Raw genomic sequence first — 57,671 nt, 5'->3', positions numbered from 1 at the left:
TCATCATACCCAAACCATTTGTGAAATTACTAATGTCGTTAAATGCTTCAGCATAATTCCAGATTCTGATTCCAGCTTGATCTTCTGGTGCTACCTTATGCCTTCGTTTCATGATATCTTCCAAACGTCCTGAAAACTCCAATGCTTCGGTTAAATTATATGATGGATTATAGGTTAATGCAATTGCATTGATATTGTCCGTATTCCCATAAATTCTTTGATAGGTACTAACTGGTGCATAAATCCTTCTTTCCGCGTTGTCATCACCTTCATCTATAAATACTCCAATAATGCGAAACGGCAGTCCATTGAATTCGGCAAAATTTCCTACAGGTTCCTCATCTTTAAATAAATCTTCAGCTACTTTTTTCCCGATGACGGCAACTTTGGATTTATTTGTATGATCAGCTTCATTAAAAAATCTCCCTTTGGTGATGATAAGTTTTTCAATTGCCTGAAATTCAGGATGCACTGCTTGAACTGGGTATGACCCCGTTTCACTCTTATACCTTCCTACTGTGTTTGAAAAATAACGCGCGCTTAAATATTCGATGTCACTTGGAAAACTTCTCTTAATGTATTCAATATCATCATTATCTAATTGAATACGACGACCCTTTTCAAAACCTGCATAGGCTTTAGAGGTTGCTCCAGGCCTAATAAAAATAGTATTGGTGGCATCATCATTGAATTGGTTGGTAAAACCATTTTGCATACCATTGACCAAACCCAGAAGTAAGACCAGGATAAATATGGCCCATCCCACAGAAAAACCTGTCAAAAAAGCCCTTAATTTGTTTTTCTTGAGGGTATTGAATATTTCCTGCCAAATATCTCTATCAAACATATTGTTCGGCCCTAACTTGCTTTACCTTTTTGTCTTCAACAATCACCCCATCTTTTAAATGGACGATGCGTTTGCACATATGTGCTATATCTTCTTCGTGAGTTACTACAAGAATTGTATTTCCGTCATCATTAATTTTTTGAATCAAATCCATGACTTCGTAAGATGTTGTACTGTCAAGTGCTCCTGTTGGCTCATCTGCCAAAAGAACTTTGGGTTCTGCAGCCATGGCCCTTGCAATGGCCACACGCTGTTTTTGACCTCCGGAAAGTTCACTTGGCAAGTGGGTTGCCCATTCCTTTAAACCAACTCTTTCCAAATATTTGAGCGCCTTTTCTTGTCGTTCTTTTCTAGGAACTCCTTGGTAATATAGTGGTAGTGCAACATTCTCCAAGGCACTCTTATAATTTATCAGATTAAAGGATTGAAAAACAAAACCCAAAAACTTATTTCTATATTGTGCTGCTTTGGTTTCGCTCAAATCTTTGATGGGTACACCATCCAAGGTGTACTCACCGCTATTTGCTCCATCGAGCATACCCAATATGTTTAATAAAGTAGATTTACCAGAACCTGAAGACCCCATAATGGCCACCAGTTCTCCAGCTTCAGCTTTAAAATTTATTCCTTTTAATACATGAAGGGAATTGCTGCCCATTTTATAGGACTTATGTAGATCGTTGATTTCTATCATGATTGGTGCTATTAGCTATCTGGCATTTTAACTCCTGTAATATGACTTACAAGTTGTTAAAATGTTACAAGATTATTTGAAATTTTTTGTTAAAAGGTTAATCTGCATTTTCTTCTTCCTCAATGGCGTTCCAAACTTTGATCCTATCTTCTATATCAAGTCCGGATTTTACCTCTACGAAAATGCCATCACTGACACCTAATTCGATTTCCCTGCGTTCAAATTGTTGTTCGGAAGTTTCCACCTCCACATAGGGTTTTTTGGTCTCATCATCAAATTGGACCAAAGCTTCTTTTAAAGCCAAAACACTATCTGCCCTAGCTAGTATAATAGAAGCATTGGCACTGAGGCCCGCTCTTATAAAGATGGAATCTTGTTTTTTTAGTGTCCCTTTGATTTCAAACTGAATGGCACCGTTCTCTTCTTTTCCCTTGGGTGCTATATAATCAAGCACTGCATCAAAAACCTTGTTTTCGATTGCACCCACGGTTATTTCAAGAGGCAACTCCTCTTTTATTCTACCTACCTCGGATTCATCAACTTTTCCTTCAAAAATCATCTTTTCCACGTCCGCTATAGCGGCAATTGTGGTTCCTTCATTAAAGTTGTTGCTTTCTATAACTTGGTTGCCAACTTCCACCGGTACTTCCAAGACCATTCCGCTAACAGTAGATTTAATCAAGGTATTGGCCGCATTACCGAATCCAGATGTAGTCCCAGTTTTCACAATATCGTATCGCTTGTTTGCCGCACCATAAGATTGTCTTGCCTGATCAAAAGCCACTTGTGCACGTTCCAAATCAGCTTTTGAAATTACTCCCTTGTCAAAAAGTGACAACTGCCTTTCATAATTTCTTTTTTGGTCGTCCAGATTGATTTTAGATTCATCAATGGAATTTTTAGCATCGTTTAAGGCGTTCAAATTGGGCACCACCTTTATTTTGGCCAACAAATCGCCCGATTTCACATAGTCGCCACCTTCCACATAAATTTCCTCGATTACACCTGAAATGTTGGGCTTGATCAAAACTTCTTCCAAAGGAAGGATACTACCTGTGGCCACTGCTTTTTTGACAATATTCTTTTTTGAAAGTTCTTCTATCTCATAGACGACCGGGTCCTCAGCATTTTTTTGATAGAGATAATACATGGATCCCCCAAAAACAACTATGATGAGCAACAAGATGATGATGGTTACTGACTTTTTCATTTTATTTTCTATGGTTTATTTTGATTGATTGATTTTTTTATTCTGTTCGTAAGGCTTCAATAGGACGCACCCGTATGGCACTGTTCGCTGGAATGAACCCTGCGAGCAATCCTGAAATCATTAATATCATTAAGGCTCCGCTTACAACACCCACACTTACATTTGGATTGATGAACATATCAACAGGTCCTACACTATCCAACAACGAGTTGATACCGTAGATAACCAGCGATCCGAAAATAATTCCGACCATACCAGAGATTATGGTCAAGAATATCGATTCCATCAGAATCTGTTTTTTAATGGACCATGGTTGTTCTCCGAGTGCTCTTCGAATTCCGATTTCCTTGGTGCGTTCTTTGACCACTATGAGCATAATATTGCTCACCCCAATAATTCCGGATAGCAGCACCATAATACCAACGATGTAGGCAATGGCCTTTAAACCTACAAAAAGACTTTCCACCCTGTTGTACTGTTCATAAAGGTCGAAATAACCTATTGCCCTTTTGTCCTCGGGATGTACCTTGTGTCGTTCCCGCATAACATTGATAATATTGTCTTTCAATTTTGATATTGAGCTTCCATCTTTTGCGGTGATAGCCATCCACCCCACATCTTCTCCTCGATTAAACGCCTGGGAGAAAGCGGTGAATGGAACAAATATTTCTTTTTGGGAGTCCTCTCCATTACCATCATTGCTATTTTTCTTATACGACCCAATTACCATAAAATTGACCCCTTGGATTTTGATATAAGTGCCTAAATATTCTTCATCCTTTTCATATAAATCGTTGAGAACCCCTCTTCCGATTACAGCAACTTTACGTCTTTCGTTAATATCATTGTAATTTAAAAATCGGCCGGAAGTTATGGTCATGGGGTCTTGATTGATGATCTCAGGGTAATCTCCATAAACACTGTATGCTCCGGTCCGAATACCTCTTACAACATTATTACCTCCTCCAGTTCCTCCTTGATGATTTCGCGGTGAAACAAAGCGTAGGTTGGGTACATTGTCCCAAATGGCCTGAACGTCACTCACTTTGAACTCAAAACTTCTATCCTTGGGTAAACCTTCGTATGGTTTGGTAGTTCTACGTGTCCACATGAACATGGTATTGGTAGCAATATCGCCAAAATCTGCTCTAATTCCATTCTCAAAACCTTTCCCTGCCGCTAACAGAACAATTAGAATAAAGATTCCCCAGCATACGCCAAATGCAGTCAGTATTGTTCTACCCACATTGCTCGTGAGTACCTCCAATATTTCTCTCCATCTATCTCTATTGAACATCTTGAGTTATTCTACCGGTTACTTAATTATTCATCCCTTAATGATTCTATGACTTGTACTCTCGCCGCTCTTAATGCAGGCACCAACCCTGCAAGTGCACCCGCAAAAACCAAAACCAAAACAGTTGAGAAGGCTACTTTGAAATTTACCGATGGATTCATTACATAATCTATTTGTACATGGGGACCCAATATTTCGAGAAGGGCCATGCTAAAAATCAAACCAGAAAATCCGGAAATGGCCGTAACAAAAACGGATTCGTGCAAAATCATTCCCACGATGGACCAAGGTTTGGCCCCAAGGGCTTTACGAATACCTATTTCGCGTGTACGCTCCTTAACCACAATGAGCATTATATTACTCACACCGACTACTCCTGCAATTATGGTACATCCTCCAACAAACCAAAAGAATATTTTCATGCTATTGGTTATTCCGTAATATCTTTTGGCTTCTTCCATGGCGCTCCATACGTTCATGGCAGCATCGTCATCTGGAGCTACGGTATGTGATTGTTGCAAATAAGATCTTAAGTCATCTTTGAATTTCACAGCCTGTGCAACAGCTTGATCAAAGTTTTCGACCTCAGGTAGGGTATATGATAAACTGTTTACTCTATCTCCCCCATTAAAAACCCTTTGCGCCGTTGTAATGGGAATGTAAATTCTTTCTTCTTCCCTGTCTTGCATTTCTCCAAAAACTCCAACTATTTTAAATGGTATTCCTGAAATTTCGATGAACTCCCCCACTGGTGAATCGACATCGGCAAATACATCCTTTTTAATTTTATCACCTATTACCGCTATCTTACCTGTGGAATTTTCATCTTGGAAATTTATAAAGCGTCCTTCCCTCATTTTGGGGCCTTCTATAAACTGAAAATCGGCACTAACGCCCTGAACACTATAAACAAGAGATTCTTTACCATAATTCACGGTAATGTTTCGCACAAATATCCGGGGAGATTTATACTCAACCGTCTCTTTGAACATAGAAGCCGTATTCTCGAAGTTATCGTTGTTGAACTGGATACGTCTTCCTGGATTAAGACCTTTAAATTCTTTTGAGGTAACTCCCGGCCAAGCCCAAACGCTTGTGGTGGCATCTTGCTTGAATTCGTGCTCAATACCATTTTGCATGCCTTGGCCAAAGCCCAACAAAATAACAAGAATGAAAATACCGGATGCGACGGAAAGTCCCGTCAAAAAAGTTCGGAGTTTGTTCTTCCTAATGGTGTCAAAAATTTCTTGCCACCTTTCAATGTCGAACATGATGGTTGGTGTTTGATGATTGATGAAATACGTTAACGTACCCAAATATGACAAAAGTTATGTCATATTGTTACACTTTAAAGGTAAAAAAAGTGTTAAAACTTTAAAAATATGCTAGTTACGTAGTTTTCTATATACAAAATAGAAAAGACCTCCCACCAAAATATATGGAATTGCCATTAGGTAAACGATTCCATTATTGATTCCTTCGGCGGTATTGCCATCAACTTCACTTTCGACCACTGCACGGCACATGGCACATTGCGCCTCGGTTATTTGGGGAAGCGCCATAAAAATAAGCAACAGTATAAAAAATCTGGTTTTCACGGCTAAAGTCAATATTGATAGTATGGTGAAATCATAAGATACACAACAACCCCGGTAACGGCAACATATAACCAAATAGGAAATGTATATTTTGCCCATTTTCTATGGGCTTTATAATTTTCTAAATATCCTTTGGAATAGGTAATCAGCACCAAGGGAATTACAGCAATTGAAAGTAGAATATGGGTGAGCAAAATAAAATAGTATATGTAACGCAAGACTCCTTCTCCTCCATAGGATGTGCTTTCTGAAGTCATATGGTAAGCCACATACATGACCAAAAATAATGCGGAAAGTAAAATACATGTTGTCATCAATCTTTGGTGAATTTTTCTTTTCCCATTTTTAACTGCCATTACAGCTGCAAAAAGCAAAACAGCGGTAAGTCCATTAATTGATGCATAAATCGGAGGTAAAAAAGTCAATGGTTCTGCATTGGGTATCTTGTACATAAAAAGCAGCGCCACAAGTAATGGAACGGCAATGGAAACGGCGGTAATCCATCTTTTAAATTGCTTTTCATTTGCTGAAATTACTTCCTTCATTTCTCCAACAATAATTTTTTAATATCCTCTTTTAACATTGTTATCTGCTGTGCTTCGCCCTCAGCATTCACGCCCTGTTTTTCGGTGATCGTTCCACGGTAATAGATTAAAGGATTTCCATGTGCATCGTCTCTAGATCTGATATAACCTTGTTTATCTACCAAAGCGAACATACCTGAATGTTCGAACCCGCCCGGAGCATCCTCAACTTCGTTGGCTACAATATAAAACCCTTCTTGTGCCAGTTCATATATAGCATCTCTATCTCCGGTCATTAAATGCCAATCTGCATTTACGATTTCATATTTCTCAGCATATTTTTTGAGAATGCGTGGAGTATCGTACCGAGGGTTTATGGTAAACGATGCTACGCCAAAATCTTTATCATCCTTAAAAGTATCTTGAAGTTCCACCAAATTTCTTGTCATAATAGGACAAATGGTGGGGCAGGTGGTAAAAAAGAACTCGACCACATATACTTTACCTAGGTAATCTTCATTGGAGACCAATACGCTATCCTGATTTAAAAAGGAAAAGGGTGGAACCTTTCTTTTTTGACCATTCCCAATGATAAAACCCAATTCTTTTTGAGGCGAATGGACACTCATTCTATCTTTTTCCACAACATCACCTTCTTTGAGTTTCTTGGTCATTTCGTACACCGCAAAAATGCCGAAAATCAAAATTACGGCAGACACCCATACGTAGTTGTATTTCTTTTTACTGTTCGCTCCTATTGGCATTGTTTTTCTTTAGTGCTAGACGATATTCTGCAAGAATAATCTTTACATCGTCTTCCATTTTGTTATTCAATTCGGCTACAGAGGTTGTATTAAATCCGTATTTGACACCTTCATCCTCATCATCATTTCTTCCCCTAAGATTCAATTCTTTATCCACTATAAAAACATAAGGAGTGCCCATGTCTTCATCTAGCTGCAATCCTGTTTGCATAGCATTGAAAAATGAAATTATCTCTTGGTTGGTGCCAAAGGCAAAATTCCATTTTGTGACATCTGACAACTTTCCCAACTCCTTTTTTAACGCAGCGGCCTTGCTCTCCGTGCCTTTAGGAACAATCATAATAAACTGTAAATCGTTGAAATCTCCGAATCGTTTATAAATTTTTTGGTTCAGGTTGAAGGCATTTCCCCTTCTATTTTCAATATCATTCCCTAAAAATCCAAGAATGGTTATTTTGTTTTCAAGTTTAACCTCGCCCTCAAAATTAGATAGTTCGGGCAAATTTGTGGTAAGTATCGGAAGCTTTCCAAAGTTGTTCACTCCGGACGCAAAGAATAGGTAGGCCACCAGTGGAAGTACAAACAGAACAACTAAAACAAAAGTCTTTTTCATCAGAATCTGGGTTGTACAAAAATAAAAAAGACGGTTTAAAACCGCCTTTTTCATTTGTTAATACTTTTCTAGAAGTTCCAGGCCAAAAACCCTTCTTTAAATACGGTGTAAATATAATCCGCTTCAAAAAGCAAAATAAACACCAAATAACATATCAAAAATATTGGAGTCCATACAATAGCTCTACGCAAGGAACTTCTTTCATCACGCAAGTGCATAAAGTCCCAAGCAATGTAATATGCTTTTACTAAAGTAAGAATGATGAATATCCAATTGAGTAGTTTCATTCCAACAAAGAAATTCTGCGTTAAAAACGCAGGTTTTACAATACCCAGTCCTACTTCTACCGCAGTGACTATGGTAAGAAAAATCAATACTCCCCATATTTTTTGGATATTGTTTTTAAACTTTACAAGTCCTCTAAAAATTTCCAGTTTATGTTCGTGTGCCATTATATTGTTATTGATTGGATTCCTGCCTTCGCAGGAATGACATAAAAATTATACCAAATAAAAGAATGTGAATACAAATACCCATACTAAATCTACAAAGTGCCAGTACAGACCAACTTTTTCTACCATTTCGTAATGTCCTCGCCGTTCATACGTTCCTAAAATGATATTAAAAAAGATGATAATGTTGATAAGCACTCCTGAGAATACGTGAAATCCGTGGAATCCCGTTATGAAAAAGAAAAAGTCGGCAAATAAACGGCTCCCGTATTCATTGTGTATTAGGTTTGCACCTTCTACAACTTGTGTTGCATTTTTGAGTTTAGCCAAGGATTCTTGACGAGATAACAAAGTTTTTTCACCTTCTTCATTGATTGTCTCGGTACGAATCAAAATGTTAGGTGTTGCTTTAAATCCTGCTACTACCTCATTTAAAGAAAATGAAGTTTTATAACCATCTTGCATAAACCATACACCTTCACTTTTCTCGTGTTTCACCCTATCTTCGGGCAATGCCTTTGAAAAATCGGCCAAAGCAGCTCTTTCGCCAGTCTCTGCATCTACAAATTGAAGTATTCTTCCTCCTTTAGTCTCCAACGCTCCATAGTCACCTTTTATAAAAGTGGCCCATTCCCAAGCTTGTGAACCAACGAATATTGCACCTCCAATTATTGTAAGGAACATATACAGAATTACCTTTTTCTGCATCATTTTGTGTCCTGCATCCACAGCAAGTACCATGGTCACGGATGACATAATCAAAACAAAGGTCATAAAGGCTACATAAATCATGGGATAATTTCCATGGAAAAAGGGTACGTGGGTAAACACCTCATCGGCAATTGGCCAAGTTTCGATGAACTTAAACCTTGAAAAACCATAGGAAACCAAGAAGCCAGAAAAGGTCAAGGCATCCGAGACAATAAAAAACCACATCATCATTTTTCCGTAGCTAGCGTTCAATGGCTGATTTCCGCCTCCCCAAACGCTTTCTTCAGTACCGGTAGTCACCGTTGTATCCATATAAAAGGTCGTTTTAATAAAACTTTCACAAATTTACATCTTTTGACGTATTCGAAAAGATAAAGTTGAATGAAAACTAAATCGATTCAATTTTATTTCACGAAATACATAAATAGTATTAAATACACCCAAAGAAAATCCAAAAAATGCCAGAATGTGGCACCAAGTTCCAATCCTAACATGTTTCCCGGCATATATTTTCCACGCAATTGTTGCACTAAGACCACCAAAAGTGAAATGAGACCCGCCACCAAGTGGGCAATATGCACTGCAGCGATCAAAAACACATATGACATTTTAATATTACTTGTGGGACCTGTAAAGTAATATCCGTTTTCCACCATTTGTGAGAATCCCAAAAACTGCAGAATAATAAATGTTATCCCCAGAACCAGGGTAATGATCAAAAACAGTGTTCCTTTGGACTGATCATTTCTACTCACGGCAAGTTTGGCCAAAAAATAGGTGACACTACTTATTAAAAGAACACCTGTACTAATTAGAAATGCCTGGGGTAAATCGAGATCACTTATCCAATCTTCCCGCTTACTGCTTACAATGTAAGCACTGGTCCAACCGGCAAATCCCATAATCAAACTCACAATACCAAACCACAGCATCATTTTTTTTGCGCGACGGTTTTTTACTTCAATATCTACTTCTGTTAAATCCATATGTTTAGCTAACAAACTTATCTATTACGTATATTATTTGAATGAGTGAAATGTAGGTGACACTGGCCAACATTAATTTTCTTGCCGATGCATTGTCCCTTTTCTCATACAGCTTAAAGGCAAATATCAACATCACCAATCCGGAAATCAATACTATCACCGCAGCTGGAATGGTCAAGTGCAATCTTCCAGTAAAACCAAAGGCAGGCATAACAGAAATAACAATCATCCAAATGGTGTATAAAATGATTTGAAGTGCTGTTCCTGCATCTTTCTTTCCTGTGGGCAACATTTTGAATCCGCCACGCTTATAATCTTCATCCAACATCCATCCCAACGCCCAAAAGTGGGGAAATTGCCAAAAAAACTGAATCATGAACAAAGTTCCCGGCTCAATACCAAATTCGTTTGTGGCCGCCACCCAACCCAACATAAAGGGAATGGCCCCCGGGAATGCCCCTACAAAAACCGAAAGTGGCGTCTTGGTCTTTAGCGGTGTGTATACGCTGGTGTACAAAAAAATAGAAATGGCGCCGAACATGGCCGTTTTCGGACTCAACATAAACAAAGCAACCACACCAACAATCGTTAATGTCACAGCAATAAACATAGCCATCTGTACCGACATTCTTCCTGCGGGGATTGGACGGTTTTTGGTGCGCTGCATCAACGCGTCCAAATCTTTTTCAATAATTTGATTGAAGGCATTGGAGGCTCCAACCATACAATACCCTCCAAAGGCAAGTAATAGCACTGAGATTAAATCAATCTGGAACGCTCCCAAAAAATAACCAGCGATGGAAGAAAAAACCACGCTAACGGCCAGCCTGGCTTTAGTGATTTCCTTAAAATCGGCAAAAGTCAAAGACAAAGGAGTATTTTTTATGGAACTTACGGTGGGTTTCATCCACAAATTCAATTGGCTGGCAAAGATAACGTCGCCATATCTCATTTCCAACCTATTGTCTGTCTTTATGTTATTTTTGAAATGACCTTACGTCCAATTAATCAAATTCAAACCTAAAACTACAGCTATGCGCGCTTCCTTATTTTCCATGGTATTCCTTTTAGCACTTTCAATTTACAGCCAAGATGTTTCTATTTCAATTGACACCTTGAGCCAAAAGACCTTTATGTTAACGGGAAGAGGTGGTAATATTGGAATTTATGTAGGTAATGATCAAGTGTTCATGGTGGATGATCAATTTGCGCCATTAAGCAATAAAATAAAAGCTGCCATTTCCACTTTGACCGATAAACCCATTTCATATTTGGTAAATACGCATATGCATGGCGACCATACCGGCGGTAATATTAATTTCAATACAGAGAATACTACTTTAGTTGCCCATGACAACGTTCGGAAAAAACTTGAAGTAAATGGACAAAAAAAGGTCGTAGCTAATAAAATGAGCCAGGGGGACTATGAAAAAAGCTTGCCAGAAATTACGTATTCTGAAGGAATGACCTTTTATGATGGTGATGAAACCATAATGGCCTTTCATGTTCATAATGCGCATACCGATGGGGACACCATGATCTATTTTGTAAATGAAAATGTGTTGCATATGGGCGACACTTATTTTTCTGGACGATACCCCTACATTGACCTAAATAATGGTGGCAGCGTGCAAGGTTACATCGCAGCCCATAAAAAAGCACTGATGGTCATCGATGAGAATACCAAAATTATACCCGGTCATGGGAGGCCCTCCAACCAAAAAGAATTAGGAACCTACACAAAGATGCTGGAAGACATACAAACTATTGTTCAAAAGGAAATTGATGCGGAAAAAACTCTAGATCAAGTTAAAAACAATAAATCCCTCTTGTCTAAATATGATGCTACGCATGGCAATGGGTATATAAATCCTGAAAAGATGCGAGAGACGGTGTACAAGAGCTTAACCAATTAATCACATTATAGCATAAAAACCTATTGAGAAAAAAACTGGTAAAAGTCTACAACAACAATAAATCCTTTAAAGCCTTTGTTTGGATTATTTTAGGAGGCTTTGGCACAGCCCTATCGGTTTTTTTAAGAAATAAAATCATTTACGGACAATATGACAACCCCCCAACACTATTGTTTGCTCCGCTACTTTTCGAATATCTTTCTTTCTCCCTGGTTGCTTTTTTGTTCCCTTGGAGTTGGAACTTAAAAAAAGATAATAAGACGCTACGGGCCTTATCGGTTGGCCTTACAGGACTAATTTTTGTCCTTATCTATTTTTTTATCCTATCAATAATCGAGTGGTATGCAAGGGGCCAAGGTTACGATCTCTGGATGAGCTATAGATTCATGCTACTACATTCCTCCATTTTTACATCTATAGTTTATGCGGCAATCGCGGCTATCTTATTCTTTTTGGGAGTGGTCAACATTACCAGTAAACCCATTTCTTATTCGGATAGAATTCCGTACCGTATTCGGAATGATCATTTTTTTGTTGAAATTGACAACATTGTTTTTTTTGAGTCAGAAGGGAACTACGTATCTGTGCATTCCAGCGATGGAACCAAAGTTTTGATACGAAAGAAAATTGGTGACCTAGAAAGTGAACTGAACCCCACCAACTTTCTAAGGGTGCATCGAAGAACCATAATCAATACCAAAAAGCTTACATCGTACACTATTGATCCTAATGGTGGATATTTGATTCGCTTCGAAAACGGGGAAAATTCAAAAGTTAGCAAGAGTTATTCCCAAGTTTTCAAAAAGTTTATAGCCGAATCCAAACTTCCATCACAAAAATTGGGTAAGTCATCACATTTCTAAGCTTGACTTTCCGATGACATTTAATTTTAGGTCAATTAAATTGATTTAAAATGAAATATCTATCACTTGTAAGAGCAAAGCTCACAAAACTACAACCTGTCCTTATTTGGATAATGACAGCTTGGTTTGCCCATTCAATGATTCTCAATGGCGCCCGAAAGCTCGACCCTGATGGTTTTTGGACCAATGCTTTCAACGACTGGGGCTATGCTGTTTGGTTTCGCGTATTGGTTGGAATCCTTGAGGTCGGCGGGGGTCTGCTCCTTTTAATTCCCAAAGTACGGCATTGGGGCGGATTGATTCTAGCTCCCGTTATGGTCGGTGCTTTAATTACAAGGTTAATTCATGGAACCGTATATGATGATGCTATATTTCTTGTGTTTGTGGTTGCAAGTTTGTTGTATTTCACTTCTTATCTCCCATCAAAAACAGCAACTCCCAATACTTAGGGAAATCAATAACAGTTTTCGGGAAAAATCGACTAACAAAAAGGTCTGTCTGACAGCTATTTTTGCTCAAAATAAGTTATTAACCTAAACATTTTAAGTATGGAAACTACAATACAGGAGCAAGAATTGCTGGCAAATGCAAACCAAGTAACGAACCTATTGGCTGAAGGAAAATTCATTGAAGCCATGGAAAATTACTTAGCTGATGATGTGCAACTTTTCGAAGGAAACAATGCAGCAAAAGTTGGTAAAGCTTTTTGCCTTGCTGAAGAACAAAAATTATTGGACACGGTAACCGCCTTCCATGGCTATAAAGTTACTAGTGGTCCTGCTGTAAAAGGTGATACTACATTTTATGAAGCAGTAATGGAGTTTGATACCAACGACGGAACACAACATAAGTTTGAGCAGGTTGTTCGCACCCAATGGAAAGACGGAAAAATCATTAACGAGCGTTATTATCACGCTTAATCCATATATATTCAAACAAAAAAAGCCCTAGTTTTTCAACTAGGGCTTTTCCTATTCCCGCCTCGACAGGAACATAAAATCTTTTATTGTAGCTTAAAAGTAATTGGAATACTAAAAGGAACTTTTACAGCTCTACCTCTTTGCTTACCAGGAGTCATTTTCGGTAACTTCTGAATGATACGAAGAGCTTCTTTTTCCAAATTCTTGTCCGGTCCACGCATTCTAATATTACCGATGCTTCCATCTTTCTGAATAACGAAAATTACGTTTACTCTTCCTTGAACACCCATTTCTTGGGCAATTTCAGGGTAACGGAAGTTTTTACGGATATGCTTCTGCATCATTTCCTGGAAACAGGCCTTCTTATTATTGGACCTTTCGCATCCAGGGAAAACAGGTACATCTTCAATCACAGCAAATGGAACCGAAATATCTTCTTCAACTTCCTCAACCTCTACCTCTTCAACTTCCATTACTTCTTCCTCTTGGCTAGTTTCGGTAGACTCGATAACGGTTTCTTCAACCTCTTCCTCATCCTCAACAACCTCAATTACTTCGGGGGCAGCTGGTGGCGGTGGCGGTGGCGGTGTTTTGATTTGCTCCGTCATTGGTACCTCTTCGTCCAACTGATCCTCAACATTCATTGAGATATCGTAATCATTGCTTTTATCGTATTTCTTCCATTCCATGGCTCCATAAACCAACCCCAAAACAGCTGCCAACCCTATGACAAAATAGAGCGAACTGTTTTTTCCTACATCTGCTTTTGGATTCTTTTTTAGTTCCATTGTTTTGATTTTAGTATTTGCTAATTTAATATTTAATTGGTTAAATAAACAATTAAAATTCCCATTTTAACGGCCTTTCTTTAGAAAAATACCATTTAATTAAGCCAACTCCTACAATTGCTCCGAAGGTATTGGCAAGAACATCGCCGAATTCTGCCATTCGATTTGTGGTCAGTGTAAATTGTAATACCTCAATAAGCATACCATAAAACACAGCTATAAAACCCATTAAAATTGCAGCTTTTTCCAATTTCAAAGCACCTCGCGTACGTTCGCGAAGAAAAAGGCATCCCAAAATAGCAAAAATCAAATAAAAGGTAAAATGGGTAATCTTATCGGCATAGGGGATGTTCAATTCACCGGTATCCAAATCTAGGCCAGAAAAAGAAAATAAGCTGAGCATTGTAATAAACAATATCCAGCTTATGAATAAAAAGGTGAAAATGTGAGTTTTAAGCACCAATCAATGCCTTATAGTCCTCGTCGCTCATTAATCCTTCAGTTTCCGAAAGGTCACTCATTTTAATTTTGATCATCCAACCTTCTCCATAAGGATCAGTGTTCACTTTTTCAGGCTCGTCTTCAAGAATCTCGTTAAATTCGATAATCTCTCCGCTCAAGGGCAAAAACAAGTCTGAAACTGTTTTTACGGCTTCAACGGTACCGAAGACCTCTTCTTTATCTAAGGTCTCATCTACAGTTTCAACTTCTACATAAACAATATCGCCCAATTCGCCCTGGGCAAAATCTGTGATCCCAACTGTGGCAACATCGCCATCGATTTTTACCCACTCGTGATCTTTGGTGTATTTTAATTCTGCTGGTAAATTCATTGTTCCATTTTGTTTGAGTACGCTGACAAATGTAACAGATAAAGCATAGCTTTTCAAGTAAATTCTACAACAAAAATTATTGACAATACGAAGGAAGCAAACCTAAGTGGTAAGATTAATTTCCAAAGTTGTACCTGAGGGTAAAACCTGTATTAATGGTAGTCTGTGGGAAAGCTGTGGACACGGCAAATTGCGAGAATGAGTGATCATAAAAGAACAAGGCATTCAAGTTTTTGCTCAAAGCATAGTCTGCCGTGAATTTCACGGACATTAATTTTTGACCGGAAGTTATCTGGTTATTGTCAATATCCAGATTTCGGATTATAGTAATATTATCCCGAAGGGATAAATCGGCTTTTAGGTTCAAATCTCCTTTAAGTCTGGTTTTTTCTCCTCCAATATTGGTCACGAATTTTACATCTTTAAATCGATACCCTAGGCCCAAAGTGTATTCTTTACCGTTGATTTCTGTCAAAAGGTTATTATCAAAACTCAATGACAACGTTCTATCTGTACGTACCTCGGCCAAAAAGCTAAAGGAATTTTTCATTTCAAAATCCATACGTACCAAAGGACTGAACTGATCTGTCAACACCACATTATTTATAACGTTTTCCGGTAGAAAGTCTCCCGTTTCTGAATCTATAGTAGAATTTTGACGTTCTAAATTGGTCTGAAATGAGTTAATACTATACGCTGCCCGATATCCATGACTCAAAGAAAAACGCTTAAATTTCTTTTTAAACCATCTGTTCTTCATTAAACCCGTATACTTGATATTCCAATTGGGGATAGGAATTTCCCTCATCGCATCCAGATTCACCCGATTCACATCTTGACCAGTATACGCAGCAAAAAACGCAGGTAACAACACCTCTTGCTGGGTCTTTCCATAACGTTCAGGGAATCCATCTGGGTCCAGAGTGCCAGGGTTCTGTCCCCTATCTGAAACCAATCTGTTTGCAATGGTGATTCTGTTCTCCTTGAATTGCTCAAAGGTTTTGGAGTCAAATTCGTCGCTCTTATTGAAAATGGTTCCGATCATCACTGTGGAAATACTGAAATTTCCTAATTCATTAATTAGTCCATTGTTTCCATTTATCCACTCTTCCGGACTGAAATTTTCTTGTAGACTGCTAGAGAATTGTCTATCCGCGGTTAAATCTATGGTCAAATCCTGTGTTGGTTGGGCGGTAGCGGTAATGTTCAACTGCCTGTTGACATTACGCATATATTGTGAGTTAAATTCTGGAAAGGTCGTCAGCCAACCATTTCGGGCGGCTTGGAAACGAACATCGGCCTGACTTCCGAAAACAAAACCAAAAGTAGGACGTGTTGTTCCTATAAACCCAATGGATTGTGTATATCCCGGTAGTACTATACCTCGATTTTCACTATAGTTTACATTGACCCGTTTTACCATGGTCACAATATCAACTAAGGTATTAAAGGCTTTGCTTGTTTTCTTGGGAGATTTTTGATCTTCAGCACCTGATGCCGGATTCCCCGCTTTATCTCTTCTTACAGCTACTTGATTCGCAGTAACCTTTCCATCGCGCTTTTTCAAACCTAAAAAGTCGTAAAAGCGCTGCATGGTCAAATTTGCCGTTAGGTTGTGTGTACTTGCATTTTGCACGGTATTGATATCCTCTCCAGCAACTTCATTCAATGCATCTCCGCCTCTCTGCCAATCAAAATTACTGGTGTAAGTGTATTGGGAGTTGATAAAATTCAAAAAGGGTATTTTATCAAAGGGCAGCTCATAGTTCAACTGCATTTGTTGGGAATGTCGATTGGGTTCTCCCACATCGAAAAATCCATCCCATAAATCCAACTCTTGATTGATTCCCGAATTGGAATCCCCATCTAAATTGAAATAATTTCTAACAATGTTGTTATTGGATCCCGTCAAGTTCAACCTCAATGATTTGGTAAGATTGTAGTTGAGTGCATATTGCCAATTGAACAAATAGTTACGCTGTTGCAATAATGGCAGTTCTAAAGCATCCACACCTGGTTCCAATACATCTCTAAACCGTTGTTGATTGAATGATCTATTTAAATTGGCATTTACGGACAAACTGGTCGGCAACAAATTAAAGTTAAGTTCCTTGAGCCATTGCCAATATTTTCCCATTAAAAGGGAATCGTTTTTAACAAATGGGGAGACGGTAGCAGGTTTAAAATTGTGATTGTACACAAACCCGGTGTTCACATTTTGATCGCGTAGGTCCGCCACTTCAAAATCTCTGTGGTTGGTCTCGTTATAGGAATAGTTGAAGGTGAAGTTTTCCACATCAAAAAAGTTTTCTTTGGCTTCTTCTCCTCTATTTTTTCGAACTCCAATAAGATTTATGCTTGTTCTTTTAGTGTAGTCTTCAGCTTGTTTTTTGATGGTTTCGGCATCTTCTGCCGTCGCCGCAGCCGCAATTCGATCATCCAATTTAAGATCATCATAAACTGGATCAAATTCAGGAGTGATCAAACTTTCCGAAATACCATAGTTAAAAGGAATCTGTATTCCCCATTTTTTCGGGAGCAATTGACCAACATTTACATTGGTGACCACATCATACGCAATTGCATCTTCTCGTGAACGTTCGTTGGGCATTTGATCAATAGAGCCAAAACCGGAGGTGCTTCTACTTCCTGTAGCCGTCACATTGGCAAAGTCGGCCATGTTGGCATCCAAAGCTGCGATAGCTGCCCAGCCACCGTTGTTATCCAAACCGGCCAAACGCAATTCGTTAAACCAAACCTCGCCACGGGCGGGTAGATTATCAATGTTCTTCACACCCACCATCATTCCACGTAGGCTTCCCAAAGACGGATTACCTCGTATTCCTATACGCAACCTTCCCAGGGTCCGTGGATCAAACTCATTAACAGGAACAGCTACGCCATCAACAATTTCGTAGTAATTAATCTGGTTAAGGCTTTGTTCTGCAATCCCTCTGGACTTGACTTTGTTCAAATCACTCAAGTCGATGTCAATTTGGTTGACATCGGGCCAAATTTCATCTGCTGATGTTACATTGAATGAGGTAAACTGGAGCGGAAGTTCTATTTGGTAGAAGTTTTCAGAGAAATCCGTACCAATTCGAAGGAAACCGACCAAAGGGGTATCATCATCCGAATAATCCCCGTTTAATATTTTTTCGGCGTGCATAAACATTTTAATACGCTCATACTGCCTTACATCCATATTGACATTTTTGAAAACGCCCCTTGCATCTTGTGGTTCCAAGTTTTCCACCACAAATGATAAGGACTGTTCATTTTGACGGATGATTGTATTGTTGTTGTTCAACTGCTCCCTGATCACTCCAGGAGGTAAAACATAGGGAATGGGTTGCCTACCAAAATTCTCTTCAATATTCACAGTGTTAACATCGGTAACTGTACCATCGTCTGACGGATCGTTATCAATATCGGGTTGCAAAGAATTTGTATACGTCCTCCAATCGCCACGCACTAGATCCAAGGTGGCAAAACGAAGCACAACATCGTTGGAGAAACCGGTAAGGTACATCCGCATAAAACTCACAGAACGAAAATCGGTAATTCCGCCAACTGCTTGCGTGAAATCACTCAAAGGAATTTTATATTGTATCCATCTTCTGTTCAGCTGACCTCCATTGGGCAGTGTTGGTGTTAAACCTTCACGAATATCAGTTACATATTGATCATCGATGGTGGTATTTGGTCTGATCTGAATGCGGTACTCAAAATAGCTGTTTACCGTGTTCATCGTTAAATCTCTATCAATATCCTCTACGTCGGGTAAAGTTGTAGACCCTCGATTGGTATTGGTCACTGCTACCGGCGAGTTACCTTGAGGGTTGTTAAAGTCGATATAGCGTTCCAAGATACTTCCTTCCCTGTTCAAATAGTACTGGTAGTTGTCCAGTGCCGGGTCTTCGCTTGGACCATTATAAATGGTTTGCTCATTTGCATCATCCAGTCCATCCAATCCAACATCTTGAAGGGCCCTGTTATTTTCATCGGCATCAAAAGCATAAACCAAAGATTGGGTGGAAGGAACCTGACCCCAAATGGTTTGCCTTGGCACTTCGTTGTTTGTAGTTGCCGGAAGTCCGTTCTCGTATTGTTTTCGCCCGTCTCTTAAGATATCTTCGGAAATATTTCCGAGGTTGAATACCAATTCACCAACATTGCCATCAGTAGTTTCACCATCTATATAAGGATCTAGCACCCAAAACTGTACAAATTCCACATTGGATTGTTCAAAATTGGTGCTGCTCAGCGGTCGTGTAATCCCAGCCCATTTTTCTACAGGAGTTTCCCCAACAAAGTCCGGATTGGCATTATAAGGTCCTTTTTGATTTGGGTAGTACGCCAAATCCAGAGTGCCCTGAACTTGGGTCTGCCCTTGTGCTATATCGGTCTCCGTGAATATTTCGTTGATGAACACCCTTCGGGTGGTGTTTAAGGAAACATCGTTATCGGATAATCCAGTAGGTCTTTGATTGGTATAAAAAATGGGGTCGATAGTATACCAAGCCATTTTGGCTCGCTCATAACCCACATCAATATCAGTTCTATCTTGTAAAAATTCCACTGGCGGACTTGCCAAAGACCATCCTAGCGAAGATCGGATATCAATCAAGGCCTGTGCACCTTCAAAATCATCAATATAGGTTGTGGTTTCTCCTTGAAAATCTGCATTCTTGGGAGAATTAGGTTTTAAGACCGCAACTTCTCCCCTAATGGAAAGGTTGGAGGGCACATCTGTATCTATATTCGGCAATTTGTTTGCCAAGCGAGTCAAAAATGGGATTTCCGTGCTAAAGTTTCCATTCAGTCCAAAGATGGTATTGTTGACCGGTTCTACTCCAAAGTTTGATTTTTGGGTCAATGGACGTTCGTTCAAATTCAATAAGGTTCCTCCCAAAACGAAGTTTTCGTTGAATTTGTGTTCTACATTGATTCCGGTGAATCTTCGTGTTTGTTGTCCGAAAACCGCGTTGTTTTCTACTGAGATATTTATCGGTGTATTGGAGGCCTGTAAACTTGGGTCCAAAATCTGGACGGTTCCGGCTTGATAGTTTACTGTATAGTCTATTCCCTCTTGTAATTGTCTGCCTCCTGCGGTCACTCTTACTGATCCCCTGGGCACATTGAATGCTCCAATCGGGATACCATTGTTTCCTTCGGATTTATATCGTCCTTTTATTTGGAAACGGTTTTTTTCGGCATCTTGTAAAGAAGCGGCCTTGGTTTTGGCATACATATTTCGGAATACATACCGCTGCTGGTTTACATTGTAGCCCTGATCGTTTTCTACATCATAGGTTCCACCTCCAAGTTCACCAAAGAGATACTCACCAAAAGGTTCCACTTTTGTGAAAATTATACGTCCGGATTGCGTGTCCACGGTAATGCCCGGAACATAATCAAAGAAACCATCTCCTCCCGGTTGCACATCATTGTACACATTTAACCGGTCTAGATTGAAAACATCTAAAAGGATACGTTCTTCTAACCCGACAGGCCAACCTGCATTGGGGTCAACGGGGGTGATATAGTTTCTTGGCGTAGGGTCTGAATATAAAATATTCAGCTTAAAATCTTCTTGACTTAATTGAAATGCTCCTGTGGAATAAATATTCTTCATCATCAAATCCCAAATAGGGTCTTCCACATTGGTGATATTACTTTTTAGTAACTTCAGAATCAAAGTATTGTTTTCGATGATTGGGTTAACTCCACCGGAGACTGTTGTGGCATCAATTCCGCCATTGGCAAATTCACCCACTTGGAAAACTTGGCCATCTATGGTATACTGAAATGCAACACCCAATACTTCATCATTGCTCAAACGCTGATTCAATGAAATATAGCCCAATTGTGAATCGAACTGATAGTCTCTTCCAATCTCCAACTTTCGGGCATTTTCCAAAATGGCGTAATCAAACCCTTGGTTCACTTGATAACCAGGGACATTGAAACCTTGTTCTACGGTAGCAATATCACGTATTGATGTGGTCAATGCTCCGGTTCCAATTTCATTCGGGTCAAAATCATTGGCTCCGTTTTGGGGATATCCCGTGGCTATTGCAGCTGGATTGAAGAATCCTGCAGGAGCTCCACCGTTAATACCAATTCGGGTTTCATTTTCCAATGCCTCTCCCAAATCTTGAATGGCAACTACATTTCGCACATTCAAAGTTTGCTGATTTCTGTTGGTGACCCACACCTCAAGCCTGGTTATTTGGACCTGACTTCTTATAAAAGGATAATTTTCCAATGCCTGATCATAATTGCCCCTAAAGTATTGGGCCAAGAAAAAATGTTTGTCCTCATCATAATCTAAAGCGGTCAGGGAAAACTCATTGAGTGTTCCTCCTCCTTGGGCCACAACGGTATTGTTTTGAGAACGTTGCTCCGAGAATACTGCAGTAACTGTAGTCCTTCCGAATTGTAACTGGGTTTTTACGCCAAAAAGGCTCTGCGCTCCCGAAATCAATGAACTGTTGAGAGGCATATTCACGTTACCGATCTCTATTTTGCGCAGAATATCATCATCATCTGGAGTATAGTCCAACTTCACCAAATTCTGGAAGTCGAAAGTAGCTTCTGTATCGTAGTTGGCCGTTACCTGCAAACGCTCTCCTACTTTCCCCAACAAACTCAAACTGATTCTTTGGTCAAAATCAAAAGAAAGATTGGTCCTGTTACGTGGTGAAAGTGCCGGATTATCATTTTTTTGCCATAAGACGCCTAAATCCATGGCCACTGAACCCTGTGGTATCACTTCTATAGTGTTACCTCCAAAAATGGATTCAAAAAAGTTATTATTGACGTAAAAGTTGGGCAACAAGTTTTTTCTAGCTTCTTCAGAACCTTGTTTCTTTCCTACAAAAGCATCTATCTTTTGTTTGAAATAGGTTTTCATCTGCTCTTTTTGAACTAGATCATAATATTGTTCTGGGGTGAGAATTGTGGGATAGCTAATATTGAAATCCCCAACACTTTCGGTATAAATGTAGCGGTCTAACTTAGGGTCGTAGGTGTATTTTGCTATGATGCTATTGGGATTCTCCAAAATCAAACGCCCTAGAGCCACTCCTGTTTGCACAGAGTCTTGAACCTGGACATCAGTTTCTTGCCCCATACTGGTGATGGTGGTAAGTAAACCTACAACAAAGAAAAAGTGCCTAAATCTTAACGATCTAAGTATTGGTTTTGCCCCTCTTTTCAAACTAGTTACAAATTTTTCAGCGCCAGTTTAATAATGTTCTCAACGCTTAGTGAAGGATCTTCGGATAACACCTTGTCCACAACCCTTTCAGATTGTCTACGGACAAAACCAAGAACCTCTAAAGCAGATAACGCTTCTTCTTTGCTTGTATTGTTTGATTGTAGGGAAACTTCACCCATATCGTAGACTTTCAAAATCTTGTCCTTTAGGTCAAGTATTACGCGTTGTGCTGTTTTGGCCCCTATCCCCTTGACTGACTGAATGGTAGGGACATCACCATTGGCAATCGCATCACGAACTTGCACAGGCGACAAAGATGATAACATGGTTCGCGCTGTGCTGGAACCGACCCCGGAAACCGAAATCAGCAACCGAAAAATTTCGCGCTCTGTTTTTTCCACAAATCCGAAAAGGGTGTGCGAATCTTCCTTAACCTGTAAATGCGTAAATAGTTGGATATTTTCTTGATCTTTTAACTGCGAAAATGTATGCAATGATATATTTAGAAAATAACCAATTCCATTGCACTCCACAATAACATAAGTGGGATTTTTCTCGACCAGTTTTCCTTTAAGATGGGTAATCATTTTAGATTATCAGATTAGATAGGATAATTAGATTTTTGGATTGTTTCCAATCGATAATTGGTCATTGTAAATTGATGAATCATTACGATTCCATTTTAGCCTTTTTTCTCTTTTCCCGCTCCTGGGCATCAATAACTGCTACGGCAGCCATATTTACCATTTCATCTACGCTTGCTCCGAGTTGAAGTATGTGTGCCGACCTTCTCAATCCGACCATTATTGGGCCAATTGATTCTGCATTGTGCAATCCTTTGAGCAATTTATAAGTAATGTTTGCCGATTCCAAATTGGGAAATATCAATGTATTGACTTTTTTTCCGGCTAATTTGGAAAATGGAAAATTGTTATGGCACAGCTCCTGGTCCAGAGCAAAATCGGTTTGAATCTCACCATCCACGATCAACTCTGGCATACGTTCATGCAAAATTTCAACCGCCTGTCTTACTTTTTGGGCATTGGGATGATTGGAGGAACCGTAGTTGGCATACGATAGCATGGCCATTACCGGGTTAAAGCCAAAAGTGCTGGCCACATTGGCTGTCATCTTGGCAATTTCCGCTAAATCTTCCGCATTTGGATCTACATTAATTGATGTGTCGGCCAAAAACAGTGGACCTCTGTCAGTAATCATGATGTTTACAGTCGAAGCATTTTTCACTCCCTTGGATCTGCCCAATACTTCAAAAACTGGTTTTAATACTTTTGGATACGATCTTGAGTAACCGGAAATCATGCCATCGGCATCACCTTCCAATAGCATCATGGCCCCAAAATAGTTGCGCTTGCCCATATTGATTCGGGCGCTGTACTGAGTCTCCCCTTTTCGTTTGCGGGATTCCCAGAGCTTCATGGCATATTTGGTTCGAATTTCCTTGGAATCATCTGATCTTGGATCAATAATGGGCACATCAGCATCAAAATCCAATTCTTTTTTCAATTCCTCGATTACCTCCCGACTTCCCAAAAGTATCGGAATTGCAATTCCTTCGTCATGAACAATCTGAGCAGCTTTCAGCACATCCAACAGTTCTGCTTCTGCGAATACAATCCGTTTTGGATTTAATCTAGCACGATTGTGCATTAGGCGCATTACCTTATTATCGTTGCCAGATCGCTGATAGAGCTCCTCTTCGTATTTTTTCCAATCCTTGATAGGCGCCTTCGCCACGCCACTTTCCATTGCTGCTTTTGCCACGGCCGGAGGGATTTTTGTGATCAAACGCGGATCAAAGGGTTTTGGAATGATGTAATCTTTTCCAAAGGCTAGTCTTGTGGTATCATAGGCAATATTTACCTGTTCTGGAACGGGCTCTCTGGTCAGGTCAGCTAGTGCCATCACGGCAGCTTTCTTCATTTCTTCATTGATCTTAGTAGCACGTACATCCAAAGCTCCCCTAAAAATGAAAGGGAATCCCAAAACATTGTTCACCTGATTTGGATGATCAGACCTACCCGTGGCCATAATAATATCGTCTCGAGTTTTGCAAGCCAGACTGTACTCAATTTCAGGGTCGGGGTTTGCCATGGCAAAAACTATAGGGTCCTTGGCCATGGATTTAAGCATTTTAGAAGTCAGGATATTTGCAATGGAAAGTCCAATGAAAACATCAGAATCTTTCATTGCTTCTTCCAGTGTGTCTATTTTTCTATCTGAAGCAAATTCCTTTTTTTCAGAGGAAAGGTTTTCCCTATCACTTCGGATTACACCCTTGCTATCCAACATCACAATATTCTCGGCCTTTGCACCGAAGGCTTTGTATAATCTGGTACAAGAAATTGCAGCCGCTCCCGCGCCGCTCACCACAATTTTGACCTTGTCCATTTTTTTGTTGGCCAATTCCACCGCGTTCAGCAAAGCAGCTGCGGATATAATAGCGGTACCGTGCTGGTCATCGTGCATTACCGGAATATCCAATTCCTCTTTCAACCGTCGTTCAATTTCAAAAGCTTCAGGCGCTTTGATATCTTCTAAATTTATTCCGCCAAAAGTGGGTGCAATGGTCTTTACAGTCTCAACGAACTTGTCAACATCCGAGGTATCGAGTTCGATATCCATCCCATCGATATCGGCAAAAATCTTGAACAACAAGCACTTTCCTTCCATTACAGGTTTGGAGGCTTCGGGTCCAATATTTCCCAATCCCAAAACAGCGGTTCCATTGGAAATTACGGCTACAATATTTCCTTTTGCCGTGTATTTATAAACATCTTCGGGGTTTTTCTCAATCTCTAAACAGGGCTCGGCAACCCCGGGTGAATATGCCAATGCCAAATCACGTTGTGTTGCATAAGGTTTGGTGGGGACAACCTTTATTTTTCCTGGCTGGGGTTTGGCATGATAGAGTAATGCTTCCCTTCTTTGGTTTTCTTTGCTCATACCTGAATTTTAGAACAGCTTGTTTATTTTACAAGCTTCAAAGGTATTTAAAAATAAAGGCACCAAAACATTTTGGTGCCATTTATTGAACTTAAACTACTTCAAACAATTATCTTAAGTATTCTCTTTTTCGACATTTAATCGCATCGCTAAAATTGATGCTATTACAAAACAAGTTCCTGCAAACAACATCGCATTTACCGAGTTGCCACCTAACAGATTTTTAAAAATAGGACCAAAGGACAATGTTTGTATTCCCATTGGGATAACAATCATCATATTCAAAATTCCCATATAAACACCCCTTCTTTCCTGAGGAACTATTTTGGAAACCATACTATATGGAATTCCCATCATGGCCGCCCATCCAATTCCAAACAAGATCATTGGGAACAAAACATTAATAGGGTCATCAATATGCGGAATTGCAAATAATGCCAATGCGGTTCCGAACAGGCTTAAAGCATATATTTTTTTACCTCCAAATTTCATGGTCAATGGCACCAATATCAACGCAACCACAGCGGTCACCACATTATATGTGGTACTCATCTTTGCAGCCTGTGCCGCAGCTTCTGAAGTATCGAATCCCATGGTGGCCCTAAATAAAGGTGTTATAAACTGCCAGTATATGAATAAGGCATACCATTGAAATAGATAGACTGCTGAAAGTTTCCACATAAACTTCGGCATTTCTTTTACCGCATGTGAAATTTCAACAAAGGGCATTTTAAAACGCTCTATAAACGGTAAGGATTTATGTTTGTTTATTTCCTGTAATTCTTTATCACTTGGAGGAATTTCAGGTGTTTTTAATACGGACCATAGTATGGTTGCTATGGAAAGAAACGAACCTATAAAAAAGGAATAGTACAACCATTTGGGAATTGTCCCTTCTACTTCTTGGCCTCCGCCAAACCAATCTTGAAACAAAAAAATAGAAGCATTTGCCAAAAGAATACCGGCTCCCACAAATAAGCTCTGCATTTGATATCCAATACTTAATTGGCTGTCTGGCAATTTATCACCAACAAAGGCTCGGTAAGGTTCCATGGCCATATTGTTGCCAACGTCAAGAATCCACAAGAGACCTACTGCAAACCATAATGTTGGACTAAGTGGAAAGGCAAACAAACACAAGCTTCCCATTATTGCTCCTATAAGAAAAAAGGGTTTTCTTCGACCCCATTTGGCCGACCAAGTTTTGTCGGAAACTGCACCGATAATTGGTTGGACGATAAGACCCGTTATAGGTCCTGCTATATTCAAAATGGGTAAAATCTCCTCCGCAGCTCCTAAAAAAAGAAAAATAGGGTTTATGGCGCTTTGTTGAAGTCCGAAACTATATTGGATTCCAAGGAATCCCACATTCATATTGAATATTTGCCAAAAATTCAGTTTCGGTTTGGTTAGTTTCATAATTCAATGGTGCTTTTAGATCACAAAAAATGGCGTCCCATGTCCTCCGAGCATCCTATGAATATACAGTTTTCTTTAGTGTCTCAACAAAATTTGAGGTATAAAGTGACAATATCATTTACGAAAACGATTGAGTTTTCACAAAATCCTATTTCAGGAAATTAATATTCCTTTCAAGTCCGGAAAATTTGGTTCGCTTAATCGCAGATTTTTTAAAGATTTGCCTAAAAACATCCTCTGTAATTTCTTCCCAATCTTTTTTTGACATGGATAGCAATTCAGGATGGGGGTCAAAGAGCGGTTCGTTATGTGACTTTGAAAATCTATTCCAAGGACAGACATCTTGACAAACATCACAACCGAACATCCAGTCATCAAATTTGCCTTGGAAATCTGTTGGAATTTCATTCTTTAATTCGATGGTGAAATACGAAATACATTTACTGCCATCAACCATATAAGGTTCTACAATGGCCTCGGTAGGGCAAGCATCAATACATGCAGTGCAAGTGCCGCAGTGATCCGTTACCGGAGCATCATATTCCAATTCCAAATCAATGATCAATTCGGCTATAAAATAAAAAGAGCCTACTTGTTGTGTAAGCAAGTTGCTGTGTTTACCAATCCAGCCTAAACCACTTCGGGCTGCCCATGCCTTATCCAAAACAGGGGCAGAATCTACAAAGGCCCGACCATGGACTTCACCGATTTCTTCTTGAATAAAATTCAAAAGACCCTTGAGCTTATCTTTTATCACAAAGTGATAATCGGTTCCGTATGCGTATTTGGAAATTTTGTAGGATTCTTGATTTTGTTCTTTGGAAGGAAAGTAATTTAATAGCAGGGAAACTATCGATTTGGAACCTTCCACCAATTTAGTCGGATCCAATCGTTTATCAAAATGATTCTCCATATACTGCATTTCGCCATGCATATTCTGGTTGAGCCAATTTTCCAAACGAGGGGCTTCTTCTTCTAAAAATTCTGCCTTGGAGATACCACAAGACAAAAAGCCGAGACGTTTTGCCTCTGCTTTAATGAGTTTTGTATTTGATTGGATGCTCACGGATTTACCTTGGGTCAAAGTTTATAAAAACTTCTTTGGGTTTTAGGGTTATCATCGGATTTATATCAACCTTTTCCATTTTAGTGGAAAGATTGTATTTTTTGATTATCTCCACTACGGCAATAATCATTTCATACGTGGCAAAAGCATTTCCAATACACATTCGTGGGCCAGCGCCAAAGGGATAATAATAGCTATTGTATTCCTTTGTGTCAAGTCCAACAAAACGGTCTGCAATATATTTCTCAGGATCTTTCCAAAATTTGGGATGTCTGTGAAGTTCATACAGTGAGAGCAATATCATAGTATTTTCCTTTAGCTCCAACCCAGTTAAATCATGTGCTTCCAATGCTACCCTATCTATAAAATATGCAGGTGGATACAAACGCATTGCCTCTTTGATACAGGATGCCGTCAAGGGTAATTTTCCCAGATCTTCCAAATCATAACCTTCTTTATTCAATAATCCTATTTCAGCAAACAACTTTTCCTGTAAATCGCGGTCTTTTGCAATAAAATAAAGCGTAAAAGCAAGTGCATTGGCTGTTGTTTCATGTCCTGCTGTAAACAAAATCATTACCTCATCAATCAGTTGCCTTCTTGGCATATGCGTTCCATCTTCATACGTCGTGGATAGCAACATATCCAATAAATCACTCTCATTCTTTGCGCTAGATAATCGTTCTTCGACCAAATCGTTAATAATATCCCTCGCTTTGTTACCCCTATTTAAATGTTTGGCTATCTCTCCCGACAAAGCAAACCACCATTTTAAGTACGGTTGCCTCATCTCTTTAACCAACATTTCCTGATTTTCCTGGGTAATCTGCTTGAGTTCGGCCATAGGTTGCCGAATATCATTATTGCTGAACAAAGATTTTGCAACCACCTGAAAAGCCAAATCCCCCATTAAGGAAAAAGCATCCTGATTGGTGCTCGGTACAATACGATCTAATTCCTTTTTTACAGCATTCTGCATGATCACAAAAAGACCTTTCAATTTTTTCATGTGAAAGGCAGGTTGTATCATTCTGCGGTGTGTACGCCAATGATCACCTTCGGAAGTCAGTAATCCATTTCCAATGTACTTTGCCAGATCTTGGATCTGTAATTTGGACTTGGAATAAAATCGATGCTTTTTTTTTAGGACTTGTTTGACCAATTCAGGGTCACGGGAAAAAATTACCTTCCCTTCTGCAGGAATGGAAACGCAAAAAGTATCTCCTAATTTTTCAAAGTTCTCGTGATGGAAGGGTAAAGGGTTCTTCTGTATTCTCTTGCGATTGGCAATTACCTTAAATGTAGAAATGTGAGGCAATCTTTTCATTAAAAAAGTCCTTCCTGAGCTCCCCCTTTTAATTTACCCAAATGCCGATAGGCCAATTCAGTTACTTCGCGACCTCTTGGGGTACGCATAATGAATCCTTGTTGGATTAAAAAGGGTTCGTAGACCTCTTCAATGGTTTCGGCGCTTTCTGAAACTGCAGTGGCCAAGGTGGTAATTCCCACTGGGCCTCCTTTAAATTTATCAATAATGGTGGTCAAGATTTTATTGTCCATTTCATCAAGGCCATGGGCATCAACATTCAGGGCTTTGAGTCCAAACTTGGAAATGTCCATATCTATGTTGCCGTTACCTTTTATTTGGGCAAAGTCTCTCACTCTTCGCAAAAGTGCATTACAGATTCTCGGGGTTCCTCTACTGCGACCTGCAATCTCAATGGCAGCATCATTTGTTATTGGGACTTTTAAGATATCCGCACTACGTTCTACTATGGTTGAAAGCAGTTCTGTATTATAATACTGTAATCTGCTCTGAATACCGAATCTTGCCCGCATCGGTGCCGTAAGTAATCCGGAGCGAGTTGTTGCGCCTATTAAAGTAAATGGACTTAGATTTATTTGAACGGTCCTTGCATTGGGACCAGTCTCAATCATAATATCAATTTTATAATCTTCCATAGCGGAATACAGGTACTCCTCCACAATAGGACTCAGGCGATGAATTTCATCAATGAACAATACATCCCGTTCTTCCAAATTGGTTAAGAGTCCGGCCAAGTCTCCAGGTTTGTCCAAAACTGGTCCTGATGTAATTTTGATTCCCACACCCAATTCGTTGGCAAGAATATGCGCCAAAGTGGTTTTTCCAAGTCCAGGTGGTCCATGAAACAATGTATGGTCCAAGGCCTCATCTCTAAGATTTGCGGCCTGAACAAAAATCTTTAAGTTTTCCAACACCTGCTCCTGACCGGTAAAATCATCGAAAGTAATGGGCCGTAATGCTCTTTCAATGTCCAGTTCTTCCTCAGAAAAATTATCGGATGTTGGATCTAAGTTTTCGTTCATGTCCTAACAAATATAGTCGAAACCCGATGCACTTGAAACCAATTTGATTAAAATAACCCAGTGGCATGTCATAGGAACTTGTCTTAAAAATCTATAGCTTAAATTAGATACTGTAAAACAAGATTTCGCAACCTGGCACATTATGGTAAAACCTAGTTATTCAATTGGCATTTTGCAATACATTCCCTTTTTTTATGTGATCTGGTCCGACGATTTACTTTCAGCCTCGGAGGTTTCCGTCATCAAAAAAACCATTGATGATGATGCTACATTAAACCTCGAAGAAAAAAAACAGTTGTTGCAATGGCTCAACAGGGAACAACCACCTTCCAATAAGCAATTTAAACTGTGGAAACAGACCATTGCAACTTCCAATGTAAAACTTATTGAAAGTGATACGTATCCCTTGTCAGCTTTAAGTCAACGGTTGGGGAATTTATATTGTGAGCAATGTGATTTTAATGAGCATTTAAAACATATTGAAATCAACTTGGGCATACAACCCAACCATTACAACCATTTATTCGATGTGGAGGTAGTGCATGAAAAAACCTCTAACCTATACAATGCACAAGATTTGGATGCACTGCTCAAAGGGTCCAATGCATCCGAAGTTGACACCTTTCGTGTTTTTCTTGATAAAGATATTTTTAAATGGACCGTATCTCGTAACAAGGATGAATTCAGAAACAAAGTACTGCAACAAGTTTCCCTCTTGGGTGAAAATGGATATGGGGCCATGGCCTATCCAAAATTGTATGGCGGAATCGGGAATATGCCAGCTTATGCCTCAATTTTTGAACATTTAATGTTCATTGATGGAAGTCTTGCCGTAAAATTTGGCGTACAGTTCGGGCTTTTTGGTGGAAGTATCCAAAAGCTGGGCACAAAAAAACATCATGACCACTATTTAAATGATGCCGGAAAAGCCAAACTCCTAGGCTGTTTTGCCATGACGGAAACAGGACATGGCTCTAATGTAAGAGGGGTAAAAACAACAGCCACCTATAATCAAAAAACAGATGCTATTGTCATTCATACACCTGGTGAAAATGACAACAAAGAATATATAGGCAACGCACTGCATTCTAACATGGCCTCAGTTTTTGCGCAGCTCATTGTAGATGGAAAAAATGAAGGAGTTCATGCTATTTTGGTTCCTTTGAGGGATGAAAAGCATAATTTACTTAAAGGAATTACCATTGAAGACAATGGCTATAAACTTGGATTAAATGGGGTAGATAATGGAAAGATATGGTTTGATCAAGTACGGGTTCCTCGAGAGAACTTGTTAAACAAATACGGAGAAATCAAGGATGACGGCACCTATTTTTCAGCCATAAAGAATCCAAACAAACGATTTTTTACCATGTTAGGGACCTTGGTCGGTGGTCGGATTTGCGTAGCCAAAGGTGCTTTGGGAGGAGCAAAAATGGCCTTGACCATTGCGGTCAAACATGCATTGAATAGACGACAGTTCAATGACAATGTAAAAATCCAAGAAGACCTGATAATGGATTACCCCACCCATCAACTTCGGTTAACGCCAGCCATTGCGAGTGCCTATGTGTATCATTTTACTTTGGAAGAAATGATGCGTAGGTATAGTGACGACAGCAAACCAGATAAAAGAAAAGTAGAGACACAGGTAGCTGGGTTAAAATCCATAATCACCTGGTTTGCCAACAACACCATACAAGAATGCAGGGAAGCTTGCGGTGGAAAGGGTTATTTGTTGGAAAACCGCATTGCAAACCTGAAAGGGGATGTGGATATATTCACAACTTTTGAAGGAGATAATACAGTGTTACTTCAACTTGCGGCCAAGGGAATACTATCCGATTTTAAAGCTGAATTCAATAGCGCAGGATTTACTTCGGTACTCAAGTTATTGCGCTCACAATTGTCGGATACGCTTACCACAATCAATCCTATTTATTCCAACAAGGTGGATTCGGAGCATTTGTACAATCCAAAATTCCATAAACATGCTTTTAATTATCGTACGCGAAGGTTGACCTATACTTTGGCCATGCGTATTCGAAATTATATTAAAAAAGGGGTTCCTTCGTACCAAGCTTTTTTAAAGGTTCAAACGCATTTGTTGGCTCTGGGAAAGGCTTATAGTGTTGAATTGGCCTATCAGATATTTGAGGAATATTGCACTACTATAACGGATGAAAAATATCGGAGCCTAATGGAAAAATTGGGCTCACTTTACGCCTTGCATGGGTTACATACTGATTCAAGATGGTATTTGGAACAAGGTTATTATAGCGGAGTCAAATCCAAAGCGATACGACAACGGGTAGAACGATTGTCCACAGAACTTCGGCCACATATAGAGGTGTTGGTAGATGGTTTTGGGATACCTGAGCATTGCCTCACTGCTCCAATTGCAAAATAGTACTACTCCTGTTTTTTAATCAGTTGAGCGGTGTCCAGAAATTCCAGAATGGTGATTTGCGGATTCCCATAAAGGTAAGTTTTGGTATTTTCTTTTGCTCTCAGCTCCAAATCGCGGAAAGCATATACCCGTGCACTAGCTGTATTTTCAATATTGATATTAAATGACCCTGCTTCCATCGTCTGTCCTTTAAATCTGGAGTTTCCTGATAAATTTGCCTGGATTCTATCCGAAGTACCTTCCAAAGTCAGCATACCATTTCCGTCCAATTCCACAAGACTGACTTCGTTAACGGCATAAATAAAAGCCTCTGCTCTATTGCTCAAACTAACGCTCAACGAATCTACATCCACATTAAAATCGCCTTTGCTGATACCTTCCATATTAATGTCCATAACGGCAGCGCTAGCTTTCAGATTTAATCTGGTGTTTTCAAACGTGTCTACAAACAATTCGTCACTGCTAATAACATCATCAACCGTTATACTACCTTTTTTTAGCGTAATCGCTTTGAGTTCGGTGTAATTGATAGTAATGTCGAATTGTTTTTTTGCCGTTACATTATAAAAGGAGCTGATAACAAGGGTGCTATCCTCGACTCGAAATTTTAATATGTCGATTAGATTATCATCGGCTACAATTTCATACCCTGATCCGAAAGATTTTTTTAAAACAACGTCCAAATCATCATTTAATTGAATTGCATTGAAAGCTGGAAGTTCATCGCTTACCTCCGTTACAACCCGACTTCCTTTTATTTTTGGTTTGCGTTGTGCCATCGCTGCAATATGACACATCAATACTAGTAGAATAGCTAAATTTTTCACAAGTGTTCGCTTATAGGGTTATTAAAGATATTACAATTACAGCTAACAATTGCCGTACCAAACTCTTTAAACAAAAAAGCCCATCCTAAAGGATGGGCTCATATTCTATTTGAAAATCACTAATGATTTAGCTCTTCCTCATTTTCTTGTAAGGGTACAGTTTGTGGCACAAAATCCTGTCCTGGAAGAATATATTCCCCATTTTCATACGTTTTACTGTAGTCATATGCCCAACGGTGCACATGTGGAATAGCTCCTGGCCAGTTGCCGTGCATATGTTCTTGAGGGGCTGTCCATTCCAAGGTAGTAGCTTTCCATGGGTTTAAAGGGCCTCGTTTTCCGTAAAAAACGCTTCGTACAAAGTTGAACACAAACACCAACTGGGCTGCGGCCGTAATTATTGCAAAAACGGTCATCAAAACCTGAACATTGGTCAGTTCATCAAACATTGGGAAAGCGGTATTCTCATAATATCTTCTTGGCACACCGGCCATTCCCACAAAGTGCATAGGGAAGAAAATTCCATAAGAACCAATCGCTGTTATCCAAAAATGGACATATCCTAAATTTTTGTTCATCATTCTGCCTTGGAACATTTTCGGGAACCAATGGTATACTCCCGCAAAAAGACCATACAAGGCCGATATACCCATTACCAAGTGGAAGTGAGCCACTACAAAATAGGTGTCATGAACATTGATATCAAGTGTACTATCTCCTAAAATAATACCGGTCAGACCTCCAGAAATAAAGGTAGAAACCATACCAATGGAAAATAGCATTCCCGGATTCAGTTGTAGATTTCCCTTCCATATCGTGGTTATCCAGTTAAAGGCTTTTACCGCTGACGGAATCGCAATCAATAATGTTGTAAAGGTAAATACCGATCCCAAGAATGGGTTCATTCCTGAGATAAACATATGGTGACCCCATACGATTGTAGATAGGAACGCTATCGCCAAAATGGAAGCAATCATAGCGCGATAACCGAAAATTGGTTTACGTGCATTTACAGCCATTACTTCGGATACAATACCCATAGCTGGAAGAATCACAATGTATACTTCCGGGTGTCCCAAGAACCAAAATAAGTGTTCGAACAATACCGGAGATCCTCCTTGGTAATGCAATACTTCACCTTGAATGAAAATATCTGATAAAAAGAAAGATGTTCCGAAACTTCTATCCATAATCAGCAATAAGGCTGCTGATAGTAACACTGGGAACGATATTACACCGATAACCGCAGTTACAAAAAATGCCCAGATAGTCAACGGCAAACGTGTCATTGACATTCCTTTTGTTCTAAGGTTCAAAACGGTTACGATATAGTTCAAGGACCCTAAAAGTGATGAGGCAATAAATATTGCCATGGATACCAACCATAATGTCATACCGGCACCAGAACCTGGTTGAGCTGATGGCAAAGCACTTAATGGAGGATAAATGGTCCATCCTGCTGCTGCCGGACCTGCTTCAACGAATAATGAAATAACCATGATTACAGCCGATACAAAGAACATCCAAAAAGAAAGCATATTCAAAAATCCGGATGCCATATCACGTGCGCCAATCTGCAATGGAATCAACAGGTTACTAAAGGTACCACTCAATCCCGCTGTAAGCACAAAGAATACCATAATGGTTCCGTGCATGGTAATCAATGCCAAGTACATGTCGGCATCCATAACACCATCAGGAGCCCATTTGCCCATAAACGTTTCAAAGATGGCAAACGATTCTCCAGGCCATGCCAATTGCATTCTAAAGAACAAAGACATTGCAATTCCAATGAATCCCATGATCAAAACGCCCGTAATAAGATATTGCTTGGCAATCATCTTATGGTCTTGACTGAAGATATACTTGGTTACAAAGGTTTCTTTATGATGATGTCCGTGATCTTCGTGTCCGTGTTCGTGTCCAGTAGCTGACATAATCTTTTTTAAGTTTTATTAAGGTTCTTATCCTATCTTATTATTATTCTGCGGGTGCAATAGTTTCCTTGAAAGTGGTCTGTTCTGCCAACCACTTATTAAACTCTTCTTCTGTCTCTACAATAATCTTCATCTGCATATTATAGTGTGACTTTCCACAAATTTTGTTACAAAGCAATACATAGTCATATTCCCAAGGTTCCGAATTGGGTTCTCCTTTTGCTGCTCGCTTGGCCCTAATAGCGTTGGTTCTTTTTACCTTATCAACTACGTCAGGGTTTAGCCTGATTTCCTCAGTAGTGATTGTTGGTGTGAATGAGAACTGGGTAATCATACCTGGAACACAGTTCATTTGTGCTCTAAAGTGAGGCATGTAGGCCGAATGCAAAACATCTTGAGAACGCATCATAAAGTTGACCTTACGACCGACAGGTAAATGCAGCTCTTTTACAATAATATCGTCTGAGGAGTTGGGGTCTGATTCGTCTAAACCAAGTACATTGGCACGATCTATATCGATCAAACGCACACTGGCATCACCCAATACATTATCGTCTCCACCGTAACGGGCCGTCCAATTAAACTGTTGGGCATAAAGCTCAACGATAAGTGGATCGTCGTCGTCGTTGATATCCATAATGTTCGTCCAGGTATATAATCCCCAAAGGATCAATCCTGCCAAAACAATTACTGGAATAATGGTCCAGATGAACTCCAAACGATCATTATCGGCAAAGAAAAGTGCTTTTTGACCTTCTTTTCCACGATACTTATATCCGAAGTAATGCAATAAAAATTGCGTGATGGTCTGTACAAAAAAGATGATGGCAAACGACACCCACATCAACTGATCATATTCACCTCCATGGGCTGATGATGCCTCGGGCAACAACACTTTTGAGTACTTCGCAAAACTAAAAATGGTGATTCCGTAGATAAAAATCAGGAATGCGAACATTAGATAACCATTGTAATTGTTATCTGAATCGTTGGCCACCTCTGAATAGTCTGATTTTAGTTGTGACAATTCAAAAATCTTGGTCATTTGCCAGATTGCGATTGCTACCAGAACTAAAACAGTCAATGTTAATAATGCAGTCATTGTATCTCTTTCTAAGACTTAATCGTATTAATAATGAAATTGTCTACTTTCTTCAATAAATGGGTTGCGCTTTGGCTGCAACGGTGCCTTGGTAAGTGTATTGAACACCCAATACACGAACAATCCACCAAAGAACAATATTCCTCCTATCTCAGGTACACCAATATGCCACTGATCACCCACTGTTGCCGGCATCACCATATTGAACACATCTAAATAGTGACCCAACAATACCACGATACCTGCCATGATCACAAACCAATTTACACGTTTGTAGTCGCTGTTCATCAACACCAACAATGGGAAGATGAAGTTCATGGCCACCATGGCGAAGAAAGGTAATTTATAATCTTGGAACCTAGCGATGTAATAGGTTACTTCTTCTGGAATGTTTGCATACCAAATCAGCATAAACTGTGAAAACCATAGATAGGTCCAGAAAATACTGATGGCGAACATAAACTTGGCCAAATCATGGATATGGCTGTCGTTTACATTTTCCAAATATCCTTTGGATTTTAAGTAGATGCTAACCATAGCGATTACCGTTATCCCGGAAACGAACATGCTTGCAAATACATACCAACCGAATAGTGTACTAAACCAGTGTGGGTCCAAACTCATGATCCAATCCCATGACATCATGGATTCGGTAATCAGATAGAAAACCAAGAACCCAGCCGACCATCTAAAGTTTTTTACGAAGTTTTTATTGTCGTCGGATTCGTCTTGTGCTAATGATAGTTTTCTGGAAATTTCTCTATAGAAAATCCAACCGCCCAAGAAAATTGCAGCTCTTACCAAAAAGAAGGTCGGGTTCAAATATCCTGCCTTTCCTTGCAATAGTTTGTCATGAGCTACGGTATCGGCATCCATCCAAACAAACATATGGTTCATATGTAGTACAGAGAGTACCAAAATCACAAATACAATGATACCGCCAGGCACCAAATAGGCTGTAATCGCCTCCATAACCCTGAACAGCATGGGTGACCAACCGGCCTGCGCAGCTCTTTGAACTGCATAAAAGGCCAAAACACCCAAGGCAATCATAAAGAAAAAGAAAGCGCCTACATACAAAGCAGCCCAAGGTCTATTTTGTAATTGGTGCAACAGGTGCTCATCATGCGAAGCATCGTGTTGTTCGCCATGGGCATCCGCTGGCGCATGTGCATCTTCCGTGCCATGTGAAGCTTCTTCCGCATGTCCTCCTCCATGTCCGTCATCATGTGCAGCTGCAACCATTTCCTTGGCTTCTTCCACGGTGCTGGGAGCATTTAAAAATCCAGTTGCTAAACAAATCAATCCTAACGCCATTGCGATGAAAGATCCTATTTTTAGCTTGTTTGAAAATGTATACATAGTATGCTCTTATCCAATTATTTTGTTAGATCTTCCTTTAACTTCATCACGTATTCGGATACTTGCCACATCTCTTCTTCATTGGCCAACTGGGCGGCATAGGATCCCATGGAGTTCAGTCCATAATAGATGGTATGATACGTAGTACCAACAGTGATATTACGTGCAACATCATCGTAACTTGGAACTCCCAATATTTTTTCACGCTTTACCAAAGTACCTTGTCCTTTTCCCTTTGGTCCGTGACAGATTGCGCAATAAATATCATATAATTCTTTTCCTTTTGCCAAATTGGATTCGCTTTGCAATGAATCCAACGGACTTGGCTCCAGTCTTGCCAACTCTTTTCCTTCTAAGGTATTTTCAAACTTGTATGGTAAATACCCTCTTGGAATGGTGTTTTCGACAGGAAGCATAGCTTCTGTACCTTGGGGAAACAAACCATTATCGACCCCTTGGTAGGTTTCATAACCCACTGGTTCGTACATGTTTGGCATATATTGGTAGTTTGGATTGTTCTTATCGGCACAAGCCGTAAAAGAAAGGACCAAAACCAAGACAACACTTATTTTACCTAAATGCTTCATATTTTACGACTCCTTTTCTGTAACATTTATTTCTACAGCTCCTGTTTCCCACAATAGTGCTGTCAATTCTTTTTCATTGTCCCCTAGTCCAATTTCCATTAAAAAATGGTCATCGGTAGTTCTTACATCTGGATTTTCGGCTTTTTTGAACGGCCACATTCTACTTCTAAGATAAAATGTGATCACCATTAGGTGAGCCGCAAAGAAAACTGTCATTTCAAACATAATGGGAACAAATGCTGGCATGTTTTCCAAATACGTAAAACTTGGCTTACCACCGATATCCTGAGGCCAATCGGCAATCATGATGTAGTTCATCATCACAATGGACACAATAAGTCCTAAACAACCATACATAAATGAGGTAATAGCTATTCGGGTATCATCCAAGCCCATCGCCTTGTCTAAACCGTGCACTGGGAAAGGGGTATACACCTCTTCTATATGATGGTGCTCTGCCCTTACCTTTTTTACGGCATGCATCAACACATCATCATCATTATAAAGTGCCTGTATAACTTTTGATGCCATAATTACTTTTTATCGTTTAATTTTTTAGCCTGTCCTGCCCAATCATCACGTTGCGCCCTACCTGGGAACGAACCAGTGATTGAATCCAACAAATCATATTCTTTTTCGGTCATTTTGCTTACTTGTGCGAAAGTAAAAATCCCAATTTGGTTCAAGGTCTGCTCCATTTGTGGACCAATTCCTTTTACTTTTTTCAAATCGTCAGCAGTTTCGGTATCCGCATCAAACGTTCCAATGGAATCCAATAAAGAGGAAACTTTTGCTGTGTCCGCCCCAGAATTTTCTTCTTTTGAAGCTGCTTTTTCTGTTATTGCCCCACCTTTTGATGGCGTTTGGTACAAGGGTTTTCCTGCATCACGTAAATTTTTGAATCGTTCTCCAGAGGATTTCAAAATCGATTTTACCTCGGCCTGAGCAATTACCGGGAATGTTCTGGAGTACAGCAAGAAAAGTACAAAGAAGAAACCGATGGTTCCAATGAAGATTCCGATATCGATAAATGTTGGGGAGAACATAGTCCAAGAAGATGGCAAATAATCCCTGTGCAAGGAGGTAACAATAATAACAAATCGCTCAAACCACATTCCAATGTTTACTACAATGGAGATAAAGAATGAGAACATGATACTGGTACGCAATTTTTTGAACCACATAAATTGTGGAGAGAACACGTTACAGGTCATCATGGACCAATAAGCCCACCAGTAAGGTCCTGTAGCCCTGTTCAAGAATGCATATTGTTCATATTCAACTCCAGAATACCAAGCGATGAATAACTCCGTGATATAGGCACATCCAACGATGGAACCTGTAATCATGATCACGATGTTCATTAATTCGATATGCTGCACGGTGATATAGGCTTCAAGGTTACACACTTTTCTCATAATAATGAGAAGTGTCTGCACCATGGCAAATCCGGAGAAAATTGCCCCAGCAACAAAGTAAGGCGGGAAGATGGTTGTGTGCCATCCTGGAATTACTGATGTGGCAAAGTCAAAGGATACAATAGTGTGTACTGAAAGTACCAATGGCGTGGCCAAACCTGCCAATACCAAGGAAACTTCTTCAAAACGCTGCCAATCTTTGGCTCTACCTGTCCAACCAAAGCTTAAAAGGCTATATATTTTCTTTTGGAAAGGTTTTACCGCCCTGTCACGAATCATGGCAAAATCAGGAAGCAATCCTGTCCACCAGAATACCATTGAAACGGAAAGGTATGTTGAAATCGCGAATACGTCCCAAAGTAAGGGTGAGTTAAAGTTTACCCATAAAGATCCAAACTGGTTTGGAATTGGAAGTACCCAATAGGCCAACCAAGGACGACCCATGTGAATAATTGGGAACAAACCTGCCTGGATAACGGAAAATATGGTCATTGCCTCTGCGGAACGGTTGATGGCCATTCTCCATTTCTGCCTGAACAATAGCAAAACCGCTGAAATCAGCGTTCCTGCGTGACCAATACCTACCCACCATACAAAGTTTGTAATATCCCAGGCCCAGTTGACGGTCTTGTTAAGACCCCAAACCCCAATACCTGTGGATATGGTATAAATGATACATCCTATACCCCAAAGAAACGCTACCAGGGCAATGGTGAAGACAATCCACCAATGTTTGTTCGCCTTTCCTTCAACAGGAGCGGCAATATCCACAGTAACATCATGGTATCCTTTATCTCCAAGTACTAAGGGCTTTCGAATAGGTGCTTCGTAATGCGACGCCATAATTTATCTTCTAGTTACTTCTTTTATTTATTGATTAAGCCTCGTTGGTGTTTCTTACTTTAACATGGTAGAACACATTTGGTTTTGTGCCCACATGTTCTAACAAATGGTACATTCTATCATCTTCCTTCAACTCGGCAATCTTACTTTCTTTATCGTTGATATCTCCAAATATCATAGCTCCACTGCTACAAGCAGCTGAACATGCCGTCTGGAACTCACCATCTTTAACGGTTCGCCCTTCTCGCTTGGCATCTAAAATGGTTTTCTGCGTCATTTGGATACACATGGAGCATTTTTCCATAACCCCTCTAGATCGAACATTCACATCTGGATTAATGACCATTTTACCAAGGTCATTATTCATATTAAAGTCAAACTCATCATTATCAGAGTATAAAAACCAGTTGAACCTTCGTACTTTGTATGGGCAGTTGTTTGCACAATATCTTGTACCTACGCAACGGTTGTATGCCATTTGGTTTTGACCTTGTCTGCCATGTGAGGTAGCGGCTACAGGACAAACGGTTTCGCAAGGAGCATGGTTACAGTGCTGACACATTACGGGCTGAAAAGCAACCTGTGGGTTAGCTGCAGCATCTTCCATTTCTTGAAAGCCTCCTAAAGAACCATTGTCTCCCCAAAGACCATCCATTCCATCTTTCTTCTCATCGTCCTGCTCAAAGGTCTCTTCGGATGAATAATATCTATCGATACGCAACCAGTGCATGTCTCTGGATTTTCTAACCTCTTCCTTACCAACCACAGGAACGTTGTTCTCTGCGTGACAAGCAATTACACATGCACCACAACCGGTACAGGCATTCAAGTCGATTGATAAATTAAAGTGGTGCCCAATGGAACGATCAAATTCTTCCCAAAGATCAGCATCTGGTGAGGTCACCGGAATTTCCTGATGGTTCAAAGAAACTTGTGGCATATGGTTCCACTCATCATGATCCTTGGTATTGAATATCTCCAAGGTTGTTTCCTTGATGATATCACCACGTCCCATCAACGTATTATGCAACTGCACACATGCAAACTCGTGTTCTCCAGCAGTTTTTTCCATGCTCACCGACTGTACATCGGAAAAGTTATTATATAAGGTATAGGCATTTACACCGGTTGCCAATTCAGTCTTCATTCCGGCCTGTCTACCATATCCGAATGAAAGCCCTACGGTTCCGTTTGCCTGACCGGGCTGAATGATAACTGGAACATTTTCCAAAACAGTACCATTCACGGTAAGATTTACGTAGCTTCCATTCAATCCGCCATTGGCTACATTATAATTTTCCAGCTCCAATGCTTCAGCATCAGCCTTGGAAACGGTAACATAGTTATCCCAAGAAGCCCTTGATATTGGATCGGGGAATTCTTGTAACCAAGGGTTATTGGCCTGACGACCATCTCCCATACCTACTTTGGAGTACAATACCAATTCGGTTCCTTGGCTGGTAGCATTGATCAATGATCTTATTGAGGATGCAATCGGAACAATTTCAGACTGCTCTTCTTCTGTTTCAGCAGGAACAACAACTGGCTCCTCTGCAACCTCAGCACTTGCTGTAGCCGCAAAAACACCATCTTGTAAAGCTTTGTTCCAATCATCGCCTTGCAGAATCGCAGTATTCCAATTTTCTTTAATGTATTCATAGTAGGTTTTATCACTACCCATCCATGTTAACAGGGCTGTTTGAAATTGTCTAGTATCAAACAACTCGCGAATTGCAGGCTGCATTAAACTGTATTGTCCTTTTTTCAATTGCGCATCGCCCCAAGATTCCAAGTAATGGGAAGCGGCGGCTACATATCCAGCGGACTGGGCTGTTTCATCATTATTGAAAGCAAAGCTTACGGAAACATCCACCTTATCAAGACCAGCAACAAAATCAGCTGCATTTGGCAATGAGTACACGGGGTTGGCACCATCGATAATCAAAGCTCCTACACGACCGGCATTCATATCAGAAACCAGCTTGTTCACTTTGGCAATATCACCTTGACGAACATATTTAGGGCTTTCAACATCAAAGGCCGCACTACCCAATAATTTGTTTATTGCTAAAACTACAGTTTGTGCATTAATATCGTTGAGGCCGGTAACCACAACAGCTTTGTTTCCCGCTTTTTTGATTTGCGAAGCAATATTTTCAACCGCTTCATCTACATCGGAAGTTCCGCCACCTACATTAGTTCCATTAAGCTTGCCATATAATTTGGCCAAAGCTATTTTTTGCTGGGTAGGTGACATCGGGTAACGCTTATCTGCATTTGCCCCCGAAAGTGACATATTGGATTCTAATTGGATGTGCTTGGACATTTTTCCATTTTTTGGAACACGTCCTTTAGCATAACCACTATCATATCCACCACCTTGCCAATCTCCTAAGAAATCCGCTCCGAAGGAGATGATAACATCAGCTTTCTCAAAATCATAATCCGCCAAAGCTCTTTCTCCATAGGCGGCATTGAATGCATTCAGTGCTGCATCTTCCGAAATTGCATCGTATATTACATGGTTTACGTTATCACCAAACTCAGCTTTAAACTCAGCAATCAATTTATCTGTTGAAGGGCTTGCATAGGTTTGGGTTAACAAAACGATTTGTTTGCCAGAATTCTTGGAAGCCGTCAAGCCTCCTTTAATTCTGTTATCCAAATCTTTCCAATCCATAGGCTCCCCATTAGCCATCGGTCCTTGGACCCTTTTGCTATCATATAGTGTCAACACAGATGCTTGAACACGTGCATTGGCACTTCCGCCTATCTTGGCTTCGGTATTGTTCTCAATTTTGATTGGCCTGCCTTCTCTTGTCTTCACCAAAATGCTGGCGAAGTCAAATCCATCAGCTATTGTAGTTGCATAGTAGTTGGCAACTCCTGGTACTATGGTATCAGGTTGCACCACATATGGAATGGACTTATGGACAGGTCCCTCACATGCAGCCACGGTAGCGGCAGCAGTACTGAACCCAACATACTTTAGAAAATCCCTTCTATTGGTAGTTGAAGCAGATAGGTTTTCCTTATCTCCCAAAAACTCATCAACAGGGATTTCTTCCGAAAATTCGTTTTGTCTTAGCGTCTCAACAATGGAATCGTTCGGATTTAACTCCGCTTCGCTTTTCCAATATTTTTTGTTTGATGCCATACGATATATCTGAGATTATCTTCTTTTAATTCTTAATAGTGACATTTACCACATTCCAAACCACCCATCATGGCAGCGGTAAGCTGCTCTACACCATATTTTTTGGAAAGTTCTGCATGAATGGATTCGTAGTATTCATTGCCTTCCATTTTCACATTGGTTTCCCTGTGACAGTTGATACACCATCCCATGGTCAACGGGGCAAACTGCTCCATGACTTCCATTTCCTCAACAGGACCGTGACAGGTTTGGCATTCGATTCCAGCAACTGAAACGTGCTGCGAGTGATTGAAATATGCGAAATCTGGCAGGTTATGCACTCTTACCCATTCAACAGGTTGTGTTTCACCGGTGTATTCTTGTTCATCCTCATCCCATCCAACGGCTTTGTACAATTTCTTGATTTCACCCGTGTAGAATTCATTGGTATATCCATTTGCCAAATCTTCAGCACTAGGTCCTTCTGGATTTCCTTTGTACTCATATATAGATTTATGGCAGTTCATACACACATTCAATGCTGGTATGCCCGATGTTTTTGAAACTCTTGCTGAAGAGTGGCAGTATTTACATTCTATTTTGTTATCCCCAGCATGGATTTTATGTGAATAGTGAATTGGCTGTACCGGTGCGTAACCTTGATCAACACCTACTTGCATCATCCATCCGTAAGCAAAATAACCGCTTGCCAATAGCAAAAAGATTGCAGTGACCAAAACCAAAAATTGGTTTTGCGCAAAAGCTTTCCAAATTGGAACTCTTTTTTCAGCCTGTTCCTTCTCAACAGCCACACCGTTCGCTTCTGCAATTCGTCTTAAGGTCCTGTTCACCAAAATCAACATAATGACCAACAGACCAAAAACCAAGGCAAGTGCTCCTAGGATAATCTCGTTTGAAATACCGGAAGAATCTTCAGCAGAACCATCACCTCCGTCAGCTGTTACAACAACGGCAGGAGCAGGTGGAGGAGCGGCAGTATAGGCCAGGATATCATCCATATCTTGATTGGACAGCGTTGGAAATGCCGTCATGGCCGCTTGGTTGTACTCAGCATAAATCTTGTTGGCATATGCATCCCCAGATTTAATCATTCCCGGGCTATTCTTAATCCAAGTATAGAGCCATTCTTTGTCCAATCCTTCGTCCTCAGACAATCTTGCTTCAACATTTGCCAATGCAGGCCCGGTCATTTTTCGGTCCAACGAGTGACAAGCAGCGCAATTCTGATTAAAGAGCTGCTTTCCTTTGGCTACATCGCCACCAGAAGCTTCTGCAGCTTCTTCTTGCGCATAAAATGAAACGGAAAAAAATAGGAGGGATAAACCTAAAACTTTAGAAAATAGATGGCGGTATAAAACCTTTTTCATATTAACGAAATTTCTATCGAAATCTTTGGCACGGTTATTTCCATTGATATTGAGAACAATAGCTTTAAACGGCCCAAAATCGGACACAAAAGTACAACATAGCCACATTTTTTAAAATGTTAAGGTATTTATAATATATAATTTATAAGCGTTCTAAATAATATGCATTTCTCTTGTTTAATACTTAATAAATTACATTTGTACAAACGCAATTTAGAAAAGAGGTCAAAGATTATGAAAACCCTTGTATATATAGCCCTTTTTACTGGTTTTACGCTTCAGGTTTCCGCTCAGGAAGGGAACGTTACCATAGAACAGGACCCTCGTATCGATGAGCTGTTGAAATTATACACAGAGGTCAACTCCAAGTCTGATTTTTACCAAATTCAGGTAGGATTTGGAAGCTATCAGAAGGCTCAAAATTTAAAAACAAAAGTGGACATTGATTTTGCCGGTTGGTATTCTAAAATTGAATTTGAGTCGCCCACTTATCGTGTGCGATTGGGAAAATTCAAAACAAAACTTGAAGCGGAACGCAAATATCTTGAAGTACGAAAAAAATATCCCGAAGCTATTCTTCTAAAACCGGAAGGAAAGTAACGTTTGACAAACCTTACACAAAAAAAAGCCGCATAATGCGGCTTTTTTTTGTATTCAAATGAAGCTTACAGTTTTTTCTTGACCGCCACTTCCTGGAAGGCTTCTACAATATCACCTTCTTTAATGTCATTGTAGTTTTTGACCTGCAATCCACAGTCATATCCTTTGGCCACTTCTTTGACATCATCTTTAAATCGTTTAAGGGATGAAAGCTCGCCTGTAAATATGACCACTCCATCTCTGATCAAACGAATTTGAGAGTTTCTAAAGATTTTACCAGTGGTAACCATACAACCGGCAATGGTACCGATTTTTGAAATTTTGAAAGTTTCCCTGATTTCAGCATTACCTGTTATCTCTTCTTTCATTTCTGGAGACAACATTCCTTCCATCGCATCCTTAAGGTCATTGATGGCATCATAGATAATGGAGTACATTCTGATATCAATTTCCTCCTTATCAGCAACTGCTCTGGCATTACCCATTGGTCTCACATTAAATCCGATAATAATTGCATCGGAGGCACTAGCCAACAATACATCTGATTCGGTGATTGCGCCAACTCCTTTGTGTATGATATTGACCTGAATCTCATCGGTGGACAATTTCTGGAAAGAATCCGTTAATGCCTCAACAGATCCATCCACATCACCTTTAAGGATAATATTTAGTTCCTGGAAGTCGCCAAGCGCTATCCTTCTACCAATTTCATCCAGTGTGATATGACGCTGCGTTCTTACAGATTGCTCACGTTGCAATTGGGAACGCTTTGTAGCAATTTGTTTTGCTTCGCGTTCATCTTCCAACACATTGAACCTGTCACCTGCTTGTGGTGCTCCATCCAATCCTAAAATTGAAATTGGTGTTGCCGGTCCAGCTTTCTCGATATTATTCCCGCGTTCATCCTGCATGGCCTTTACTTTACCACTGCAAGTTCCTGCCAATACATAATCTCCTATCTCCAAAGTACCGGTTTGCACTAAAATCGTGGAAACATACCCTCGGCCTTTATCCAAAAATGCTTCTACCACGGTACCTGTTGCCAAACGGTCAGGGTTCGCTTTTAACTCCAAAAGCTCAGCTTCCAACAGCACTTTTTCCAAGAGTTCTTTAACACCTTCTCCTGTTTTAGCTGAAATGTCATGGGATTGTATTTTACCACCCCAATCTTCAACCAAAAGGTTCATTGCAGCAAGACCTTCTTTGATCTTATCAGGGTTTGCTGTTGGTTTATCAATTTTATTGATTGCAAAAACGATCGGTACGTTAGCGGCTTGCGCATGACTTATCGCTTCTTTGGTCTGTGGCATGATATCATCATCCGCCGCAACCACAATTATTGCAATATCAGTAACCTGGGCACCTCTTGCACGCATTGCGGTAAACGCTTCGTGACCCGGAGTATCCAAGAATGTTATTTTTTGTCCATCTTCCAAGGTAACCCCGTATGCCCCAATGTGCTGGGTGATACCTCCGCTTTCACCGGCAATCACATTTTCTTCCCTTACGTAATCCAGAAGAGATGTTTTACCGTGATCAACGTGACCCATTACAGTTACAATCGGCGCTCTAGGTTTTAAATCTTCCGGAGCATCAACTTCTTCTTCAATGGATTCCTCAATTTCGGCAGTCACAAACTCGACTTCATATCCGAATTCCTCGGTTACAATGGAAAGTGTTTCTGCATCCAATCTCTGGTTCAAGGTCACCATGATCCCCAAGGACATACATGCAGATATAATCTGTGTAGTGGTCACATCCATCATGGTTGCCACTTCATTAACGGTAACAAACTCCGTAACCTTTATGATTTTACTTTCCAGTTCTTGAAGTTCAAGATCCTTTTCTGTCTGCTGACGGTGTTGATCTCTTTTTTCCCTTCGGTATTTGGCACCTTTTCCTTTACTGGATTTCCCTTGAAGTTTTTCTAAGGTCTCCCTAACTTGTTTTTGTACTTCTTCTTCTGTAGGCTCAACCTTTGGAGCGGAACGTTGATTTCCTTTTCTACCTGGACCACTTCCTCCTCTCGGGCGGTTTCCACCTTGTTGGGGCGTATTTTTGCTTACAATACGCTTTCTGCGTTTCTTTCTATCGGCAGCACCAGCAGCACTCCCTGTAGATTTAGCAGGTTCTTCTTTCTTCTTCTTGGGCTTTTTGAATTGGGACAAGTCAATTTTATCACCGGTAATCTTAGGGCCACTAAGTTTTTTATATTGGGTTTGAATAGCCCCAGGCTCTTTGGCTGGCGCCTCTTCTTCTTTTTTGGACTCAACTGGCTTTTCAGGTTTTTTGGCCTCTACTTTTGGCTTTTCCTCAACCTTTGGTTGTTCCTTAGCTTTGGGTTGCTCTACTTCTTTTGACTCTTTAGCTTCTGCTTTGGGGGCTTCTGCTTTAGGAGCTTTTGCTTTGGGAGCTTCGGGCTTCTTATCCAAATCAATCTTACCCACGGTTTTTGGTCCAGAAAGCTCCGCTTTGGCCTTTATAACTTGCTCTGCGTTTCTTTTTTCCCTAGCAATACGACGTTCTTCTTGCTCTTGCTCTATTTGGATTCTAAGCGCTTCTTTTTCCTTTCTTTTTTCCTCACCAACTTCTTTGGAAGCTACTTTTTTGCTCTTATCCGTTTGAAATTCATCCAACAGTACTTGGTATACCTCATCGGTAATTTTTGTTGTAGGACGAGCCTCCACTTCATGCCCTACGGAAGTGAGATGTTCAACAGCCCTGTCCAATGAAATGTTCAATTCCCTTAGAACTTTGTTGAGTCGTATTGTTGGGTTTCCTGCCATAAATTGTTTTACTTGCCCTAAAATTCGCTGCTAATATATAGTTTAATCTTCAAATTCCTCCTTGAGAATACGTACTACTTCAAGAACAGTTTCTTCTTCTAAATCGGTTCTTTTGATAAGGTCCTTCGCATCTTGCTCCAATACACTTCGTGCTGTGTCAAGTCCAATCTTTTTGAACTCCTCTATCACCCACGCTTCTATTTCATCTGAGAATTCCGTCAATTCAACATCTTCCTCCACACCTTCACGGAACACATCAATCTCATAACCAGTTAATTGACCTGCCAAACGGATGTTGTGACCACCTCTTCCAATTGCTTTGGAAACTTCTTCAGGTTTTAGATACACCTGAGCCGTTTTCTTTTCATCGTTTAATTTAACCGACGATACTCTTGCCGGACTCAATGCTCTGGTGACCATCAACTGGGAATTGTTTGTCCAGTTGATCACATCAATATTTTCATTGCCCAATTCGCGGACAATTCCGTGGATTCGAGATCCTTTCATTCCCACACAAGCACCTACTGGGTCAATTCTATCGTCATAGGAATCTACGGCAACTTTTGCTTTTTCGCCAGGGATTCTCACTGCTTTTTTAATGGTAATCAATCCATCAAAAACCTCTGGAATTTCTTGGAAGAACAATTGCTCCAAGAAAATTGGCGATGTTCTGGACATGATAATCGCAGGTTTGTTGCCCTTTAGCTCAACACTTTCGATTACTCCCCTTACATTATCCCCTTTGCGGAAAAAGTCGGATGGAATCTGCTTTTCCTTCGGAAGGATAATTTCATTGCCTTCATCGTCCAACAAAATAATCGCCTTGTGACGAATATGATGCACTTCCGCAGTATAAATCTCACCTTCTAAATCCTTGAATTGTTTGTAGATGGTGGTGTTGTCATGCTCATGTATCTTAGAAATCAGGTTTTGACGAAGTGCCAAGATGGCTCTTCTACCCAAATCCATAAGTTTTACTTCTTCCGAAACATCCTCTCCTACTTCAAAATCAGGTTCAATTTTTCTTGCTTCGGATAATGAGATTTCTTCATTGGGCTCTTCCACTTCACCATCTTCGACCACAATCCGGTTTCTCCAAATCTCCAAATCGCCCTTATCAGGATTGATAATGATGTCAAAGTTTTCATCAGAACCAAACTTCTTCTTTAGTGCATTTCGGAATACATCTTCCAAAATTGCCATAAGGGTTACCCTATCTATAAACTTATCGTCCTTAAATTCCGAAAAGGATTCGATGAGCGCTAGGTTTTCCATTTTTGAATTACAATTAAAATTTTAATATCACTTTTGCTTCATGGATTTCAGAAAAGGGAATACTCCGTTTTTTCTGAACTGTAACTTTTCCTTTACCAACGGGTTTGGGCTCTCGAGCCTTCCACTCTAAGGTAATGCTGTCTTCCGAGGCTTGGGTCAGGTTTCCTTCCAATTCCTCTTCACCTGTCCTCACCTTTAATTTTCTGCCAATATTCTTTCTATACTGACGTGGCAATTCTAAAGGAGATGCAGCTCCGGCCGAGGTCACTTCCAAGGAAAAATCCTCTTCTTCCCTATCCAGGTTATGCTCTATGGCCCTACTTATGTTCATGCAATCTTGAAGATTGACCCCTTCATCGCCGTCTAAAACCACACGGATCGTATTATCGCCTACAATGGTAAAATCAATCAAGAACAACGATGGATGTTCCTCCAATGCCTTGTTCAATAATGATGTTACCTTTTCTTTCAACATTACAAATACTCTTTCAAAACAATTTAAAAAGATTCCTCCCTTCGGCGGAGTTAGTTCAACTTGTAACTTTTTGTTCGCCTAATAAGACTCCAAAAATTTAAGTTTTACTAATAAAAGAGGGGACTAGAAGTCCCCTCATGAATACTTTTATATCCGTTCAGTGGCGCAAAGATACAATAATTATGGAGTTTGCAAAATTGAAAATGGCTTTGCTCTGCTCAATATTTAAGCTCGAATCTTTTCATAAACTTCTTAAAACAATTAGTTCACATTATCCATCCACCACAGCTGCTTCCAAATTTCTTCTTCACCATCATTTCGTTGGGCAATTCCAGGGGTACTTCTCCCATCTTGAATATATTTAGTGAGCAGTTTTTTGAGCTCTTCTACTTTCCCGTTATTGGATGCTTGCAAATTATCCGATTCTGCAGGGTCGTCTTTTAAATTATATAGCTGTACTTTGGACAACCCTTCTAAAGCTTCCTTATTATTAGGTGTTGGGAAACTCCACCCACCAGAACCGGGACACATAATCAACTTCCAATCTCCTTTTCGAATAGCGAAGCTTCCATTTATGGAATGATGTACCGTAGCCTCCCTAAAATTACCTTCTACGGGCTCTTGCTTAAGCAAAGGCAAAAGATTATAACTGTCCTCCCCTTCATTATCTTTTAATCGGTAACCTGCAATCGCGGCACAAGTTGCCACAAAATCGGTAGTACATATAGTTTGAGCGTTTACGGAGCCTTTTTTTACTTTCTCAGGCCATTTTATTATATAGGGCACGCGATGTCCCCCTTCAAAGATATCGGCCTTATGACCTCTGTAAATATGACTTGGAAAATGCCCTTTTTCTGTCAATTCTTCAATTTTAGCTGCAGGGGAGCATCCATTGTCACTGGTAAAAACTATTATGGTATTATCTGCAACTCCGGCACTTTTTACAGTGGCATTCAATTTTCCCATATAATCATCGATCATCATCATAAAATCTGCATAAGGATTTAGACCACTTTTATCTTGCCATTCTGCTGTGGGTAAAATGGGAGTGTGCGGAGATGGCAACGCCAAATAAAGAAAAAATGGTTCTTCTTTATTGGCTTGTTCTTTCACGTACTTGATTCCTCTTCTAAAGAAATTTGGCGTCACATCATCATGAACAAAATCCTTGGAAGTTGGCCCTTTTCTCCACCAAGAATATTTACCTGTATTAACTGTGGTAGAATCAGGTATTTCTGTGGCCATGCCATTTTCTACATATACATAGGGAGCCATATCCAAAGAACCGCTATGACCGTAAGCGTAATCAAACCCCAAATCATTGGGTGTGTTTTTTACAGGCTTGGTGTAATCTATATTGGTAAACGTGGTATCCTGCCATCCTGTTGTGGGCTCCAAATCTGGATTTTTCAACGCCCAGTCCCAGCCTAAATGCCATTTGCCTATAAAAGCTGTGCTATATCCACTCTTTTTTAATATGGAAGCTACCGTAGTTCTGTTTTTTGGAATCAAAGCCTTGGAAGCTCCTATTAACACTCCTTCTTTAAGACTGCTTCGCCAATTATATCTACCGGTAAGAATTCCGTATCGCGTTGGTGTACAAACCGCCGAAGAGGTATGCGCATCGGTAAACATCATTCCCTCTTGTGCCAGCTGGTCTAAATGCGGAGTTTTTATTTTACTGTTACTGTTAAATGCTGATATATCGCCATAACCCAAATCATCTGCCAACACAAAAATGATATTCGGTTTTTGCTCGATAGACACTTCTTTGGCATTCTTTTCGGAGCAGCTCAAAACTGTAAGTACGAAAAAGGCAACTAGAATGGTTTTTGGATGGTTGTTCATAACGGCCATTTGGTTTAGCTATGAAATGTACCCAAATAATGGTAAACAAAAAATCCCGATTTCGTTTGAAATCGGGATTTTCATAAAATTGTGTTGGCCTACAAGGACTCGAACCTTGAACGACTGGACCAAAACCAGCTGTGTTACCAATTACACCATAGGCCAGTACCACATTTGAGGGTGCAAATTTAAAACAAACTTTTGTATGGGCAAATAATTTGATAAGATTCCAAGCTTATTTTTTTTGCAACTACCGTTGTTAAAGGTTTTCCAAAATTCATCAGTCGTCTCTACTATATTTACTAAATTCGCCCCAACTTGGTAAACACCACCTTTTATGTTTGCAAAAGACTTCAAAAAATGGGATTCCATACTAGGATGGGTCTCTTTTACCATTGCATTTGTAGTTTATGCCCTTACCGTGGAACCCACTGGAAGTTTTTGGGATGCTGGTGAATATATCACCACTTCTTCCAAATTACAAGTAGGTCACCCACCGGGAGCCCCACTTTTGCAAATGATAGGTGCCTTCTTTGCAATGTTTGCTTTTAGTGATGTTACCAAAATCGCATTGATGGTCAACGCCGTCTCCGTCGTTTCAAGTGCTTTTGCCGTGTTGTTCACTTTTTGGACCATTACCAACTTGACACGAAAAATGATTTCAAAAAAGAAATCGATTTCCAACAGCAAGGCAATTGCCATTCTGGGCAGCGGTCTTGTGGGTGCTTTGACATTCACTTTTTCCGATAGTTTTTGGTTCAATGCGGTAGAAACAGAGGTCTATGCCATGGCCAGCTTGATCATGGCCCTTTTGCTTTGGATGGGACTGAAGTGGGTAGACAACCTTGATGACCCCAGGGGTAGCAGATGGCTATTGCTCATTTGTTTTGTTATCGGCCTTACTTTCGGAATACAATTTATGGGCTTTTTGGCCATTCCATCCATCGGACTTTTATATTATTTCAAAACATACAAAACCACCACCATAAAGAACTTTTTACTAGCCAATATTGTTGTGGTTACGCTATTGATGCTGGTTTATAAATTCTCTTTGACTTACGTACTAAAACTATTTGGTTGGGGTGAGGTCTTTTTCATAAACAGTATTGGACTGCCCTTTAATTCGGGAACCATAATTATAGGACTCCTTTTTATAAGTGCTTTTTATTTTGCGCTCCGTTACACCAGAAAAAACGGTTTCTATTCAGGAAACATCATTGTCCTATGTTTGATGTTTCTGTTGCTCGGTTTTTCGTCATGGTTAATGCTGCCCATTCGTGCCAACGCCAAGACCGTGGTCAATGAAAATGACCCATCAGATGCCCGTTCGCTACTGGCCTATTATAACAGGGAGCAGTATCCCGGGGTTGAAAGTCCTTTTTATGGCGCCTATTTTTCAGACACTTTTGCTCCAGCCGGTGAAGACAAAGATGACCGACCAAAATATGAGAAAGATGAAAAATCGGGTAAATATGTGATTGTTAACAATTACAAAAACGCCATCCAAGGACCACATGAAAAACATGTAGGCGTTCTCCCAAGACTTTGGAGTGATCAACATGCGGAGAACTACATGCGCTATTTTGGGGTGTTGGAGTTTAAGATCAAATCAGAATATATTTCCAACAACGATCTTAGAGAAGCAGTTGCCCAATTTAAAAATGCATATGCCCAACGGGAGCTTGATGCCGAACAGTACATTCGGTTTTTACGGGAATTTGGAGAATATATAGAAGTAGAGCCTCCCACTTTGTGGCAAAACATTGAATACATGTTCCAATTTCAATTTGGATATATGTACATGCGCTATTTTATGTGGAATTTTGCTGGGCGCCAAAACGATATTCAAGGAAGATACGATGAAAACGGACATTGGCTCAGTGGTATCGGTTTTATAGACAGCCTGAGATTGGGAAGCCAAAAAAATCTGCCTAGCGATTGGGAGAACAATAAAGGTCGCAACACCTATTTCTTTTTGCCTTTGCTTTTGGGAATTATTGGCATTGTGTTCCAGATTTCCAAAAATCCTAAACACTTTTGGGTGCTCTTTGTATTTTTTATGTTCACCGGATTGGCAATTCAATTCTATACCAATCCCTATATTTTTCAACCAAGGGAGAGGGATTATTCACTTGTGGGGTCCTTCTACATCTTTTGTATCTGGATAGGAATTGGAGTTTATGGCCTTTTTGACGAGTTCCGGAAACTTTTATCCGCCAAAATAGTTGCACCAGCAATTACGATTATTTGTCTACTTGCGGTCCCCTTATTAATGGCCTTTCAAAACTGGGACGACCATGATCGTTCTGGAAGATATACCGCTAATTCAACAGCGAAAGCATATTTAAATTCATGTGAAGAAGATGCTGGCGCCATTCTGTTTACCATTGGTGACAATGACACTTTTCCTTTGTGGTATGTACAAGAAATCGAAAACCATCGTACCGATGTTCGCGTAGTGAACACAAGCCTCTTTGCCACAGATTGGTATATTGATCAAATGAAACGTAGGGCATATGAAAGTGACCCTATACCATCACAATTGACCCATGACAAATATCGATACGGATCACGCGACGCGGTCTACTACCAAGGCATAACAGAGAATAGATGGAGCATTAAAGATTTTGTGAATTGGATTGGAAGTGATAAACCGCAAACCAAATACAAATATCTTTTGGAGAAGCAAGGCGCGGATGTTAGTGAAGTTCCAGAAGGCACCTTAAACATTATTTACTATCCCACAAATAAAATCAGGATTCCAGTAAACAAAAAGAATGTTTTGGAAAGTGGATTGGTCAAAGAAAAAGATTCAGCCCTTATAGTTGATTATATAGATATTGACCTCCCTAAAAGTGCACTTCCAAAGAACAGGATCCTAATGTTGGACCTTATCGCCAATAACGATTGGGAAAGACCTATTTACTTTTCTGGTGGAAGTTTTGATAAGGCAGAATACATTTGGATGAAGGATTATCTGCAATTGGATGGATTGGTCTATAAATTGGTTCCCATTAAAACCGAAAATCAGAGTTCTTTTGAAATGGGTCGTATTGATAGTGATTTGATGTACGATATTGTTAAGAAATGGGATTGGGGAAATTCTTCAAACAAAGATATTTACCACGACCCCCAAACACGTTCACAAGGATTGTCATTCAGAAGTAATTTGGCTCGACTGACCGAAACCCTGATAGCTGAAAACAAAATTGACAAGGCAAAGGATATTACTGATACTGCCATGACCAATATGCCTGTGGAGCAATACGGTTTTTATGCCTTTGTAGAACCCTTTGTTGATAGCTATTACAAAGTAGGTGAAACTGAAAAAGCTAGGGCACTTTACGAAAAGTTGAAAAAGGTATATCAAGAACGTTTAGAGTACTATTCACAAATTCCCTTGGATGAACAGTATGACAAAATCGATGATATTTTAGCCGATATGCAAGCGTATAGAAGGAATATTGACATCTTGATTGAAAATCAGGATAGGGATTTGGCCGAATCAGAAACAATAATCTTTAATGAGTACATTGACAAATTCTCGCAATTTGTAGGAGATGATGAAGATGCGTTTGAAGAACCTGCCTTACCAGACCCCGATCTAGAAGATTCCATTCCATTGGATACTATCCAATCGGTACAGGATTCTGCACGATTCGAAGAATAAGTTGAAATTCAAAGAATATCGACCTAGGTGTATTCATTTAGAATACCAATAAGTGTATTGGCATCCTGTTCGCCACTTTGTCGCCAGACCATCTCCCCTTTTTTGTAGATCATCAAGGTAGGTAACCCCTTGATACGGAGTGCTTGGGAAAGCTCTTTGTTTTTGTCGACATCAATTTTGATCACTTTTCCCTTGTCACCTAGTGCCGCAGCGACATCGCGCAACACGGGGTGCATAGAAGTGGATTGATCGTTCCATTCTGCATAAAAGTCCAGCAACACTGGCACTTTTACATCAATAAGTTCACCAAATTTAGACATGTATACTTACTCGGTTTACCAACCAAAAGTAAGAAAATTTGTTAAAATTTAAATCAGACACTCGTTTAACCTTGGAAGAAGTGCGTTAAATTCAGGTTAAACCTTTCTTTTTTAGCGTAATCACAGTGATTTCAGGCCAAATCCCCACACGACCCGGATAACCAATAAAACCAAATCCACGGTTCACATTGATAAACTGACCCAATTCTTCATACACTCCGGCCCAATATTTATAACGCCATTTAACCGGACTCCATTTTACCCATCCTGGAATCTCTACCCCGAACTGCATCCCGTGGGTATGTCCGCTCAAGGTAAGTTGGAAGTGATAATCATCTTGGATAACCACATCTTCCCAATGGGAAGGATCATGGCTCATTAATATTTTAAAGTCATCTTTGGAGATTCCAGCTTTTGCCTTTTCAAGGTCACCGGCCTTTTTAAATCCTCCTCTACCCCAATTTTCAACACCTAACAATGCTATTTTTTGGCCGTCTTTTTCCAAATAACGGTGGGTATCGAGCAACAGATCAAAGCCCATTTCTTGTTGAAGGTTCTTAAGATTTTCCAGATTTTGGGCCTTAGCTTCATCCGAAGGCCACGAAGTGTAATCCCCATAATCGTGATTGCCCAAAATGGAAAACTTACCATCTTTGGCCTCCAAGGTCGAAAATAAATCTGCCCATGGTTCCATTTCCGAAGTCTTGTCATTTACCATATCACCCGTAAACAGAATCACATCGCTTTGCTGTTCATTGATCAAATCAACTCCATAGGCCACTTTTTTTCGATTGTCAAAACTACCACTGTGCACATCAGATATCTGTGTAATCTTGTATCCATCGAAAGCTTCCGGCAAATCGTCAAATTCCAGTTGATATTTTAGTACTTTGTAATTGTACTTGCCCTTGTACATTCCATAGAGCAGCGCTCCAAATGGCAGAGCGGCAATTCCCAGAGCCATTCCGCTGATGAATTTTCGACGGGAAGGAAAAAATTGGGTTTCGTTTTCCGAAAGACCTGCTATTTTATTGTATCCGAACACAAACAGTCGGCCAATATCCTCAAGCAATAGAAATACACCAAACACCAATCCCAATAACAAAAAGGCAAAGAAAATACCGCCGGCATGGGCTATTTGTCCTCTTACTCCATCACCAGGGATATAGTTGAGTACCCGGATGATAAAATTGGCCAGAGCAGCTAAAAACAACACCCCGTACCCCCAATGTAGCCACACATTTTTAAAAAGCAACTTAAAGCCTTGAAACCCATAAATGGCCGAAACAATATAGATGATTGATAAAATGATTAGAAATCTGGTCATTCAAATCTTTTTTGCAAAGATATTTCTTTAGTTCTGGAACTGAATTATTTAGCGATTATTTAACGCTACGTACAATTTGACGAACCTTGTCCAAATTTGTTACAGCTACCTGATCTTCTTGTAAGTGTACATCCGAATTCATCGAGATTTTATCCGAAATGTGCACTTCGTTGCCGAATGATGTTCCAGATAGATGGATGGTACGCAATCCGCCTGTTTTAAACTTTTCGCAATTATCAAGTTGCACACCTCCACCTGCCATTACAACTGTGCTTTGCGAAATACCGTTTAATTCTTGAAGTAAGTTCAATCCCTTTTCGGCCA

General features: G+C 40.0%; 46 protein-coding genes and 1 tRNA gene (2 of these 47 cut by a window edge). 7 read left to right on the top strand and 40 right to left on the bottom strand.

The window, feature by feature from the left end; translation table 11 throughout:
* The 13 genes from IAG46_RS14690 to cyoE all read right to left on the bottom strand — a co-directional run.
* On the bottom strand, positions 1-847 hold the 5' portion of the coding sequence (locus tag IAG46_RS14690) for an ABC transporter permease (protein WP_190811145.1). Its footprint begins 383 nt before the window's first position; only the first 847 of its 1,230 coding nucleotides appear in the window; it begins with the start codon at positions 845-847; its stop codon lies off the left edge, out of view.
* Positions 840-1,541 (bottom strand): ABC transporter ATP-binding protein, encoded by a 702-nt coding sequence (locus tag IAG46_RS14685; protein ID WP_190811144.1) that lies wholly within the window; start codon positions 1,539-1,541, stop codon positions 840-842. Before IAG46_RS14685 ends, IAG46_RS14690 begins: the two co-directional genes overlap by 8 nt.
* A gap of 97 nt (positions 1,542-1,638) precedes the next feature.
* Positions 1,639-2,751, bottom strand: a complete 1,113-nt coding sequence (locus IAG46_RS14680) for an efflux RND transporter periplasmic adaptor subunit (protein WP_190811143.1) — start codon at positions 2,749-2,751, stop codon at positions 1,639-1,641.
* Positions 2,752-2,788: 37 nt separating this feature from the next.
* The gene (locus IAG46_RS14675) at positions 2,789-4,048 is read right to left on the bottom strand and encodes an ABC transporter permease (RefSeq protein ID WP_190811142.1); all 1,260 of its coding nucleotides are present in this window, start codon (positions 4,046-4,048) and stop codon (positions 2,789-2,791) included.
* 26 nt (positions 4,049-4,074) lie between these two features.
* Positions 4,075-5,319: an ABC transporter permease gene (locus IAG46_RS14670; protein WP_190811141.1), complete on the bottom strand. Its 1,245-nt coding sequence runs from the start codon at positions 5,317-5,319 to the stop codon at positions 4,075-4,077.
* Between the two features lie 114 nt (positions 5,320-5,433).
* Positions 5,434-5,646 (bottom strand): hypothetical protein, encoded by a 213-nt coding sequence (locus IAG46_RS14665; protein WP_190811425.1) that lies wholly within the window; start codon positions 5,644-5,646, stop codon positions 5,434-5,436.
* A gap of 8 nt (positions 5,647-5,654) precedes the next feature.
* Entirely contained in the window at positions 5,655-6,191 is a 537-nt protein-coding gene (locus IAG46_RS14660) for a DUF420 domain-containing protein (protein ID WP_190811140.1), read from the bottom strand.
* Entirely contained in the window at positions 6,188-6,934 is a 747-nt protein-coding gene (locus tag IAG46_RS14655; protein ID WP_190811139.1) for an SCO family protein, read from the bottom strand. The genes IAG46_RS14660 and IAG46_RS14655 overlap by 4 nt, the downstream gene beginning before the upstream one ends.
* A complete protein-coding gene (locus IAG46_RS14650) occupies positions 6,912-7,547 on the bottom strand; it encodes a hypothetical protein (RefSeq protein ID WP_190811138.1) in 636 nt (211 codons plus the stop codon). The genes IAG46_RS14655 and IAG46_RS14650 overlap by 23 nt, the downstream gene beginning before the upstream one ends.
* Positions 7,548-7,615: 68 nt before the next feature.
* Positions 7,616-7,999, bottom strand: coding sequence for a cytochrome C oxidase subunit IV family protein (locus IAG46_RS14645; RefSeq protein WP_190811137.1), 384 nt, complete (start codon positions 7,997-7,999; stop codon positions 7,616-7,618).
* A 48-nt stretch (positions 8,000-8,047) separates the two neighbouring features.
* The gene (locus tag IAG46_RS14640) at positions 8,048-9,022 is read right to left on the bottom strand and encodes a cytochrome c oxidase subunit 3 (protein WP_190811136.1); all 975 of its coding nucleotides are present in this window, start codon (positions 9,020-9,022) and stop codon (positions 8,048-8,050) included.
* A gap of 92 nt (positions 9,023-9,114) precedes the next feature.
* On the bottom strand, positions 9,115-9,696 hold the full coding sequence (locus IAG46_RS14635) for a cytochrome c oxidase subunit 3 (protein WP_190811135.1): 582 nt from the start codon (positions 9,694-9,696) through the stop codon (positions 9,115-9,117).
* 4 nt (positions 9,697-9,700) lie between these two features.
* Positions 9,701-10,603 carry a heme o synthase gene (cyoE, locus tag IAG46_RS14630; protein WP_190811134.1) on the bottom strand — a complete coding sequence of 301 codons (903 nt, stop codon included), beginning with the start codon at positions 10,601-10,603 and terminating at the stop codon, positions 9,701-9,703.
* Between the two features lie 127 nt (positions 10,604-10,730).
* Between cyoE and IAG46_RS14625 the strand changes: the two genes are divergently transcribed.
* The 4 genes from IAG46_RS14625 to IAG46_RS14610 all read left to right on the top strand — a co-directional run bounded on the left by IAG46_RS14625 (position 10,731) and on the right by IAG46_RS14610 (position 13,395).
* Positions 10,731-11,612 carry an MBL fold metallo-hydrolase gene (locus IAG46_RS14625; RefSeq protein WP_190811133.1) on the top strand — a complete coding sequence of 294 codons (882 nt, stop codon included), beginning with the start codon at positions 10,731-10,733 and terminating at the stop codon, positions 11,610-11,612.
* Positions 11,613-11,635: 23 nt separating this feature from the next.
* Entirely contained in the window at positions 11,636-12,475 is an 840-nt protein-coding gene (locus IAG46_RS14620) for a LytTR family DNA-binding domain-containing protein (protein WP_190811132.1), read from the top strand.
* Positions 12,476-12,525: 50 nt separating this feature from the next.
* Positions 12,526-12,924: a DoxX family protein gene (locus IAG46_RS14615; protein WP_190811131.1), complete on the top strand. Its 399-nt coding sequence runs from the start codon at positions 12,526-12,528 to the stop codon at positions 12,922-12,924.
* A 99-nt stretch (positions 12,925-13,023) separates the two neighbouring features.
* A complete protein-coding gene (locus tag IAG46_RS14610; RefSeq protein WP_190811130.1) occupies positions 13,024-13,395 on the top strand; it encodes a SnoaL-like domain-containing protein in 372 nt (123 codons plus the stop codon).
* A gap of 83 nt (positions 13,396-13,478) precedes the next feature.
* On the opposite strand, the gene IAG46_RS14605 is transcribed toward IAG46_RS14610, so the two are convergent.
* From IAG46_RS14605 to ruvB, 10 genes are all read right to left on the bottom strand, one after another.
* Positions 13,479-14,183, bottom strand: a complete 705-nt coding sequence (locus IAG46_RS14605) for an energy transducer TonB (RefSeq protein ID WP_190811129.1) — start codon at positions 14,181-14,183, stop codon at positions 13,479-13,481.
* Positions 14,184-14,235: 52 nt separating this feature from the next.
* Positions 14,236-14,586, bottom strand: a complete 351-nt coding sequence (locus tag IAG46_RS14600; protein ID WP_190811128.1) for a VanZ family protein — start codon at positions 14,584-14,586, stop codon at positions 14,236-14,238.
* A gap of 49 nt (positions 14,587-14,635) precedes the next feature.
* Positions 14,636-15,016, bottom strand: coding sequence for a glycine cleavage system protein GcvH (gcvH, locus tag IAG46_RS14595; protein ID WP_190811127.1), 381 nt, complete (start codon positions 15,014-15,016; stop codon positions 14,636-14,638).
* Positions 15,017-15,131: 115 nt separating this feature from the next.
* Positions 15,132-22,241: a cell surface protein SprA gene (gene sprA, locus IAG46_RS14590; RefSeq protein WP_190811126.1), complete on the bottom strand. Its 7,110-nt coding sequence runs from the start codon at positions 22,239-22,241 to the stop codon at positions 15,132-15,134.
* 5 nt (positions 22,242-22,246) lie between these two features.
* On the bottom strand, positions 22,247-22,828 hold the full coding sequence (gene ruvA, locus IAG46_RS14585; protein WP_190811125.1) for a Holliday junction branch migration protein RuvA: 582 nt from the start codon (positions 22,826-22,828) through the stop codon (positions 22,247-22,249).
* 82 nt (positions 22,829-22,910) lie between these two features.
* The gene (locus IAG46_RS14580; RefSeq protein ID WP_190811124.1) at positions 22,911-25,205 is read right to left on the bottom strand and encodes an NADP-dependent malic enzyme; all 2,295 of its coding nucleotides are present in this window, start codon (positions 25,203-25,205) and stop codon (positions 22,911-22,913) included.
* 114 nt (positions 25,206-25,319) lie between these two features.
* Complete coding sequence (locus IAG46_RS14575) at positions 25,320-26,624, bottom strand: MFS transporter (protein ID WP_190811123.1); 1,305 nt, start codon at positions 26,622-26,624, stop codon at positions 25,320-25,322.
* Between the two features lie 148 nt (positions 26,625-26,772).
* Positions 26,773-27,690: a tRNA epoxyqueuosine(34) reductase QueG gene (gene queG / locus IAG46_RS14570; protein ID WP_190811122.1), complete on the bottom strand. Its 918-nt coding sequence runs from the start codon at positions 27,688-27,690 to the stop codon at positions 26,773-26,775.
* Between the two features lie 4 nt (positions 27,691-27,694).
* Positions 27,695-29,017 (bottom strand): cytochrome P450, encoded by a 1,323-nt coding sequence (locus tag IAG46_RS14565; protein WP_190811121.1) that lies wholly within the window; start codon positions 29,015-29,017, stop codon positions 27,695-27,697.
* Positions 29,017-30,039 carry a Holliday junction branch migration DNA helicase RuvB gene (gene ruvB, locus IAG46_RS14560; protein WP_190811120.1) on the bottom strand — a complete coding sequence of 341 codons (1,023 nt, stop codon included), beginning with the start codon at positions 30,037-30,039 and terminating at the stop codon, positions 29,017-29,019. The genes IAG46_RS14565 and ruvB overlap by 1 nt, the downstream gene beginning before the upstream one ends.
* 142 nt (positions 30,040-30,181) lie before the next feature.
* On the opposite strand from ruvB, the gene IAG46_RS14555 reads away from it, so the two are divergent.
* Positions 30,182-32,446, top strand: a complete 2,265-nt coding sequence (locus tag IAG46_RS14555) for an acyl-CoA dehydrogenase (protein WP_190811119.1) — start codon at positions 30,182-30,184, stop codon at positions 32,444-32,446.
* A 2-nt stretch (positions 32,447-32,448) separates the two neighbouring features.
* On the opposite strand, the gene IAG46_RS14550 is transcribed toward IAG46_RS14555, so the two are convergent.
* The 9 genes from IAG46_RS14550 to IAG46_RS14510 all read right to left on the bottom strand — a co-directional run bounded on the left by IAG46_RS14550 (position 32,449) and on the right by IAG46_RS14510 (position 45,046).
* Positions 32,449-33,225 carry a DUF2807 domain-containing protein gene (locus tag IAG46_RS14550; RefSeq protein WP_190811118.1) on the bottom strand — a complete coding sequence of 259 codons (777 nt, stop codon included), beginning with the start codon at positions 33,223-33,225 and terminating at the stop codon, positions 32,449-32,451.
* Between the two features lie 167 nt (positions 33,226-33,392).
* Entirely contained in the window at positions 33,393-35,210 is a 1,818-nt protein-coding gene (locus IAG46_RS14545; protein WP_190811117.1) for a cbb3-type cytochrome c oxidase subunit I, read from the bottom strand.
* Between the two features lie 43 nt (positions 35,211-35,253).
* Entirely contained in the window at positions 35,254-36,312 is a 1,059-nt protein-coding gene (locus IAG46_RS14540; RefSeq protein WP_190811116.1) for a cytochrome c oxidase subunit II, read from the bottom strand.
* Positions 36,313-36,339: 27 nt separating this feature from the next.
* Complete coding sequence (locus tag IAG46_RS14535; protein WP_190811115.1) at positions 36,340-37,674, bottom strand: quinol:cytochrome C oxidoreductase; 1,335 nt, start codon at positions 37,672-37,674, stop codon at positions 36,340-36,342.
* A gap of 17 nt (positions 37,675-37,691) precedes the next feature.
* Complete coding sequence (locus tag IAG46_RS14530) at positions 37,692-38,261, bottom strand: c-type cytochrome (RefSeq protein ID WP_190811114.1); 570 nt, start codon at positions 38,259-38,261, stop codon at positions 37,692-37,694.
* A 3-nt stretch (positions 38,262-38,264) separates the two neighbouring features.
* A complete protein-coding gene (locus IAG46_RS14525) occupies positions 38,265-38,792 on the bottom strand; it encodes a DUF3341 domain-containing protein (RefSeq protein WP_190811113.1) in 528 nt (175 codons plus the stop codon).
* Between the two features lie 2 nt (positions 38,793-38,794).
* Entirely contained in the window at positions 38,795-40,522 is a 1,728-nt protein-coding gene (gene nrfD / locus IAG46_RS14520) for an NrfD/PsrC family molybdoenzyme membrane anchor subunit (RefSeq protein ID WP_190811112.1), read from the bottom strand.
* A 34-nt stretch (positions 40,523-40,556) separates the two neighbouring features.
* Positions 40,557-43,679, bottom strand: a complete 3,123-nt coding sequence (locus IAG46_RS14515; protein ID WP_190811111.1) for a TAT-variant-translocated molybdopterin oxidoreductase — start codon at positions 43,677-43,679, stop codon at positions 40,557-40,559.
* Between the two features lie 32 nt (positions 43,680-43,711).
* Positions 43,712-45,046 (bottom strand): c-type cytochrome, encoded by a 1,335-nt coding sequence (locus tag IAG46_RS14510; protein ID WP_190811110.1) that lies wholly within the window; start codon positions 45,044-45,046, stop codon positions 43,712-43,714.
* Between the two features lie 234 nt (positions 45,047-45,280).
* On the opposite strand from IAG46_RS14510, the gene IAG46_RS14505 reads away from it, so the two are divergent.
* Entirely contained in the window at positions 45,281-45,646 is a 366-nt protein-coding gene (locus IAG46_RS14505; RefSeq protein WP_190811109.1) for an SPOR domain-containing protein, read from the top strand.
* 65 nt (positions 45,647-45,711) lie between these two features.
* Here IAG46_RS14505 and infB read toward each other — a convergent pair whose 3' ends face one another.
* From infB to IAG46_RS14480, 5 genes are all read right to left on the bottom strand, one after another.
* On the bottom strand, positions 45,712-48,432 hold the full coding sequence (gene infB / locus IAG46_RS14500) for a translation initiation factor IF-2 (RefSeq protein WP_190811108.1): 2,721 nt from the start codon (positions 48,430-48,432) through the stop codon (positions 45,712-45,714).
* Between the two features lie 42 nt (positions 48,433-48,474).
* Positions 48,475-49,707 carry a transcription termination factor NusA gene (gene nusA / locus IAG46_RS14495; RefSeq protein WP_190811107.1) on the bottom strand — a complete coding sequence of 411 codons (1,233 nt, stop codon included), beginning with the start codon at positions 49,705-49,707 and terminating at the stop codon, positions 48,475-48,477.
* A 13-nt stretch (positions 49,708-49,720) separates the two neighbouring features.
* A complete protein-coding gene (rimP, locus tag IAG46_RS14490; RefSeq protein WP_190811106.1) occupies positions 49,721-50,182 on the bottom strand; it encodes a ribosome assembly cofactor RimP in 462 nt (153 codons plus the stop codon).
* 261 nt (positions 50,183-50,443) lie between these two features.
* Positions 50,444-52,030: an arylsulfatase gene (locus tag IAG46_RS14485; RefSeq protein ID WP_190811105.1), complete on the bottom strand. Its 1,587-nt coding sequence runs from the start codon at positions 52,028-52,030 to the stop codon at positions 50,444-50,446.
* 93 nt (positions 52,031-52,123) lie between these two features.
* Positions 52,124-52,195 (bottom strand) — tRNA-Gln (locus IAG46_RS14480).
* Between the two features lie 172 nt (positions 52,196-52,367).
* Here IAG46_RS14480 and IAG46_RS14475 point away from each other — a divergent pair.
* A complete protein-coding gene (locus tag IAG46_RS14475) occupies positions 52,368-55,700 on the top strand; it encodes a DUF2723 domain-containing protein (protein ID WP_190811104.1) in 3,333 nt (1,110 codons plus the stop codon).
* A gap of 23 nt (positions 55,701-55,723) precedes the next feature.
* Here the strand turns inward: IAG46_RS14475 and IAG46_RS14470 are convergent, their stop codons facing one another.
* The 3 genes from IAG46_RS14470 to IAG46_RS14460 all read right to left on the bottom strand — a co-directional run.
* On the bottom strand, positions 55,724-56,020 hold the full coding sequence (locus IAG46_RS14470; RefSeq protein ID WP_190811103.1) for a co-chaperone YbbN: 297 nt from the start codon (positions 56,018-56,020) through the stop codon (positions 55,724-55,726).
* Positions 56,021-56,111: 91 nt separating this feature from the next.
* On the bottom strand, positions 56,112-57,347 hold the full coding sequence (locus tag IAG46_RS14465; protein WP_190811102.1) for a metallophosphoesterase: 1,236 nt from the start codon (positions 57,345-57,347) through the stop codon (positions 56,112-56,114).
* Between the two features lie 55 nt (positions 57,348-57,402).
* Positions 57,403-57,671, bottom strand: partial view of a copper homeostasis protein CutC gene (locus tag IAG46_RS14460; RefSeq protein ID WP_190811101.1) — the 3' portion only. 454 nt of this gene lie beyond the right edge of the window; the window shows 269 of its 723 coding nt (coding positions 455-723); its start codon lies beyond the right edge, outside the window; the stop codon is at positions 57,403-57,405.

It is taken from the genome of Flagellimonas sp. S3867 (assembly GCF_014698935.1).
Taxonomy (GTDB): domain Bacteria; phylum Bacteroidota; class Bacteroidia; order Flavobacteriales; family Flavobacteriaceae; genus Flagellimonas.
Note: the sequence above shows the minus strand (reverse complement) of the source record. Positions and strands in the feature narration are given on the sequence as shown.

What these genes read in the sequence shown, in the direction of transcription:
- cyoE (WP_190811134.1), bottom strand. Translation starts at nt 10,603, where the DNA reads ATGAAACCCACCGTAAGTTCCATAAAAAATACTCCTTTGTCTTTGACT.
- IAG46_RS14575 (WP_190811123.1), bottom strand. Translation starts at nt 26,624, where the DNA reads ATGAAACTAACCAAACCGAAACTGAATTTTTGGCAAATATTCAATATG.
- IAG46_RS14600 (WP_190811128.1), bottom strand. Translation starts at nt 14,586, where the DNA reads ATGCTCAGCTTATTTTCTTTTTCTGGCCTAGATTTGGATACCGGTGAA.
- IAG46_RS14470 (WP_190811103.1), bottom strand. Translation starts at nt 56,020, where the DNA reads ATGTCTAAATTTGGTGAACTTATTGATGTAAAAGTGCCAGTGTTGCTG.
- IAG46_RS14610 (WP_190811130.1), top strand. Translation starts at nt 13,024, where the DNA reads ATGGAAACTACAATACAGGAGCAAGAATTGCTGGCAAATGCAAACCAA.
- IAG46_RS14545 (WP_190811117.1), bottom strand. Translation starts at nt 35,210, where the DNA reads ATGTCAGCTACTGGACACGAACACGGACACGAAGATCACGGACATCAT.
- IAG46_RS14670 (WP_190811141.1), bottom strand. Translation starts at nt 5,319, where the DNA reads ATGTTCGACATTGAAAGGTGGCAAGAAATTTTTGACACCATTAGGAAG.
- IAG46_RS14580 (WP_190811124.1), bottom strand. Translation starts at nt 25,205, where the DNA reads ATGAGCAAAGAAAACCAAAGAAGGGAAGCATTACTCTATCATGCCAAA.
- IAG46_RS14525 (WP_190811113.1), bottom strand. Translation starts at nt 38,792, where the DNA reads ATGGCATCAAAAGTTATACAGGCACTTTATAATGATGATGATGTGTTG.
- IAG46_RS14625 (WP_190811133.1), top strand. Translation starts at nt 10,731, where the DNA reads ATGCGCGCTTCCTTATTTTCCATGGTATTCCTTTTAGCACTTTCAATT.
- IAG46_RS14515 (WP_190811111.1), bottom strand. Translation starts at nt 43,679, where the DNA reads ATGGCATCAAACAAAAAATATTGGAAAAGCGAAGCGGAGTTAAATCCG.
- IAG46_RS14655 (WP_190811139.1), bottom strand. Translation starts at nt 6,934, where the DNA reads ATGCCAATAGGAGCGAACAGTAAAAAGAAATACAACTACGTATGGGTG.
- ruvB (WP_190811120.1), bottom strand. Translation starts at nt 30,039, where the DNA reads ATGAACGAAAACTTAGATCCAACATCCGATAATTTTTCTGAGGAAGAA.
- IAG46_RS14605 (WP_190811129.1), bottom strand. Translation starts at nt 14,183, where the DNA reads ATGGAACTAAAAAAGAATCCAAAAGCAGATGTAGGAAAAAACAGTTCG.
- IAG46_RS14510 (WP_190811110.1), bottom strand. Translation starts at nt 45,046, where the DNA reads ATGAAAAAGGTTTTATACCGCCATCTATTTTCTAAAGTTTTAGGTTTA.
- IAG46_RS14555 (WP_190811119.1), top strand. Translation starts at nt 30,182, where the DNA reads ATGGTAAAACCTAGTTATTCAATTGGCATTTTGCAATACATTCCCTTT.
- IAG46_RS14485 (WP_190811105.1), bottom strand. Translation starts at nt 52,030, where the DNA reads ATGAACAACCATCCAAAAACCATTCTAGTTGCCTTTTTCGTACTTACA.
- nrfD (WP_190811112.1), bottom strand. Translation starts at nt 40,522, where the DNA reads ATGGCGTCGCATTACGAAGCACCTATTCGAAAGCCCTTAGTACTTGGA.
- IAG46_RS14530 (WP_190811114.1), bottom strand. Translation starts at nt 38,261, where the DNA reads ATGAAGCATTTAGGTAAAATAAGTGTTGTCTTGGTTTTGGTCCTTTCT.
- IAG46_RS14565 (WP_190811121.1), bottom strand. Translation starts at nt 29,017, where the DNA reads ATGAAAAGATTGCCTCACATTTCTACATTTAAGGTAATTGCCAATCGC.
- IAG46_RS14550 (WP_190811118.1), bottom strand. Translation starts at nt 33,225, where the DNA reads ATGGCACAACGCAAACCAAAAATAAAAGGAAGTCGGGTTGTAACGGAG.
- infB (WP_190811108.1), bottom strand. Translation starts at nt 48,432, where the DNA reads ATGGCAGGAAACCCAACAATACGACTCAACAAAGTTCTAAGGGAATTG.
- IAG46_RS14660 (WP_190811140.1), bottom strand. Translation starts at nt 6,191, where the DNA reads ATGAAGGAAGTAATTTCAGCAAATGAAAAGCAATTTAAAAGATGGATT.
- IAG46_RS14635 (WP_190811135.1), bottom strand. Translation starts at nt 9,696, where the DNA reads ATGGATTTAACAGAAGTAGATATTGAAGTAAAAAACCGTCGCGCAAAA.
- IAG46_RS14685 (WP_190811144.1), bottom strand. Translation starts at nt 1,541, where the DNA reads ATGATAGAAATCAACGATCTACATAAGTCCTATAAAATGGGCAGCAAT.
- IAG46_RS14505 (WP_190811109.1), top strand. Translation starts at nt 45,281, where the DNA reads ATGAAAACCCTTGTATATATAGCCCTTTTTACTGGTTTTACGCTTCAG.
- IAG46_RS14535 (WP_190811115.1), bottom strand. Translation starts at nt 37,674, where the DNA reads ATGTATACATTTTCAAACAAGCTAAAAATAGGATCTTTCATCGCAATG.
- IAG46_RS14540 (WP_190811116.1), bottom strand. Translation starts at nt 36,312, where the DNA reads ATGACTGCATTATTAACATTGACTGTTTTAGTTCTGGTAGCAATCGCA.
- nusA (WP_190811107.1), bottom strand. Translation starts at nt 49,707, where the DNA reads ATGGAAAACCTAGCGCTCATCGAATCCTTTTCGGAATTTAAGGACGAT.
- IAG46_RS14680 (WP_190811143.1), bottom strand. Translation starts at nt 2,751, where the DNA reads ATGAAAAAGTCAGTAACCATCATCATCTTGTTGCTCATCATAGTTGTT.
- IAG46_RS14675 (WP_190811142.1), bottom strand. Translation starts at nt 4,048, where the DNA reads ATGTTCAATAGAGATAGATGGAGAGAAATATTGGAGGTACTCACGAGC.
- IAG46_RS14640 (WP_190811136.1), bottom strand. Translation starts at nt 9,022, where the DNA reads ATGGATACAACGGTGACTACCGGTACTGAAGAAAGCGTTTGGGGAGGC.
- IAG46_RS14465 (WP_190811102.1), bottom strand. Translation starts at nt 57,347, where the DNA reads ATGACCAGATTTCTAATCATTTTATCAATCATCTATATTGTTTCGGCC.
- gcvH (WP_190811127.1), bottom strand. Translation starts at nt 15,016, where the DNA reads ATGAATTTACCAGCAGAATTAAAATACACCAAAGATCACGAGTGGGTA.
- rimP (WP_190811106.1), bottom strand. Translation starts at nt 50,182, where the DNA reads ATGTTGAAAGAAAAGGTAACATCATTATTGAACAAGGCATTGGAGGAA.
- IAG46_RS14650 (WP_190811138.1), bottom strand. Translation starts at nt 7,547, where the DNA reads ATGAAAAAGACTTTTGTTTTAGTTGTTCTGTTTGTACTTCCACTGGTG.
- IAG46_RS14615 (WP_190811131.1), top strand. Translation starts at nt 12,526, where the DNA reads ATGAAATATCTATCACTTGTAAGAGCAAAGCTCACAAAACTACAACCT.
- ruvA (WP_190811125.1), bottom strand. Translation starts at nt 22,828, where the DNA reads ATGATTACCCATCTTAAAGGAAAACTGGTCGAGAAAAATCCCACTTAT.
- IAG46_RS14475 (WP_190811104.1), top strand. Translation starts at nt 52,368, where the DNA reads ATGTTTGCAAAAGACTTCAAAAAATGGGATTCCATACTAGGATGGGTC.
- IAG46_RS14645 (WP_190811137.1), bottom strand. Translation starts at nt 7,999, where the DNA reads ATGGCACACGAACATAAACTGGAAATTTTTAGAGGACTTGTAAAGTTT.